Genomic DNA, 56,207 nt, shown 5'->3' on the forward strand with positions numbered 1-56,207 from the left:
CCCGTACTGGCCAGGTATTGCGTCCCCACAAGACATCTCACCACATCAAACCCGGCACTCCTGGCCCCTGACATCGCAATACGAGCGCCGGACTTCACTCCCCGCCAGCCGATCAGCGTCGCGCAGCACATGCAAGCTCATCCCGGCACGAAGGCCAGGATCGCGCGGCACCACCCCGATGGAGCGGATCACCACTTCAGTCTCCGCCAGCGTCACGGCGGCGCAGACCCACCGCGCCCCGCGCTACCTGTCACCGATATTCAGAAGATCTGCTCCGGGCGCGCGTGCCGCGCAATCCTGGCCTTCGTTCCTCGACATCCCTTGCCCTACCCGCGCCCGCCGCAGCACCTTGCGCGGCGGCCTCATCCCTTTGGTATGTCGCCTCCCCCCGCGGTCTTGGCGCCAGCAGGCAGGGGGGGCGGGGAGGCGGTTATGGAAACAGCCATCCCGGCCCATCGCCGCGACCGCACGGGTGGCGGCGTTGGCAATCATTCCGGTGCCGCCCCGCGTCCGCCCGCGCGTCCGCAGGCATGTTCACGCTGCTGTGAAGCATGCCTCGATCACCCCGCTATCGCCGTGCCCGGTCACATGCTTAACTCCACCCATCCATGTCCAGCACCGGAGCCAGACCATGAGACCCGTCACCGCCGCGCTTTTCGCCTCAATCCTGCTTGCAACCGCCGCCTTTGCTGCCGAACCGAGCCAGCCCGAAGCCATTGAACGCGCAAAGCTGATGAAAGAGATCGGCACTAACTCGAAGATCCTGGGCGAGATGGCCAGCGGCAAAGCGCCCTATGATGCCGCTGCCGCCGACGCCGCCAAAACCGTCCTGATCGCCGCCGCAGGCCGGATCGACACGGTTTTCGCAACCGCAGGCGCAGAGGACCCGGTCTCAGAGGCCCTCCCTGCGATCTGGACCAGCTGGGAGGATTTCACCACAAAATCCGCCGGTTTCGGGCAGGCGGCCGGAGCGCTGGACACCAGCTCGGCCGAGACTATCAAGACAGGTATGGCCTCGATCGGTGCCAGCTGCAAAGCCTGTCATTCGGTCTTTCGCGAATAATCCGTTTTAGCCTCTTGCCCTGAAAAAAGCCGCGCCGCATCGCGCTGGAGCGGCTTTTCTGGTTTAACAGAACGCTGAAAAAATCTGGTGTGCGGGCCTGTTTGCCTTGAGCAGGGCACGATGCCGCCGGGCCTTGGTATAGCCGGCCTGACGGTCAGGTCTGCCGTCGATGGCGGTGCGACGGGAATTCCTGGCGAGCGTGCGGCGATTTGCGGTGTGACCCGCATCTGGCGCAGCCTCGGCGACCCATTCGGCACTGTCAGAGCCGCGGTCTGCCGCCCGGGTCAGATCGGCCCGGACGACCCGGGTCTCCGGACCGGTCGTCGAAGCATGGCGCGCGCCGGAGGAGCGTTTCTCGCTGCGCAAATCGACTTCGGCATTGCGCTTGCGGCATGTGGGGTGGGGGAGGATATGGGCGGCGCGCGGGTTTCTGGCGGATCGCCTGGATCAACGCCTCCGTCGGAGGTCACGCTGTCCTTCGGCTGGAAGCGCTTGATGGATGCCCGGCACGTCACCAGGGTACCATAGACCGGGAAGCGATCGTCTGACAGCAGCGGTTCTGCATCACGATGCGCCAGGCCGGGGATGATCAGCAGACATTCCGGGGGACTGTGCGCCTGAGGGGACAGTCATGACCCGACGGGACATTTCCGTGGTCAGCACCCGGTCACGGTTTTTTCGTGAGCACGGGTCGGGACCAGGACAGCGTCGTCGATCCCAGGGCGCACGAACCAGCGAAACGGCGAAACAGCAGGTTGCAACCGTCTGCGCGCTGAGCTGGTGCCGGGACCGGATCTTGCGCAGCGGATGCCGTGCCGGGATTCGCTCCCCGGGGGCGACGTCGCTGCACAGCGATCCGGTCGCCGCCCCTCGAGGCAGGGGTTTTCAGCTTCCTGTTGAGGCGCCGGGTCAGGCGCAGTTCATGCTGGTGATCTTTCCTGCCGCGTCCAGTTGGACATTCAGCCGCGCCTGGTTGTAATCCATCGTCACCGCCTGGCCCGGCGAAATCACCCGCATCGGATCGCGGCGCCCCGCAAGGCTCGCGAGCATGGCCTTATCCTGACCGATCAGATGGCCGGCGGCGCGGGCGCCGCAAGTGTCATCGGCAGGCGCGGGCAGGCTCGGCGTGGTATCCGCCGGGGGCGCAGGGACGCAGGCGCCGAGGGCAAGTCCCGCGCAAAGCGGCAGCAGAGTCAGACGTAACAGGGGCATTGCTTTCCTCCTTCTGTCCGGCGAACCGGGACTGGTGTCAGCCGCAGGTGAGGCTGGTGATGTGATCCTGCGCATCCAGCGCGACATTCAGGCGCGCAGGGTTGAAATCTTCGGTGACCATATCGCCGGGGCGGATCAGACGCAGCGGGCCGTCCACCTCGTCTCCAGGCAGCGAGGTTGCCGGGCCGCCGGTCAGATGCGCCATGCGATCCGCGCCGCAAAGCGCCGGATCAGCGACCTTGCGCGGGGCCGGGCCGCCTCCGCCGCTTCCGGCACAGCCCGCAAGGCCAAAGCCCGCAAACAGCATCAGTCCAAATCCAAAGGCGCGGCTTCGCATCATCTTCCTCCCGGCAGTGTCGGTGGATTTAATCACATTCCGCCCGGGTTATGATCCCCTGATCGACGACATACGCAGTGATCCGCTGAGGCTTGCCATCGCCGTGACCGACGATGCCGCGCGGCGGGATGCCTGGCGGGATGATCCCTGAAGGCAGGCCATTTTTCGCGCCGATCCCTTGCGAGGCGGCAGCTCTCTGGCCCGTATTCACTCCAGGCTGGCCCCGCGCAACAGAGAGGCCGCGGCAAAGCGGGAAACCATAGAAAACATGTCTCTTCCTGCGTTGCTTTCCGCGCCCGTCTGCCCCAGGTTACGCGCGATTGTTAAGGGAGAAACATCAGCCATGCGTACCCGTGCCGCCGTCGCTCTTGCTGCAGGCAAACCGCTTGAAATCATGGAAGTGAACCTTGAAGGCCCGAAACGGGGCGAGGTTCTGGTGGAGATCAAGGCGACGGGGCTTTGCCATACCGATGAATTCACCCGTTCGGGCGCGGATCCGGAGGGGATCTTCCCCTGTATCCTCGGGCATGAGGGGGCCGGGATCGTGATCGAGGTCGGCGAGGGCGTGACGACGCTGAAGCCCGGCGATCATGTGATCCCGCTTTACACGCCGGAATGCCGGGAATGCTATTCCTGCCTCTCGGGCAAGACCAATCTCTGCACCGCGATCCGCAATACCCAGGGCCAGGGGCTGATGCCCGATGGCACCACGCGGTTTTCGCTGCTCGATGGCACGCCGGTTTACCACTATATGGGCTGCTCTACCTTTGCGAACCATACGGTGATGCCGGAGATCGCGCTGGCCAAGGTCCGCGATGACGCGCCGTTCGACAAGATCTGCTATATCGGCTGCGGCGTGACCACCGGTATCGGCGCGGTGATCAATACCGCAGGCGTCGAGATCGGCTCGACCGCAGCGGTGTTTGGCCTTGGCGGTATCGGGCTGAACGTGATCCAGGGCCTCAGAATGGCCGGGGCCGATATGATCATCGGCGTCGATCTGAATGACGATAAAGAGGAAATGGCGCGCAAATTCGGCATGACGCATTTCGTGAATCCGTCAAAAATCGAAGGTTCGGTGGTGCAGGAGATCGTCAATCTGACGAAGCGCGGCGCGGATCATCTCGGCGGTGTTGATTATTCGTTCGATGCGACCGGCAATGTCAAAGTGATGCGCGACGCGCTGGAATGCTCGCATCGCGGCTGGGGTGTGTCGGTGATCATCGGCGTGGCGCCGGCGGGGGCCGAGATCTCGACCCGTCCGTTCCAGCTGGTGACGGGGCGGGTCTGGAAAGGCACCGCATTCGGCGGCGCGAAAGGCCGCCGGGATGTGCCGAAATTCGTCGACTGGTACATGGATGGCAAGATCGAGATCGATCCGATGATCACCCATCAGCTGAAGCTGGAAGAGATCAACCATGGTTTCGATCTGATGCATGAGGGCAAGTCGATCCGGGCGGTCGTGGTCTATTAAGGACAACCTGCCAAAGACCGCCCGCCCTTTCGGGCGCGGCGGTCTCCGGCAGGCGTGTTTCAGGCAAAAGGAAAGGGGCGCAACGCGCCCCTTTTTCTGTGTCCGGACCCGAAAGGGGGCAGGATCAGGCGTCGGACGGGTTGGCGCCCAGATGCCTTTCGCCGCGGGCCTTTGCCAGGCGCATCTGTTTTTCGCGCTCGCGGAAACGGGCGCGATCATCGGGAGTGTATTCCGATACGCAGGCCGGGCAGCAGACGCCTTCTTCATAGGAAGGGTGCCGGCGATCTGCGGCTGAGATCGGGCGGCGGCAGGCGCCGCAGCTGAGGTAATCGCCGGGGACAAGGCCATGGCCGACCGAGACGCGGCCATCAAAGACGTAGCATTCGCCGTTCCAGAGCGACTGTTCTTCCGGCACATCTTCGAGATATTTCAGGATGCCGCCCTTGAGGTGGAAGACATCCTCAACGCCTTGCGAGATCAGGTAATTGGTGGATTTCTCGCAGCGGATGCCGCCGGTGCAGAACATCGCGATCCGCTTGTTGTGAAAGCGTTCGCGATTGGCCTCCCACCAGGCGGGGAAGTCGCGGAAGCTTTTTGTGCCGGGGTCGATGGCGCCCTGGAATGTGCCGATGCCCACCTCGTAATCATTGCGGGTGTCAATCACCGCGACATCGGGGGCGGTGATCATCTCGTTCCATTCGGCGGGCGAGAGGTAATGGCCGACCGAGGCGCGTGGATCGACGCCTTCGATGCCCATGGTGACGATTTCGCGCTTCAGTTTCACCTTCATGCGGCCGAAGGGCATCTCGTCCGACTGCGCTTCTTTCCAGTCGAGATCCGCGCAGCCGGGCAGGGCGCGCAGATGCGCCAGCACGGCGTCGATGCCCGCACGTGGGCCGGCGATGGTGCCGTTCACGCCTTCGGTCGCAAGCAAAAGCGATCCTTTCACGCCTTCGCGCGCGCAAAGATCCAGCAGCGGCTGGCGCAGGGCGGCAGGGTCGGGGAATCTGGTAAAGTGATAGAGGGCTGCGATGGTGATCATAGGCGCGAAATGGACCTCCGGGGGCGTGAAATCAAGCGGATTGGTTGACGCAGGCGCCCGCCCGCGTGAGGGTGACCAAAATTCGGAGGGCCTGAGATGCGCGAAACCGATGCGGCGCTGATCGTCATTGATGTTCAGAATGACTTCTGCCCCGGCGGCACATTGGCGGTCGAAGGCGGTCATGAGATCATCGCCGGGATCAATGCGCTGATGCCGGACTTTGGCTGCGTGGTGCTGACCCAGGACTGGCATCCGGCGGATCACAGCTCTTTCGCCGACAATCATCCCGGGGCTGCGCCGTTTACGGTGACGGAGATGCCCTACGGGCCGCAGGTGCTCTGGCCGCGCCATTGTGTGATCGGGTCAGAGGGGGCGGAGTTTCACCCGGATCTGGCGACCGACCCGGCGCAGCTGATCCTCAGAAAGGGGTTTCGCGCCGGGATCGACAGCTATTCGGCCTTTTTCGAGAATGACCGGGAAACCGCGACCGGACTAGAGGCCTGGCTCCGCGCGCGCGGGATCACGACTTTGGTGCTGGCAGGCCTCGCCACCGATTATTGCGTGGCCTATTCGGCGCTGGATGCAGTGCGGCTTGGGTTCCGGGTCGAATTGCGCGAGGATCTCAGCCGCGCGATTGATCTGGATGGCTCGCTGGAAGAGGCGCGGGCGCAAATGGCCGATGCGGGCGTCGTGATGGTCGATCCGCGCTGATATTTCCTGACAGGAATGCTGGTCAGGGTGCTGGACAGTGACGCGGGGGGTTGCTTTAACCGCTTCACTGCCTGGAGGAGGCTGAGACATGGTCGATATCGCAACGCGCGTGCACAATCACAACTGGAAGATCGACCCGATTGTCCGGTCTCTGCTGGACACCGATTTCTACAAGTTGTTGATGTGCCAGTCGATTTACCGGAACCGCCCGGATACGAATGTCACCTTCTCGCTGATCAACCGCACGAAGTCTGTGCGCCTTGCCGATCTGATCGACGAGGGCGAGCTGCGCGAGCAGCTGGATCATGTGCGTTCGCTGAGCCTCAGGCGCGGAGAAAGCACCTGGCTGCGCGGCAATACCTTTTACGGCAAGCGCCAGATGTTCCGCCCCGATTTCATGGAATGGTTCGAGGGGCTGAAACTGCCGCCCTATTACCTGGAAAAGCGCGACGGCCAGTATGAGCTGACCTTTGAGGGCAAATGGCCCGAGGTCATGCTCTGGGAGATCCCGGCGCTGGCAGTGATCATGGAGCTGCGCTCGCGGGCTGTGCTGAAGGATATGCACAAATTCGAGCTCCAGGTGCTTTATGCGCGCGCCATGACCCGGCTTTGGGAAAAGGTCGAACGGCTCCGGGCGATCCCGGGGCTGAAAATGGCCGATTTCGGCACACGCCGGCGGCACAGCTATCTCTGGCAGGACTGGTGCGTCCAGGCGCTGCAGGAGGGGCTGGGAGAGGCCTTTACCGGCACCTCGAATTGCCTGATCGCGATGAAGCGCGATATCGAGGCGATCGGCACCAACGCGCATGAGCTGCCGATGGTCTATGCGGCACTGGCTAAGGATGATGCCGAACTCGCCCAGGCGCCCTATCAGGTTCTGGCCGACTGGCATGACGAACATGACGGCAATCTCAGGATGATCCTGCCCGACACATTCGGGACCGAGGGCTTTCTGAAACGCGCGCCTGACTGGCTGGCGGGCTGGACCGGCATCCGGATTGACAGCGGCGATCCGGCAGCGGCGGCAGAGCGGGCGATCCGCTGGTGGAAAGAGCGCGGCGAAGACCCGCGCGAAAAGCTGGTGATCTTCTCGGACGGGCTGGATGTGGCGATGATCGAAAAGCTGCATATTCAATTCCAGGGCCGGGTGAAGGTCTCCTTCGGCTGGGGCACCAATCTGACCAATGACTTCCGCGGCTTTGTGCCGAATGACGCGCTGGCGCCGTTCAGCCTTGTCTGCAAGGCGATCTCGGCCAATGGCCGCCCGACGGTGAAACTGTCCGACAACCCGAACAAGGCAATGGGGCCGGCGGCGGAAATCGCGCGCTACAAGCGCGTCTTCGCGGTTGGCGACCAGCAGGCGCAAGAGGTGCTGGTCTGATCTGGCGCATCCCCGGGAGCAGGGGCGGAGCGGGAGTATTACTGTGACGGTCAGACATTTCTATCTGGCGATGGCTATTATCGGCACGCTGGTGCCCTGGCTGTTCTTCGGCTCGTTCTTTGCCCTGAACGGCCTCGATATCCCGCTCTTCCTGCAATCGCTTTTCGCGAACGGGGCCGCAGCGGGTTTTTCCATCGACGTGCTTTTGTCGATCCTCGTCTTCTGGGTCTGGTCCTGGCGGGATGCTGCGCGCAACAGGATCCGGCACTGGTGGCTGGTGCTGCCCGCGAGCATCTTCGTCGGTCTGTCACTGTCGCTGCCGCTTTACCTCTGGCTGCGCGAGCGGGCGTGACGCGGAGCGCGCGGCGATAGCGGGTAAACTGATCTCACGTCGCATATGGCCCGGTGGTCTGCCGCAGCTCCGGCCTCTGATTCGCCGGGCCGGAAACAGGGCAAGGTGCATTTCCCGCAGAGGCCCGTGATCGCACCAGGATATGCGCGCCCGTCACGCGGTCAGAGCGGCTTTTCGAACCAGACCCTGCGGAAGCCGTCTTCTTCGCCCCGTCGCGTCTCGACATAGCCAAGCTTCGGGTAAATCGCGATATTTTCGACCATTTTCTCATTTGTATAGAGAGAAATGGCCCGGAGCCCCAGGCGCCGCGCCTCTGCCTCGCAACAGCCGATCAGCGCCTTGCCGATGCCGCGCCCGGCGGCCGCGGGCAGCACCGCGACATTTTCCAGCAGCATCACATCCCCTTGCGGTGCAAAGACGATGAAGCCCAGGAGATCACTGCCATCTTCTGCGATCCAGACATGACCGGCAGCGATCTGACCGCAGTAATCCGCCAGCATTGGCGCCGGCCTGCGCCCGATCAGCGGGATATATCTGGAATAGGCCTGTTCGGCACAGGCAAGAATGGCGGCTTCGTCTGAGGCCTCGGCCGGACGGATCATCGTCGCTCTATCTGTATCAGTGTGGCTGTCAGTCATCGTCGCCCACCTTGCCCCGCATCGATTTGACCTCACCGCGCGCGGATTTTGACGCGAGCCTGCGCTGCTGGCTGCCCCAGGTGGCTTTGGTCGCAATGCGGCGCTTCGGGACGACCAGCGCCTGGCGGATCAGTTCAATTAGCCGCTCGCGGGCGATCTCGCGATTGCGGGCCTGGCTGCGGGTCTCATCAACCTGAATGACCAGCGCGCCTTCCAGCGTCCATTTCCGCCCGGCGAGGCGTTTCAGCCTGGTTTTGACCGGGCCTGTCAGATGCGGCGAGCGTTCGGCCTCGAATCGCAGCTCTACCGCGGTCGAGACCTTGTTGACATTCTGCCCGCCGGGACCGGAGGCGCGCATGAAGCTCTCCGAGAGCTCCCAGTCGGCGAGAGAGATGGTTTCGGTGACATATAACATGGGAAAATGGGGCGCAAAGCAGAGAAAGGGCCGCCTGATCGGCGACCCTTTCCGAGTTCCAAGGAGATGGGCCAGTTAGGAATTGAAGGCCCAATCAGTCGTTCGTCTTACTGAGGGGCTGCCCTCAGAAAACACCCCTCCTGACTGTCTTGACACCTCTCTCCAATATCACTCTAGACACTGGATCACCTCCTTTCGAAAAGTTTCCGATAGGGTGATGCTGGCACAGATTTGGTATCGATCAAGTAAATTTACGCAAATCTAGCGGTCACTTTGCCGATTATGATGCGGAAAGGCACCAGTGCGACCAGGGCAAGCGCAATTTTTACGCACCAGTCCCCAATCGCGAGAGAGACCCAGAACGGAGCAGCCGGTCCAAAGCCCAAGAGCGGCCCGGGTGCGGCGGCCCAGGAGACATCGACGCCTGGCTCGAGGAAGGTGAAGAGGGCGGAGAAGGCGATGGAGAAAAAGATCACGGTGTCGATGCTGGACGAGATCAGCGACGAGATCAGCGGCGCCTGCCACCAGGGACGGTTGCGGAGCGCGGTAAAGATAGAGACATCGGTCATCTGCGCGACCAGATAGGCCAGTGCCGAGCCGATGGCGACGCGCAGCGTGACCAGGGGGCCGGACACACCCATGATCTGTGTGCCGATCAGGGAACAGATAAGCCCGGTCAGGAACCCTGCCAGCACCACGATCCGTGCGGCGCGCGGTCCCTGAAAGCGGTTGACCAGATCTCCGACAAGGAAGGCGAAGGGGTAGGTAAAGGCACCCCAGGTCAGGAAATCCCCAAAGGGAAACTGCACGAGGATGTTCGAGGCCAGCACGATGGCGGCCATGGCAAGAATGCCAGGCAGAAGGCGGGTCATGGATTTGTTTTCCGTTTTGACAAGGTAGCGGAGACTTGGCCCCCACCTGCGCGGGGGACGGCGCTCATTACGCCTGTCCCGCCTGGCCGTCAATCGCGCGGATGCCTGCTGCGCGGGCATCGGGGGGCGCTGCCCCCCGCCCCCTTCGGAGTCCCCCGGGATATTTAGAGACAGATGAAAGAAGGGCTGCTTTTCATCTGTCCTTAAATATCCCCGCCGGAGGCCTTCCCGGGGCCGTATGCGGCTCCGGGAACATCTGTTGCTTCAGTTCGAGTCGAGCACGGCCTGGCACTGGCGTGGCAGGTCGGCCATGGTGAACTGGCGCGGGTGTTTTTTCTTCGGCGGATCTTCTTCGTCCGGGTCCTTCTTGCCAGGTTGCTGCTTTGGCGGGTTCAGATAGTCGGTGACCCACCAGTTCAGTGTCTCGTCACAGCCATTGCCGCCTTTGGAGAGGTCGGCCACCGTGGGCGTCTGGGTCTCGCAGGCGGTGGCGCCCGCCGGACATTTCAGCCGCACGTGGAAATGGGTGTCATGTCCCGCCACCGGGCGCAGCTTTTGCAGCCAGGCGGTGTCGGACTTCTTCGCGGTCTTGCAGATTTCCAGTTTGATCGCGGCGGCAACAAAGATCCGGTCCACGCGCGGGTCTGACGCCGCGACCTTCAGCAGGTTCTGCGCTGTCGGCCCCCAGGCGCGGGTGACCGATTTCTGATCGGCCGAACGCATCGGGATCGACGAGAGGCTCTCGCGCTCTGCCACCGATAGGTCGAGGCGTTTTGGCGCGAGCCACCAGATATCCGCATCCAGCCCGATCTGATGGCTGGCATGCCCTGTGATCATCGGGCCGCCCCTCGGCTGGCTGATATCGCCGATATAGAGACCTTTGCCCCAGCCGATCTGGCTTGCGGCATAGGACAGGTCCATCAGGAATTCGACCATCACCGGCTGGCCCCAGTTGCGGTTTCTGGACAGGCGCATCGACTGCCAGTGCGGGCCGTTTTCCGGCATTTTCAACAGCCCCGCCGCGCAGCCTTTCGCATAGGATCCGATCGGCATCGGATCTTGTTGCGAGGGCGTCTTCCAGGCGCCGAGCAGATCCTTGGCCAGCTGCTGCGAGGCTGCCGGAAGCGGCGCGATCAGACCTGCACAAAGCGCCGCGAGCAGAGGGAGGGCACGCAGTTTCATCATGGCTGTTCACCTTTGGCATTGACGAAGGCCAGCAGCACCAGCCCGAGCAGGAAAAGCGCGATCAGCGGCAGGCCGATCCCGATACGTTGCGAGCCCGAGATCATGCTGACCAGCGCGATGGCCGAGGGGGCGATGAAGCTCGCGACCTTGCCGGAAAGCGCGAAGAGGCCGAAGGCTTCGGTGGCGCGGTCGGGGGTGGTGTGGCGCAGCATCATGGTGCGCGATGCCGCCTGGACCACGCCGCCCGCGCCGCCGATCAGCGCGCCGCAGATCATGAAGATCCGGTCGGATTCATTGGATGCGGAATCCAGCGCGATGCCCCAGATCTGGTCGCGGGTCAGGCCCAGCAGCACAAGGCAAACCAGCGTCAGCACCAGAACCGCCACTGCGATCACCGGCTTGGGCCCGAAAGCGCGGTCGGCGCGGCCGCCTGCCCAGGAACAGGCCACAGCAGCCACCGCGCCGACGATGCCGAAAATGCCGATCTGCCCGACGCTCCAGCCCAGAACGCCCGAGGCATAGACCCCGCCAAAGGCATAAAGCGCGTTCAGCGCGTCGCGGTACAAAAGTGAGGAGCCGAGATAGGCGCTCAGGCTGCGGCGGAACCGCAGCGAGGCAATCAGATCCTTCAGCTCAGTCAGCGCGCGGCCCAGTTGCAGTGGCCGGCTGACGGTTTTCGGTTCTTTGACCCAAAGGAAGAAGGGAACCATGAAGACCATGAACCAGATGGCGGTGAAGGGGCCGACGATGCGGGTGCCGATCATCGTTTCGCTGTCTTCGCCGAGGATCGGCCGGATGCCAAGATAGGTGCGCGGCCCGGCCTCGGCCGTTTCGATTGCGCTGAGTTCCGGCCCGGCGAGGCTGTCATCCTCGACCAGTGGCTGGCCGGCTTCGCCGATTGCGCCGGCATATTCGCCGCCTTCGTCCTGGGGTGCGGCGATGAACAGGCCCAGCATCAGGACCAGTGCGATCAGCCCGCCCAGATAGCCAAAGGCAAAGCCATAGCCCGAGATCGCGCCGAGATCCTCGTGATCAGACAAAGACGGCATCAGCGCATTGGTGAAGATGGTGGCGAATTCCATCCCGATAAAGCCCATGCCGAAGAACACGACCGCCCACCACAGGATGCCGATCTCTCCGCCAGGTGCGACCCACCACAGCGCCCAGGCGCCGATCACGTAGAAGGACGAGAAGATCCAGACCCAGATCAGCCGCCGCCCGGTGGAATCGGCAATGGCGCCAAGGATCGGCGCCAGAAGCGCGATGATGATCGAGGTTGCGGCGATGCCCCAGCCCCAGAAGCTCTGGGCGGCGGCTTTGGCGGCCTCTTCGTCGAGACCGGTGCCCATGTAATAGCCGCGTGCGACCTCGGCGAAATAGGGGCCGAAGATGAAGGTCAGCAGGAGCGTGCTATAGGGCTGGCTGGCCCAGTCAAAGAAATACCAGCCCCAGATCCGTTTCTTTGCACTGACCATTTGCACGCCCTCTGTTTCGGTCATCAGTGAATCGCGAAACGGCCCCGGGCGCAAGCGCTCAGGCCTGCATCGGCGGCCAGGGGCGGGTGACATCGGCGTGTGACCAGGCCGTGATTCAGGCGGGAAACGGCGGGCATCAGGTCGGCAAGCCAGGCGCTTCGGCCATGGTTCAGCTCAGGCCAGGGGGCGATATCCCGGGGCAGGCAGAGATGGGTGTCAAAGGGCGCAAGTTCCGGCTGCCGCCGTGCTCTGGCGATCACGAGGGCCATGCCCATCCAGGGGTACATCGTGTTCTCTGTATGGCGCCCGGCTCTGAACTGCGCGTGATCGTGCGCGCCGCGGGGGGGATCCGAACCTGAGAACAAGGATGTTTCCACGCGCGCAGCAACGCTCCGGCTGCATCCGTTAACCGGGGCTTCACCGCTGCCCTGTCACCATTGGGGAGAGACAGACCTGCAGGACGGCAGACCTGGGGCACGGCAGATCATGCGCCAGACAGAGCGGGCGCATGACAGACTGGCGTCAGCCTGCTTTGGCTTGCCCTGAGACCCGGCTCGCGCTACCTGTTCCAAAGCTGGCATGATGAGGAAAAGATGAAGTCCGTTTTCGATATCCTGATGCTTCTCCTCGGTGTGGCGCAATTTGTGGTGCTCGCCCATGTCATTCTCAGCTGGCTGATCAATTTCCAGGTGCTGAATATCCGCCAGCCGCTGGTGGCCCAGATCTGGTACAGCCTGAACCGCCTGCTCGAGCCGGTTTACAACCGCGTCCGCAGCATTCTGCCATCGATGCAGGGCATTGATTTCGCGCCGCTGGTGGTCCTGCTCGTGATCATCGGGCTTCGGATGATCCTTCTCAACAACCAATACGCCTTCATGTGATGCGCGACAGCGTCCCTCTCTCTCCCGCCGCGCTGCTGGCGGAGATATTCGGCTTTCAGGGCTTCCGCCCCGGCCAGGCCGAGATTGTAGAGGCGGTGACGGCCGGGCTGAACACGCTGGCGATCATGCCGACGGGTGGCGGGAAATCGCTGTGTTTCCAGCTGCCTGCTCTGTGCCGCGACGGTGTGACGGTGGTGATATCGCCGCTGATCGCCCTGATGCGCGACCAGGTCCGGGGCCTGCGCGAGGCGGGGGTCGAGGCGGGCGCGCTGACCTCCGGCAATACCGATGAGGAAACCGAAGAGGTCTTTCAGGCGCTGGATGAGGGGCGGCTGAAGCTTCTTTACATGGCGCCGGAACGCCTGGCGGCGGGGGCGACTTCGGCGCTGCTCCGCCGGATCAATGTGACGCTGATCGCGGTCGATGAGGCGCATTGCGTCAGCCAGTGGGCCATGATTTCCGCCCTGATTATCTGCGCATCGGGGAACTCAGGCGCGCGCTGAACGTGCCGCTTGCCGCCTTCACCGCCACCGCGGATGAGGAAACCCGCGCCGAAATCGTGCAGCGCCTGTTTGATGGCGCGCAGCCCGAGACGTTTCTGCGCGGCTTTGACCGCCCGAATATCCACCTCTCCTTCGCGGCCAAAGACACGCCGCGCGAACAGATCCTGCGCTATGCGGCCGCGCGGCGTGGTCAGTCCGGCATTGTTTATTGCGGCACCCGCGCCAAGACCGAGACGCTGGCCCAGGCTTTGCGCGAGGCGGGCCATTCTGCCTTGCATTACCATGGCGGCATGGAGGCGGGCGAGCGCCGCCATGTCGAGACCCGGTTCCAGCGCGATGACGGGCTGATCGTGGTGGCGACGGTGGCCTTCGGGATGGGGATCGACAAGCCCGATATCCGCTGGGTCGCCCATGCCGATCTGCCGAAATCCATCGAATCCTATTACCAGGAGATCGGCCGTGCCGGTCGTGATGGCGCACCCGCCGAGGCGCTGACGCTTTATGGTGCCGACGATATCCGCTACCGCCGCACTCAGATCGACGAGGGCGCAGCGCCGCCCGAGCGTAAGGCCGCCGATCATGGCCGCCTCAACGCGCTTCTGGGTCTGGCCGAGGCGCTGGCCTGCCGCCGTCAGGTGCTGCTGGCCTATTTCGGCGAGGCAAGCGGGCCTTGCGGCAATTGTGATCTCTGCGCCACGCCGCCGGCGGTGTTTGATGGCACAGAACCTGTCCGCAAGGCGCTTTCCGCCGTGCTCAGGACCGGCGAAAGCTATGGTGCGGGCCATCTGATCGACATTCTCACCGGCACATCGACCGAAAAGGTGCGCGCGCGCGGGCATCAGGATCTGCCGACCTTCGGGTCGGGCGCGAGCTTTCGAAAGCCGCCTGGGGATCGGTTTTTCTGCAGATGATGGGGCGCGATCTTCTGCGGCCGGATTTTGAACGCCACGGCGCGCTGAGAATGACCGATGCCGCCCGCCCGGTCTTGCGCGGCGAGGTGGACATCCAGCTTCGCCGCCCCGATATCCGCGCGCCGAAATCGGTGGTCAAGGCGCTGGTGGCTGAGGAAGACGCGCCGATCCTTTCGGCGCTGAAGGCCAAACGCCGGGCGCTGGCCGAGGCGGCGGGGGTCCCGGCCTATGTGATTTTCGCCGACCGCACCCTGATCGAGATGGCCGAGAAACGGCCCGAAACCCTGGATCAGATGGCGCAGATTTCCGGGGTTGGTGCGAAAAAGCTGGAAAGCTACGGGCTGGCATTCCTCCAGGTGATCGCGTCGGGGATGCAGGCGCCGCATCCGGCGCGGATGGCGCTGGCGGGGCAGGCGGCGGGCGCGGTCTATGACCTTCTGGCCGAGGCGCAGCTGCGGCTCGCGCGGGGCGAGGACGGGATCGGCAAACATCTTTCCTGCAATGCGACCACCTTGCGCCAGATTGCCGAACGCCGCCCGTCAAGCCTGACCGAGCTGGAGCGGGTTCAGGGCATGGGACAGCAAAAGGCCGAGCGATTCGGCCCGGCCTTCCTTGATATCCTGCATCGGGCTGCCGGTGCGCGCTGAGGCTTCCCGCCCGGTGGCGCGGCTCAGCCGGTCACCCGCCTGTCGCCGCCAAGCTGGCTGATCGCCATCTGCGCCATACCCTGGTTCATCACCGTCGCATCTGCGAGCATAAAGACCGCGCCGGCGCCGTTCTGCACCTGGATCAGCAGCCGCCGTTTTGCGGTCGAGAGGCTGAAAAAGCTGACCGGACCACCCTCTGCCGTCAGCCGCTCATCTTGCAGCTGCGTCAGCATCACGCGGCAGAAATCGGCAAGCAGTGCCAGGGTTTCCGCATCGCCTGCAAGCAGGGTATGGGCCGCGCCATCTTCATGCTGCAGGCCCGCCTGCAAGATCCCGGGCTGGACTGGCTTGGCTTTTTTCGCAATGGGTGCAACCGGTTCGGGGTCTGGCCTAACCGCAACATCGGCCTCGACCCCGACTTTAGCCCCGGTGGCCGTGACGGGCAGGTGTTCCACCGCTGCGACGGGCTCGGAAACGCTTTCGGCAACCGTGTCGGAAACCGCGCTTTCAGGGGTCGGGACCTCCGTATCTGACCCGGCGTCGGAAAGGATCGTTTCAGCCACTTTCGCAACTTCCGCGACGAGAGGCGGGTCTTCTTCGGCTTCCGCCGTGAACCTGGCTTCAAAATCGGGGGCGGCCCGGGGTTCCACCGGCCTCTCGCGTGGCTCCCGGTCATAGATAGTGCGGCCAGGCTGGCCGGCGAAGCCACGCAGCAGCGCCGCAAGGGGCGCGCCGCCGGTTTCCTGCCATTCCGCTTCTGACCCGGCAGATGCCGCGATTTTGCGGCGGTCGCCAAAGAGGAAGAAGCGATGCCCGAAAAGGGCTGCGGTCTCACGCTCCATCCGCTCCATCAGCCGGCCACGATCCTTATCCGATCGCAGCTTGTCGCCGCGCGACACGATCAGGATGGAGCGATCGGGCCTGGGCCCGCCCAGGGCTTCGACAATCGCCTTTTCCGTCAGCCGCCAGGCCTGCGAGCCGATGGTGACCCAGATCATCACATCGGCCGATTGCACGAGGTCGATCTGATCGCCGGTCAGCTCTTCGGCCCTGGTCATCGGCAATTCGATCAGCTCAAATCCCGACAGATGCGGCTGATCGAGCCAGAGACGGACAAATTCGGCCTCATGAAACAGCTCTTTCGTGCCGGGGAGGGCGGCGCGGATCTCGCGACCATCCCGCCCGGAGGCCTCTATCCCGGGGATCTCGCGCCAGCCGGCGACCAGCACCGGGCGCGCGCTCTGCCCGATATTGTCCGGCAGCAGCTGGTCGCGCATCAGCGCATTCATCACGGTGGATTTTCCGGCACTGACTTCGCCGCAGATCACCACGCGCAAGGGTGAACCAGTGTCAGCACCTGCGCGTTTTTCCTGCAAAAGGGCGGTCAGATCTGTCATTTTCATGCGGCAGCCCCAGGTTCGGGAAGCTTCAGCCCGGTTTCCAGCGCGGCAAGCGCGGTCAGACGGTGCTCCAGCGCCTCCATTTTGGTTTGCAGGCGCCGCAAGACGGCCTTCCGGGCTTCGGGGTTAAGCGCAATGCGTTCCATATCTGTCTTGTCCTGTTGCAGCCGGTTCGCGTTTTCCGACAGGATTGCATCGAACATCCTGAGCATCACACGGATCCGCGACATGCCCACACTGGCGCGCTCCAGCTGCGCCTCATTATAGGCCGCGAGAATTTTCTCGACCGAAGGCCGCAGCTCTTCGGTGGTCAGCATGCGCAAAGCGCCCAGCGATTTGTCGACATTCAGCGAGGGCTTGCGCCAGAAGGCCCAGCTGCGGTCAACGATCATGCCGACGCGCAGGTTGCGTTTCGCGAAGGTCAGGGTCGAGGTGAAACTGTAGCAGGGCAGTCCCTCCAGCGTTATCTCGGCGGTCGGATCCCCGGATGTCCTGTCCTGGAATTTCGAACCAATCGCATGGCGGCAGGCCTGGATACAGCTTTGCAGCGCGGCGTCCGTTCCGCTGCGCGAGCCTATATAGCATTGGCGCGTTTCGGCCTCGAGCGCCGACTGAAGCGGCAGCAGGTCGAAATCGAGCGTTGTACTGGCATCGCCTGACTGAGCATCGCCGAAAAGCCGGTCCTCGAACGCGTTTTTCTGGCGGTCGACAAAATCGCCGATCGCATCCATGAGCCGCGCCTCAAGCCCGGTCCAGGATTTCGACACCACCTGTTCGATCTGCGTATCCGCCGCGTCGACGAGGCCCTCAAGCCGGTTGCGCAGATCGCGGATGCCTGAGATTTCAGACCCCACATCACGGGCCGCAGTTCTGGCGATATCGCTGCGCAGGCTTTCCATCTGCACCCGCAAAGCGTCGCGTTCGCGGTTGTCGATGAACCGGGCCGCATTCAGCTCGGCCCTGATATCACCGCGCAACTGGTTGAGCTGCTGGCTGCCCACACCGCTGTCAAGCGTGGCCGAGAGCGTGTCTTTCAGCCGGTTCAGCCCCGAGGCGAGCATCAGCCGGTCTTTGCGGTCGCGCGGCAGGCGGCCGCAGGTTTCGCGGATATACTGCGCAAGCTCGTCACTGTCGGCGGCCTCGCGGAGTTGATCGGCCCCTTCGTCTTCGCGCAGCGCCAGATCGGCAAGCCAGGCAGATCCCGCAACGATACGAAAGTCGATTTCCGGGATCGCGGCGCGCAGCCGGCATTCGACATCGGCGATGACGCGCGGCACCTGGGCGCTGTAATCGTCAAGCTCGTCGATGCGATTTATGAAGATCACCACATCCTTGTCGTCCTGGCGCGCCAGGATCCGGATCAGCGCGACGTCGACATCGGTCAGCGGCTGATGCGCCGAAAGCACCATGATAAAGACATCGGATTTGTCGAGGCTGCGGCAGGTCAGCTCGTCACGCAGAAGGAACGGGTCATTTACCCCGGGGGTGTCGGTGATGATGGCCGGCACCTGGAATTCCGGCAAGCTCATGTAAACACTGGCGCTTTTTGTGAGTGCGGCATAACGGCCAAGCGCTTCGCGGTCGAGCCCGTCATCGCTTCCCGGGCCGGCGCAGACATAGCGCTTCAGCAGACCGGCCGAAAGGTAGTCATGGTCATGTCTGCTGCCAAGCAGCGCATGGTAATGGCGCACGAGCCGGCGCTGCGCGCGTTCGCGCATCTCTTCGCTCTGGCGGCGCAGCACGTCGCTGTCAAAGCCCGGCAACAGGTCTTCGGTCAGCTGGCGGATGGCAGAGCCGCTGTCGGTGATCTCCTGCCAGTCGGCTTCGTCGAAGAATTCGAAACGCGCGCCCGAGGCAGGATCCGAGGCGATATTGACGCGGATATTGGTGACCACCGATGTCCAGGGATTGATATCCGAGGGCAGGAAATCATGCTGCTGCAAAAAGGCATTGAGGAAGGTGGATTTCCCGGCCTTGACCTGACCGATCACTGCGATGCGGGCGGTCCAGTCCTCCAGCCGGTTGCGCAAGGGGGCAAAATTCGACCTGGTTTTCGGATCGACCAGGTGGTCGGCCCTGTCGAGCCCGTCGCGCAAAAAGGCGAGCTCCTGCCGCAGTTGCGGAGCGATTTTCACGACGGCCTCCTTCCGGCCGGGATTCCGGCCACGCTGACTGGAAAAACGGCCAGCACCGGGCAAACATCTCGCCACAGCTGACAGTCCGCTGCCCGGCCGCGCGCCGGGACAAAGGGGGGATACTGGCCCTGTCGGGCCGTTCTGGCCGCACTACTCGTTACCCCTGTCCGATTGCTTTACGTCACAGCCGGACAGATATCCTTAATGGTGGCTGGGTTATGGCGGTCTGAGGGCCAAGTCTTGGCTTTGAACGTCCTGGAACGCACTCTGTCCGGTCCCCTTCGGGGCTTGCAGGCATTTACCGCCCCGGCACAGCCCGGTCTTCTGGCGTCCCGGAAGGCGCCCGAAGACCGAAGATGCCCAAATGCCAGGGCCGTATCAGACCTTCAGCTTGCCTTCGACGTTTTTCACGGAGATGCGGGCGAGACCTAGGTTCGCATTGCTGCGATCCAGCGCAACATAAACGAAGACATTCGGGTTCGAGGCCAGCGGGCGGATCAGGTGCAGCTGGGTGCCGAGCGTGATCAGGATGTCTTCGATATGATCATCAAGACCCAGAGCGGCCATCGCAGCGTTCTTTGCGCGCACCACTTCGGTGTTTGCAGCGCCGGCGGCTTCGAGGTCGAATTTGATGCCGCTCGACTCGCTTGCGAGCATCAGGCCGGTTTCGCTGTCAACAAGGCAGGCGCCGATAAAGCCGGCGATTTTTTTCAGTTCAGTGATGTTGGTCGACATTTCGGGTGAGATCCTTTGTTTGCAAGATGTATCATTTCTGAATTCAACATTTGTTTTAATGTTGGCCTGATTGGATCCATTTTGGGAAAATGCGGTAATGATTTTGGCGCAATAATGTCGATTTTTGTCTTTGGGATTTTTGTAATTAATAAATATGTATACAAATCATATAATTATACATTTTGTACCTTCTCAGGTTGATGCGGTTTAAGGTCTTTTTCCTCTGGTTGTTTTTTGTGTCATTTAATAATTTTTGCTGACTCTTTGGTTGTAAATATCGGATAATTTACCGACTTAATTCAATTGATGGTTGTGATTTTTCGGGCTGGATCTGCAACAACGATGGCCGGCCCTTCTTTCGAAGTGAAGTGATGATCATCGCATGATTGTATCGCTTCGATATGTGAATCAACCGTGCCGTGATTTAATCAATTAAAAGTTGATATGAACTCCGGCTCTGTAAGCAGAAGGACGTATTGAGCCAGACGGCAGCGGATCCGGGAGCGGCCAGGGTCCGGAAAAGCGCGGCCCATTAAAGAGGGTAGCCCGGCTGCGACACCCGGGGGCGCGGGTCGGTCACGCCCTGGCGCGGTACTCTGCCGGAATCAGACCCCGCAGCGCATTGCCGACCCAAAGCCGGACGATGCCCAGGTCTTCGGGCCGCAGGATCTCTTCGGGGCAGGCCAGCTCACTGCGCAGGACACCCGGCAGCAGGCCAGAGCTCAGCGGCGGTGTGCGCAGCCCGGCGCCACGGTCGAAAAATACGGTGGTGATCGTGCCCTCGCTGATCTCGCCGCGCTCGTTCAGAAACAGCGCCTCGTCAATCCCGGCGGGCAAGGCCGCCCGGGCCGCATCATGAATAGCGCGGTGCGAAGATTTTACCGAAAGCCAGGGATCATCCGAAGCCAGCCGTTGTCCGGCGAGGCTGACGCTCCAATGCGGTTTCGCGGCGGGGAGGGGATGGGTTTCCCAAAGCAGCCGCCCCGTTGCATCCAGGGTCAGCCGCAGCCGGGCAGAAGACGCGGGCCCCGCAGGCGCCGCAGGTTCCGGCCGCGCCCAGCCAAGTGCCAGCGCGCTGCGCTGCAGCCGCGCCAGATGCAGCGGCCAGCGCGGCGCGGTGGCCCGGTCCAGAGCACCGTCTCGATCAGCGTCAGTCCCGGCTCACCGCCGCATTGACGAAGCGCGCTTTCCATAGCGCCTCCTCCCATTCGCCGGCCTCGGTCGAGCCATAGACCACGCCGCCTCCGACATTCATCCTGATTTCACCGCCATCCACCGTCAGCGTGCGGATAGCGACCGAGAAATCGGCGCTGCCATCGGGGGCCATCCAGCCGATCGCGCCACAATAGGCATCGCGCGCGAAAGGCTCGACCTCGCGGATGACCTCCATCGCGCGGATCTTCGGCGCGCCGGTGACCGACCCGCAGGGGAACAAGGCGCGGATCAGGTCAGGCAGGCTGGCAGGCTGCGCAAGCTGGCCCTGCACCTCGGACACCATCTGATGCACGGTCGCGTAATGTTCGACGGCGTAAAGTTCGGGCACTTTCACGCTGCCGATCTGCGAGATCCGGCTGATATCATTCCTCAGCAGGTCGACGATCATCAGATTCTCGGCCCGGTCCTTGGGCTTGAGCGCAGCTCTTGCGCCAGGCCCGCGTCGCGGGCGGGGTCGGCGTCGCGGGGGCGGGTGCCTTTCATCGGGCGGGTGGTGATCCGGCCATCGGCCTCAAGGCGGAAGAACAGTTCGGGGCTGCGCGAGACCAGAGCCGGCTCGCCCGCCAGATCGACAAAGGCGCCATGCCCGACCGGGCCAGAGCGCCGCAGCCGGCCGTAAAGCCCCTCGGGCGTGCCCGAAAGCAGGCGCGAGACCAACGGAAAGGTCAGATTGGCCTGGTAGATATCGCCGGCCGCGATCAGCTCCAGCACCCGGGCAATCGCACGGTTGTAGTCTTCGCGCGAGATCACCGGCTCGGGCGCGGAAATACGGGTCGCCCCGGCTTCCTCCGCCATCCTCGCCAGAATCGGTGCGGGGTCACAGGGGCCGGTATAGGTCGCGAGATGCACCAGCGGCAGGCGGCGATCCCCGGGCATCAGCGGAAGAAGCCGGTCCTCGAACGCATATCCCGCCTCATACGAGATATAACCCGCAATCCATGCCCCGGCCCGGCGCGCCTCTTCGGCGTCGCGCAATACCGTCTCGACTTCCTCAGGGGTGCGTGCGGTTTTCACCGACAACGCGTCATCAAACAGCGCCGGGCGCTCCCCGGGGCCGTGTTCGAAAAAAATCTGGCGTCTGCTGCTTTGCATAATGGGCACAGGAATAGGGGCTGGCGGAGGACTGCGCCAGCCGGAATAACGGGTGGGAGCCGTTGCGACCACTGGCGGAGATCGGTGGCGCGACAGGGAGCGCGATGGGGGACGCGGCCCGGCGTGCTCTGGCGCGGGTGTCGGTTTGCCCTTGCGCCCATGCCGCGCCCCTCTATAACCCCGGAAAATTTAGCGACAGCCAGCCCAAAAACCTGAGGTTCCCGACATGCCGAAGCGGACAGATATCCACTCGATCATGATTATCGGTGCTGGTCCTATCGTGATCGGCCAGGCCTGCGAATTCGACTATTCCGGTGCCCAGGCCTGCAAAGCGCTGCGCGAAGAGGGCTATCGGGTCATCCTCGTGAACTCGAACCCGGCAACGATCATGACCGATCCGGGGCTGGCGGATGCCACCTATATCGAGCCGATCACCCCGAAGTCGTGGCGAAGATCATCGAGAAAGAGCGCCCCGATGCGATTCTGCCGACGATGGGCGGCCAGACCGGTCTGAACACCGCTCTGGCGCTGGCGGATCTGGGCGTGCTCGATAAATTCAATGTCGAGCTGATCGGGGCCAAGCGCGAAGCCATTGAAATGGCAGAGGACCGCAAGCTGTTCCGCGAGGCGATGGACCGGCTGGGGATCGAGAACCCGAAGGCGACCATCGTCGCGGCGCCGAAGCTGCCGAACGGCAAATACGACATCGCGGCAGGTGTCGCGAAAGCCATGGGCGATCTGGAACATATCGGTCTGCCCGCGATCATTCGCCCCGCTTTCACGCTCGGGGGAACCGGCGGCGGCGTGGCTTACAACCGTGACGACTATGAAGCGATTGTTAAGTCCGGCCTTGAAGCTTCGCCGATGGCGCAGGTTCTGGTCGATGAATCGCTGCTTGGCTGGAAGGAATACGAGATGGAGGTGGTCCGCGACAAAGCGGATAACGCCATCATCGTTTGCGCCATCGAGAATATCGATCCGATGGGCGTCCATACCGGCGATTCGATCACTGTCGCCCCGGCGCTGACGCTGACCGATAAGGAATACCAGATCATGCGCAACGGCTCGATTGCCGTCCTGCGCGAGATCGGGGTCGAGACCGGCGGCTCCAACGTGCAATGGGCGATCAACCCGGCTGACGGCCGGATGGTTGTGATCGAGATGAACCCGCGCGTGTCGCGGTCCTCGGCGCTGGCCTCGAAAGCGACCGGCTTCCCGATCGCGAAAATCGCCGCGAAACTGGCGGTGGGCTACACGCTCGATGAGCTGGACAACGACATCACCAAGGTGACCCCGGCCTCGTTCGAGCCGACCATCGACTATGTTGTGACCAAGATCCCGCGCTTCGCGTTTGAGAAATTCCCCGGCGCTGAGCCGCTTTTGACCACTGCGATGAAATCGGTGGGCGAGGTGATGGCGATTGGCCGCACTATCCACGAATCGCTGCAAAAAGCGCTGGCCTCGCTGGAAACCGGCTTGTCCGGCTTTGATGAGATCGAGATTGCCGGCGCGCCTGACCGCGCCGCGATTTCCAAAGCTCTGAGCGTGGCGACCCCCGACCGGCTGCGTGTGATCGCGCAGGCGATGCGTGAGGGTCTGACCAATGACGAAATCCAGGCGATCACCTCTTTCGATCCCTGGTTCCTCGCGCGGATCCGCGAAATCATCGATCAGGAACATGAAATCCGCAGCCATGGCCTGCCATCTACGGCGGAAGGCCTGCGCGCGCTGAAGATCATGGGCTTTACAGATGCGCGTCTGGCGCGGCTGACCGGCCAGGCCGAATCTTCGGTGCGCCGCGCACGTCGTGGCCTTGGCGTGACTGCCGTCTTCAAGCGGATCGACACCTGTGCTGCCGAATTCGAGGCGCAGACGCCTTACATGTATTCCACCTATGAGATGCCCGCGATGGGCGATGTCGAATGCGAATCGCGGCCTTCGGCGGCGAAAAAGGTGGTTATCCTCGGCGGTGGTCCGAACCGGATCGGCCAGGGGATCGAGTTCGATTACTGCTGCTGCCATGCCTGTTTCGCGCTGACCGAGGCCGGCTATGAGACCATCATGGTCAACTGCAATCCGGAAACGGTTTCGACGGATTACGACACCTCGGACCGGCTCTATTTCGAGCCGCTGACGCTGGAACATGTGCTGGAGATTTTGCGGGTCGAGCAGGAAAACGGCACGCTGCATGGCGTGATCGTACAGTTCGGTGGCCAGACCCCGCTGAAACTGGCCCAGGCGCTGAAGGATGAGGGCATTCCGATCCTTGGCACCACGCCGGACGCGATTGACCTCGCCGAAGACCGCGAACGCTTCCAGGCGCTCCTGAACGAACTCGGGCTGAAACAGCCGGTCAACGGCATCGCCCACAGCCGCGACGAGGCTTTCGAGATCGCGGCCCGTGTCGGCTATCCGCTGGTGATCCGCCCGTCCTATGTGCTCGGTGGCCGCGCGATGGAGATCGTGCGCGATGACGCGCAGCTTGAGCGTTACATCGCGACCGCCGTGCAGGTCTCGGGCACCTCGCCCGTGCTGCTCGACAGCTATCTCTCGGGCGCGGTCGAGGTGGATGTCGATGCGCTCTCGGATGGCGAATCGGTCCATGTCGCGGGGATCATGGAACATATCGAAGAGGCGGGCGTCCATTCGGGCGATTCTGCCTGCTGCCTGCCGCCACACCAGCTGTCAGCTGAGACCGTGGCCGAGCTGAAGAAACAGACCGTGCAGATGGCGCTGGCATTGCAGGTTGTCGGCCTGATGAACGTGCAGTTCGCGATCAAGGATGATGTGATCTACGTGCTTGAGGTCAACCCGCGCGCCTCGCGTACGGTGCCTTTCGTGGCCAAGGCCACCGATTCGGCGATTGCCTCGATCGCGGCGCGGCTGATGGCGGGCGAGAAGCTCTCGGCCTTCCCGCAGCGCGCGCCCTATGATGCAGGCGTCGGCCCGGACAGCCCGCTGCCGCTGGCAGATGCGATGACGCTCGCCGACCCGATCACGCCCTGGTATTCGGTGAAAGAGGCAGTGCTGCCCTTCGCCCGCTTCCCCGGTGTTGACCCGCTCCTCGGGCCGGAAATGCGCTCGACCGGCGAGGTGATGGGCTGGGACCGCAGCTTCGCGCTGGCATTCCTCAAGGCGCAGATGGGCGCGGGCATGGTGCTGCCCGAGACAGGGCGCGTGTTCCTCTCGGTCAAGGATGCCGACAAGTCTGAGGCGCTGGCCTCGGCGGCGCGCGATCTGATCTCGATGGGCTTTTCTATCGTCGCCACGCGCGGCACGGCCTCCTGGCTGAAAGCCGAAGGGATCGAGGCGGAATCGGTCAATAAAGTCTATGAGGGCCGCCCGAATATCGTCGACCGGCTGAAAAACGAAGACATCGCGCTGGTGATGAACACGACCGAGGGCACGCAGTCCGTCGCCGACAGCCGTGACATTCGCCGGGTGGCCCTGATGGACCGCATCCCGTATTTCACCACGGCCGCGGCCTCGGTTGCCGCTGTCGCCGCGATGAAAGCGCGTGGCGAAGGCTATGGGGTCAGGACGCTGCAGGGCTGATCTGCCCCGAGAGCACTCATCCGGTAAAAGCCGCCCTTCGGGGCGGCTTTTGCGTCAGTTTTCTCAACAATCTCGTGAACTGGCGGTTTTCCCCCATATTTTCATGACGATTCCGGCGGGGCTTCGCCATGCTTTCGGGGCGCATGGACCCATTCCGCATTCGGCCAGTTATCCCCGCGTCCACTGAACGTGAGGCTAACGAACCAAAGGAGTGACCATGAAACGGATCCCCCCTTCGCCGCCCCGCCTGTTATCGCGCTGGCCGCTTCGCTGATGCTTGGCACCGCTGCCCTGGCGCAGGAGACCACATCTGATCCGGCGCAGACGATGCCGGAAGCCGGCACTGTCGATGAGACCGGCGCCCCTGCAGATCCGCTGATCGAGGGGCAACCCGAGGCCACGCCGGCAGCGCCTGACCCGGCAACCGCAGATGTGCCGCCTTTGCCCGATGCGACCGAGACCCCGGTGGCCCCCGCCGAAATGCCTGCCACTGAAACCTTCACCGTGCCCGAAGGGTATAGTGTGGTCAGCGACTGGACGGCTGTGACCGCCGATCAGCTTATGGGCGCCACGCTCTATGCGGCAGATGGCTCGAATATGGGGTCGGTCGCCGACCTTGTGCTCAGCACCGAAGGGCCGGTTCAGGGCGTCGTCGCCGATGTCGGCGGCTTCCTTGGTATCGGCACGCATCGCGTCAATCTGGGCCATGATCAGGTCACCCTTTACCGCAATGAGAGCGGCACGGTGATCGCGGCGACTACGCTTGGCGCCGAGGCGCTGAAAGCGCTGCCCGCCTGGGAGCCTGCGCAGTAAGCGCAAGTCTCATCCCGATCACCCGTCGGGCGGGCTCAGGGCCTGGCGGGTGTATGACCAGGATCATTTCCATGCCCACGATCCTGGTCGGGACGGCCCGCAGTCAGCTGCGGGTCGTTCTGTCTTGACTTTCGGGCGTGGTAAGCCCATTTCTGCCCGGTCCGACAGCCCGTGCCGCGTGAGCACTGAAAGGCCCGGACGACAGGTTCCCACCATCACGCAGGGGCGCCGATGGCGCGCACGGCATCCGGAATTCTCCGGGGGCGAGGGCCGCTGTCTTCCTTGACGTATGGAACGAACATGACGACTTTCGCAGATCTCGGCCTTTCGCCGAAAATTCTCGCCGCGCTGGAAAAGACCCAGCTGAAGGCGCCGACCCCCATTCAGGCCCAGGCCATCCCGCATATCATGGCGGGGAAGGATCTGATGGGCCTCGCTCAGACCGGAACCGGCAAAACCGCCGCATTCGGCCTGCCGCTTTTGCACCGCATCCTTGACCTTGGCCACCCGCCGGGGCCGAAGAATATCCGCGCCCTGATCCTTGTGCCGACGCGCGAGCTGGCGACGCAGATCAAGGACAATATCACCATGTTCACCCAGGGAACTGCGGTGAAGGTGGTGATTGTGGTCGGGGGTGCTTCGATCAACAAACAGGCCCAGGCGCTGGTGCGCGGCGCCGATGTGCTGGTGGCAACGCCTGGCCGGCTGATCGACCTCCTTGGGCGCGGCGATGTCAGCCTTGAGAAATGCGGATATCTCGTCCTCGACGAGGCTGACCATATGCTCGATATGGGCTTTATCCATTCACTGCGCCAGATCGCGAAACATATTCCGGTGCGGCGCCAGACGATGATGTTCTCGGCGACGATGCCGAAGGATATCAATGAGATCGCCGAGACCTATCTGCGGGATCCGGTCAAGGTGCAGGTCGCACCGCCGGGCAAGCCGGCTGAGAAAGTCACCCAGGGCGTGCATTTTATCCCCAATGGCGACAAGGCAAAGCTGCTTGAGGAATATCTGAAAAAACACCCGGGCGAGCAGGCGCTGGTCTTTTCGCGCACCAAGCACGGTGCCGATAAGCTGGCCAAAGTGCTGGGCGGCTGGGGCTTTAAAGTGGGGGCGATTCACGGCAACCGCAGCCAGAATCAGCGTGACCGCATCCTGACCGAATTCAAATCCGGCGCGGTAGATGTGCTGGTCGCAACCGATGTCGCCGCGCGCGGCATCGATATTCCAACCGTGCGGCACGTCTATAACTACGATCTGCCGAATGTCGCTGACAATTATGTGCACCGGATCGGGCGGACGGCACGGGCCGGGGCCAGCGGCTCTTCGATCAGCTTTTGCTCGCCCGCCGAGATGGGCGAGCTGGCCGATATCGAAAAGCTGCTGAAAAAGGCGCTGCCAGTGATGGGCGGCGCGCCCTGGGCGGCGGACGCAATCGCGGCTGCTCCCAAGCCCGGGCAGAATCGCGGGCAAAATCAGGCGCGTGGCCAGAATCGTGGCGGGCAGAAACCGGGGTCAAAACCGCTGCCACCGAAAGCGTCGCGCCCGGGCGCGGGCAAGCCACAGGGCGGCCGTCCGGGTGGGGCGAAGCCTGCTGCAGCACGGCCCCAGGGGGGCGCAGCGGCTCCGTCGCGGCGCCCGAAACCGCGCGGCTGAGGCGATCAGATGAGGCGGCTCAGACCGCCTCATCCTCAAGGTTCAGCTTCATCTGCAACAGCACATGCTGGATCGCGATGGTCTCCCGCAGGAGCCGTTTCGATTCGTTGATGCTGATTTTCCCGTCGGCAATCGCCAGGTTGTATTCGCTCATCAGCATCGCGAAGCGCTGCGCGAGGGCGACAACATCCTGGTTGATGCCCGAGGTTTCCGGTTCTTTCCGGTCATTGTCATAGGCGAGTGTAATACCGCGCAGATCGGCCAGGGCCGAGGTGACATGCGGGAAACGCGCGGCGGCCTCGAGCTGGGCGACCACATCGACTGGCATGAAACGATCCGCATGCTCTTCGCTGTCGGAATAATAGCGCCCCAGAGTGGCTTTGGACTTTCCGGTCAGCGCGCAGGCGGCCTCGATGCCGACATCCTTGACCAGAGTTTCGCTGTGCTTTTTCAGATATCTCGCCACAGACATGGCCAACCTCATTCAGATCCGGGATGCGGCGCGCGGCAGTCTGGCGAGGCAGCCTGGCGGGGCGGTCCGGGTGTAGCAGAGCTAAATAATTCAATATTTTCCTGTTAATCTCACTGCAAGCCTTTGTCACCGATAAAGGAGAGACCGGAGAGCCGGGGTCTAAGCGCGTGTCCGGACCGCCGCAGAGCTTCGGTCTACTGCCCGCGCGGGTGGGGGCTGTCTGAGGTTTCCGATTTCACGCAGATGCGGGTGGCAGCCCGCAGGCCGGACAGGATGTAACGCGTGAAGCAGGCCCTCGCCTGCAGGTAATTGGTGGCTGAATGGCCCTCCAGCTTCGCGCAGGCCCGGCCCCATATCAGAGGGCGGCTGATGACAAAATCCGAGCCGGCGGTGCCCTGGGCGGGGCGCAAGAGGCCACGTGTCCGGGAGGCGGTGCTGCTCCGTGGGACAGGGAGCCTGTGCGGCAGAAGCGCCGGAGAGGAAAGGCGGGATTGCGGCACATTCGGGGGCTACAGGTCCACAAGGCCGAATAAGCGGGCGCAGCATGAGCGTGATCTTTTAGGCCTGGCCCGCTACTGACCCGGATCCGCCTGCGGGCTTGACAGAGCCCGGACCAAAGGGGCAGGGCAGGTGCATGGCCAAGCTCTATTTTCACTATTCGACGATGAATGCGGGCAAATCGACGCTGCTGTTGCAGGCGGCCTATAACTATCAGGAAGGCGGCATGTCGCCCTATCTGATCACCGCGCAGATGGATGGCCGGGCCGGCGCTGGCCGTATCGCAAGCCGCATCGGCATCGGGATGGACGCGGATGTTTTCGGGCCCGAAGATGATCTTTTCGCGATGATCGCGGCGCGGCAGACGCTGGGTCCGGTCGATTGCGTCTTTATCGACGAGGCGCAGTTCCTGTCGCGGGGACAGGTCTGGCGGCTCGCTCAGGCGGTGGATGATCTGGGCGTGCCGGTGATGTGCTACGGGCTCCGGGTCGATTTCAGGGGCGATCTTTTCCCTGGCTCGGCGGCGCTGCTGGCCTGGGCCGATGAAATGCGCGAGGTGCGCACAATCTGCCATTGCGGCCGCAAGGCGACGATGGTGGTGCGCAAGGGGGCCGATGGCCAGGTTCTGACCGATGGGGACCAGGTGGTGATCGGCGGTAATGAGACCTATCAGAGCCTCTGCCGCCGCCACTGGCGCGAGGCGGTCAACGACCGCTGAGCGAAAAAATTCCTGAGAAGGAATTTTTCACCGAATTCCTCTGAAGGAATTCGATCACCGCTCCTGATCCCGCGCGCGCAGGGCGATGATCGTGCCGGCGAGAATGATCAGCACGATGCCGATCCAGGCGAGGGCTCCGAGGCGTTCCCCCCAGATCGCCCAGCCCCAGATCGCGGAAGTCGGCAGGACCATGTATTCCACCACACTGACCCGGCCCGCATCTGCCAGAAGATAGGCTCTGGTGCAAAGCCCGACCCCGATCGCGGAAAAACTGGCATGGAGCAGCATCCAGGACAGGTATTCGCCATCCGGCCAGACCGCGCCGCGCAACAGAAAGCCATCGCTGCCTCCGGGCACGGCTTGCGGCCAGATCGCCAGCACCACCAGCCCTGCCAGCCCAAGGAGGCCAAGGCTCACGAAGAACCCGGCCAGCAGGGTGCTGGCACTTTCGTCGGCGCACCAGCGCCGTGTGGCGATATTGGTCATGGCATAAACCGCGCCTGCCAGGGCCGGCACAAGGCCGATGAGCCCCGCCCCGGCCAGCGCGCGGGACCAAGTACCAGCACGACGCCAAGAAACCCCAGAGCCACCGCCACCAGCCGCACCGGGCCGATCCGCTCGCCATAAACCAGGCGCGAAATCAGCAATACGAAGATCGGCGCGGTGAAAAGCCCCGCTGCCGCCACCGCGACCGGCATGAAGGCCAGAGCGCCGAAATAAATCATGATCGCAATGCCTTGCAGCAATGCCCGCGCCGCCACTGCCTTTACATTGCGCGGTCTGAGCCGCAGGCCCAGAAAGGGCGCCACCAGCCCCATCATCAGAAGCGCAAGACAGCTGCGCGTCGCATGGAACTGCCAGAGCCCGGTGTTCCCGGCCACCGCCTGCACATAATTATCGCTGAAGCCGACCATCGCGGCATAGATCAGGGTCAGCCCCACCGCCATCAGCGTGCGGTCGGGCGCCATCGCAGAGACAGTCATCGGCTTCCTCTTCCCATTCCCTTTCCTGTGAAGCCCGGCGGCGCAACCTCTGCGCGTCTGAATGCGACATTTGCGGCCTGCTCTGTGCATCCCGGGCACCCGATACCTGCCCATCCCGATGCGGGGCGTTGTGGCGCAGGCGCGGGGCGGCTAAGGTCGGGAGATGAAAAGACGAACGGGCAGTTCTTTGGCACAGGGATCAGGCACCGCGCTGAGCAAATTCCAGCGACTGGAATCGCTCGGTCTGTGGCGCGATACCGAAGATGGCCAGCGCCGCGAGGTGGTGGTGCTGATGGGGGAGGCGACGCTGGTGCTCAGTGATCCGCGTTCGGGAACCCCACTCAGCCACTGGTCGCTGCCCGCCGTCAGGCGGATCAATCCGGGCCAGCAGCCGCCGCTGTTCTCGCCCGGGGAAGACAGCCCGGAATCGGTCGAGATCGACGATGAGACCATGCTCGCCGCGCTGAAAATGGTGAATTCGGCGGTTCGCGCAGATTCGCCGCATCCCGGGCGGCTGCGTTTCGCGCTGATCGGCGGTGCGGCGCTTGGGTTTCTCGGCCTTGTGACGCTGGTTCTGCCGCGCATCCTCGTCTCGCATACGGTTGCCGTGGTGCCGCCATCGAAACAGGTCGAGATCGGCATGCGGGCCCTCGATGATGTGATCCGCCTGACCGGGGCGCCTTGTGCGGGAGAGCTGGGGCTGCCCGCGCTGGCCGAACTGTCGGACCGTGTCTTCGGGGCAGAGAATACGCCGATCCTCTATGTCCTGCCCGAGGGCCTGGCGCGCCCGGCGCATCTGCCCGGCGGCGTTATCCTGCTCCCGGGCTCGCTGATTGACGAGGATGCGCCCGATGCCCTTGCCGGGGCGGCGCTGGCCGAGGGGATCAAGGCCGGGATCGCCGATCCGATGCGCGGCATTCTGGATCATGCCGGGCTGAAAGCGAGTTTTGACCTTCTGGTTTCGGGCGAATTGCCGGTCAATGCGCTGGAAGGCTTCGGCGAGGCGTTTATTCGCGACGAACATGAGCTGCCGGCGCTGTCGCGCCTCCAGTCCGCTTTCGAGACCGCCCAGGTCCCGCTGACGCCTTACGCCAACTGGCTGGCGGCCAATGGCGTGATCCCGGCGGAAAAGGCGGCGGAACTGGTCGCCGCCGACCCGTTCCAGGGGCGCATCTCAAGCCCGCTGATGCCCGATGACGACTGGATTGCGCTGCAATCGGTCTGCAGCGGCTGAGGCGGCATCAGGCTTGGCCCGCAGGCACCGCCGGGGCGGGCCAGCAGGTCCGATCCGGCCTTACTGCACGATCACCGCATCGCCAAAACCCGCGCCCCGCACCTGTGACAGCGCGGCGCGGGCCTCGCCTGTGCTGGCGAAGGGGCCGGCATAGACCACCTGGAGCGCCCCGCCCCGGATCGTCGAGCGCGACACGGGCAGGCCCAGGCCTTTAAGCCGCCCCGCCGTGCCCTCGGCATTGGCGGCGACGCCGAATGTTCCAACCTGAACAAAGACCCGACCATTGGCCGCAGGCGCTGCCGCCGGTTTTGCCACCGTCACCGTGGATTTTGATGAGTTCGAGATGGATGGGGCAGCCAGCAAGACCACGCTTTGCGCGCCATCGGCTGCGGTGGTCACAATCGCGGGCTCCATCCGCGTGCTGCCATCGCTGCGGCGCACCTTCACCATGACCTCGCGACCGGCGCCGTCATGCAGTTCTGCGGGGGTTGTTCTGGTCCAGACCGTCTCCTGATCCGCGATGCCTTTCGCGGTTTGCTGGCCGCGCTGCGGGTTCAGCCGGTCATCCTCCCAGGCGGGTTTATAGCCCGGCGGTGGCGTTGGAATGGCGCTTGCCGTTGCGGCCTTGCGGGGGGCCACGGTGATGGTCTGCCCTGTCGCCACCGCCGTGGCGGTGCCTGCCCAGCTGTCGGTGCCGCCGGTAACAAGGCGGGGAAAGCTTGCGCCCTCAAGCGAGCCATCGCCTTTGGTGCAAAGCGTCCTGGTGCCGCCGCCCTCGACGCGGAATTTCTGCGCAACCGGGGCCGATCCGGGGCAGGCGAGCCGATGGCTTTCAGTCCCGGCGCCGGTGACGATGCGCGGTGTGGGGGCGGCGGCTTTGGCGGCGGCAAAGCTGGTCGCAGCCGTTTTAGCGGCAGGCGCAGAAGCCGCAGCGGCCGGTTTTTTCCCGGCGGCCTCAAAGGCGCTCTGCATCGGAGCGGGCAGCGGCAGCGGAGCACCTGGTTTGGGGGCGGAGGGTGAGAATGACGTCCCGGCAGATTTTGCAGCCGGAACTGCTGCGGGTGTACCTGCTGCCGGTGCCGCTTCGGCGGTCTCTGTCGGCCGCCCCGAGGGCGCATAGCCGCAAAGCTGCTTGCGGTCGCGCGCGACGCGCGGCACCCAGGTCTCGCGCCCACTATTGCCTGCCCGCAGAAAGACGCAGCCGCGGCTGTCGACATATTGTTGACCTTTATACCCGGCCGGCGGCAGTTCCGCCGGGCCGCGCAGATCGGCAAATGCAGGTGCAGCGAAACAAACCGCCGCCAGAAGGGCGACGGGCAGGATCTTGGCAGACATCGGGGTACTCCCAGGGCAGCGGAAGAGACAGCTGAGCCGATTTTTAAGGGTTTCTGCGGGTGAGTAAAGCCATAGCCCGCCTGACAGGCGACCGATTGCGACGGGGGTCTGCCCCTTTCTGCGCGCCCCGCCCCCTGTCCGCGACCTTGTTTACCCCGGCAGGGTCATTTCGTGCCGAACATCCGGTCCCCGGCATCGCCAAGCCCGGGCACGATATAGCCGTGATCGTCAAGTTGCCGGTCAACCGCCGCCGTGACGATGGGCACATCGGGATGCGCCTCTTTCATCTTGGCGATTCCCTCGGGCGAGGCCAGCAGGCACAGGAAGCGGATATTCTTCGCCCCCGACTGTTTCAGCAGATCCACCGCCGCTGCCGAGGAATTGCCGGTCGCCAGCATCGGATCGACGACGATCGAGATGCGCTCTTCCATATGTTCCGGCAATTTGCAGTAATATTGCACCGGCTGCAGCGTTTCAGGGTCGCGATACATGCCGATAAAGCCGACACGCGCGGCGGGAATCAGCTCCAGGATACCGTCGAGCAGCCCGTTCCCGGCGCGCAGAATCGAGATCAGGGCAAGCTTCTTGCCTTCGATCGCCGGGGCATCCATCGTCTCGATCGGTGTCTCGATGCGGCGCGTCGTCATCGGCAGGCCACGCGTCACCTCATAGGCCAGCAACAGGCTGATCTCGCGCAGCAATTTGCGGAAACTCGCGGTCGAAGTGTCCTTGTCGCGCATGATCGTAAGCTTGTGCTGAACCAGCGGATGGGTGACGACCGTCAGGTGGTTCGGGGTCAGAATATCCGACATGGGTCAGGCCTCCAGCTTTTTGGCTAATCTCTTCTTCGTATCCGCATCACAGAAAGCGGCGTCAAGCGCCTGAAGGCCCAGTTTGCGGAACTGCCCCTCATCCCAGTCGAAGGCGCGGTGCAATTCTTCATATTCGCGCGCCATGCTGCTGTGAAAGAACGGCGGGGCAGCGGTCGAGATCGTCACCTTCACGCCGCGCCGGTCCAGCTCGCTGACGGGATGGTGGCGCATATCGGGGTAAAGCCCGAACGCGGTATTCGAAAGCGGGCAGACCTCCAATACGATGCCCTGTTCCGCCAGTTCCTCCACCAGCGCGAGATCTTCGATGGCGCGCACGCCATGCCCGATCCGCGCAGGTCTCAGCGCGCGCAGCGTTTCGCGGATCGCCTCCGGGCCGCGCCATTCGCCGGCATGGACGCTCAGGCACAGCCCGGCCTCACGGGCGCAGTCAAAGCCCCAGGCGAAATCACCGGGGTCGAGCACGCTCTCATCACCCCCCATGCCAAAGCCGGTGATGAACCCCCCCGCCACCTCTGCCGCCGCCAGCGCCGCGCGTTTCGCACGCTCCGGCCCAAAATGCCGGATCGCGGTGGCGATGCCACGGAATGTGACGCCAAACCCCGCTTCGGCGGCGGCGGCTGCCTCGCGGATTGCCGCGATGTAATCAGCGAATGCCGCCGCATCGCCACCGCCACAAAGATCGGGCGAGATGAAAACCTCACTATAGATCACTCCCGAAGCAGCGCTCTGCTCCGCCACGGCAAGCATCAGCCGGTGGTAATCTCCGGGCCGGCGCAATACCGAAGCAGCCGCCTCACAGACCTTCAGGAAATGCGGAAAATCGCGCCAGGCATAGCCACCATCCGCGCCAAAAATCCCGGAAATATCCTCGCGCTTTTCCGCGGCCAGTCCCCGGATGAAAGAGGCCGGCGCTGCCCCTTCCAGATGCAGATGCAACTCCACCTTCGGCAGCTCTGCAAATTCGCTCATATTCATCTGTCCTTAAATATCCCGGGGCTCCGGGGGCTGGCCCCCGGCCCAACGCCTCACAAAAACGACCGCCCGGGCCCGGGCAATGCCACGCCCAGATGCGCCGCCACACTTGCCCCCACATCCGCAAAGGCCCGGAGCCCGATCCCGCGCCGACCCGCGCCATAGCCCAGCACCGGCACCCGTTCTCGGGTATGTTCCGTGCCGCGCCAGGTCGGGTCATTGCCATGATCTGCGGTAAAGATCGCCAGATCCCCGGGCCCAAGCCGGTCGAGAAAGCGGGGCAGGGCGGCGTCAAAGCTTTCCAGGGCCCGCGCATAGCCCGCCACATCGCGGGGATGGCCGTAAAGCGTATCGAATTCAACGAAATTCGCGAATACCAGGGCGCCGTCTTCGGCCTCGCGCCCCATCCGGACCAGATGGTCGAAGAGATCGGCATCGGACTGGCCCTTCCAGAGTTTCCCGATCCCCCGCATCGAGAAAATATCGCCGATCTTGCCGATCCCATGCACCATGCCGCCCGCAGCCATCACATGTTCCGGCAGTGTCGGGGCCGGGGGCAGATGGGCATAGTCACGCCGGTTCGCGGTGCGGTGAAACGCGTCGCAATCTCCGGTAAAGGGCCGCGCGATGACCCGGCCGACGCGGCGCGCATGCAGATAGGGCGCCAGCGCTGCACAGAGGGCCAGCAGCCGGTCCAGCCCGAACCAGTCCTCATGCGCCGCGATCTGGAACACGCTGTCGGCCGAAGTATAGCAGATCGGCCAGCCGCTGCGTTTATGGTCTTCGCAAAAGCGCCGGATCACCGGCAGGCCCGAGGCATGGCAGTTCCCCAGTATCCCCCCGGTTCCGGCCAGACGACAGACCTCGGCCACGAGATCCGGCGGAAAGGCGGGGGTTGCATCGGGAAAAAGCGTCCAGTCCCAGGGCACGGGCACGCCCGCGAGCTCCCAATGACCCGAAGGCGTGTCCTTGCCGTTCGAGACTTCCTCAGCCGCGCCCCAAAGGCCCTCGGGCGTGGCCCCGAGCCCTGGCGCCGCCTCGCCCGAGGCCAGCCGAATTGCCGCGCCAAGGCCCAGCCGGTCAAGATTGGGCAAAGAGAGCGGGCCTTTACGGCCCTGATCCGCCGCCCCTGCCGCACAGGCGCGGGCGATATGGAGGAGCGTATTCGCGCCTTCATCGCCAAAAGCTGCCGCATCAGGGGCACCACCGCAGCCGACGGAATCCAGCACGATCAGAAAGGCGCGCGCCATTCAGCCGATCCTTTTCAGCACAAGCGGCCCGTCGCCAGGCGTGCAGCCGCTGGCCATGCGATCCTGCGCAAAGCCCGCCGGATCCGAGATCCGGTAGGCGCGCTGCACTGCGGCCACGGCGGCCTCGGCGCTTTCGATGCTGCTGGCATGGACCATGGCCAGCGGCGCGCCATCCGCCACATCTTCGCCCGGCGCCGCCAGATCGGAAAGCCCGACCGAGGGGTTGATCCGCGCCCCCTCGCGCGTTCTGCCGCCACCAAGCGCCACCACCACATGGCCAAGCGCTTCGCCGTCAATCGCGGTGATGATACCGCCATCTGTCAGGCCGGCGGGCGGTGGCACTTCCATCACCACCGGGGCCGAGGGCAGGCGGTCAGGCCAGCGTTCGACGAAATCCGAAGGCCCGCCCTGGGCTGCGACCATTCGGCCAAAGATCTCGGCCGCCCGGCCGGAATCCAGGGCTGCGAGGATCTTCGCGGCCCCCGCCTGCGCATCAGAGGCCAGCCCGGCCAGCGCCAGCGCCTCGCCGCCCAGATCGCCGGTCAACAGCCGCAGGTCGGAATTGACCGAAGTGCCGGTCAGCGTTTCCATCACCTCGATCACCTCCAGCGCATTGCCGGCGGCGGTTGCAAGCGGCTGATCCATATCGGTGATCAGCGCCCGCGCCTGACAGCCCGCGCCCTGCGCCACGCTCACGAGGGCCCGCGCCAGCCTTTCGGCATCTTCCAGGGTCTTCATAAAGGCCCCCGAGCCGCATTTCACGTCAAGCACCAGCGCCCCCACCCCGGCCGCGAGCTTTTTCGACAGGATCGAGGCGGTAATCAGGTCGATGCTTTCGACCGTGCCGGTGACATCGCGGATCGCGTAAAGCCGGCGGTCCGCCGGGGCCAGTGCCTCGCCCGCCGCGACGATCGCGCAGCCGATCCGTGAGACCTGAAGCTGCATCTCGGCCTCGGGAAGTGCGGTGCGCAGCCCCGGGATCGCCTCGAGCTTATCAAGCGTGCCGCCGGTAAACCCCAGTCCGCGCCCCGAGACCATCGGAACCCAGGCGTCACAGGCGGCCAGCGCCGGCGCCAGCAAGAGCGAAATGCAATCGCCGATTCCGCCGGTCGAATGCTTGTCCACCACCGGGCCGGGCAGCGACCAGCGCAACCTGCGCCCGCTGTCACGCATGCCTTCCGTCAGCGCGACGCGCCCTTCATCCGACAGACCGCGCAAAAGCACCGCCATCGCGAAAGCTCCCGCCTGGGCATCCGAGACCGCGCCGCTGGCAAGCCCGAGCGCGAAGCCGCGCAGGTCTTCCTCATCGGGGGTATTGCCGTCGCGGAGGGTCGCGATGACACGGGCGGGCTCCATCTCAGGCGGCCCCGCCGCTTTCGGCGCGGGCCATATGTGCTGCGCCGAAAGCGCCGGGCAACAGCTCGGCCACGGTCATGTTCAGGGTCTTGCCCTCGGTGGTGGCGAGCGTCACCACCACGTCAGGGGCAGCGAATTCGGCGATTTTCTGACGGCAGCCACCGCAACAGGGCACCGGTTCGGGGCTGTCGGCGATGACCAGGAGGCCGGCGATCCTTCGCTCGCCGGCGGCGCACATGGCGGCGATGGCGCCGGCCTCGGCGCAGGTGCCTTCGGGATAGGCGATGTTCTCAACATTGACACCGGTAAAGACGGCGCCGCTGGTCGTGCGCAGTGCCACCCCGACCTTAAAGCCCGAATAGGGCGCATAGGCATGATCGCGGATGCGGGTTGCGGGCGCGCGCAGGCTCTCATTCGGCATCGGTTACTCCGGGATATGCCAGCCAACCCTGGCGCGAAGGCGCTGGCGCCGCAAGCGGGCTGATCGGACCGGCGCCATGTGCGGCACAGCCTGACCATGGCAGGTTGACCCTGACGGGGGCGGGGTCTAGGACCAGATCAACCCCAGATCCGGAGAAAACACCATGCCAACCTGGTCCGCTCTGACGACGCTTACCGGCGAGGAGGCCGCCCGCGCGCTTGGCGAAGCGATCGAGGACCAGGAGCCCGAGCCCTATGGCGTCGGCGTTTTCGAGGTCGAGGACGGGTCCGGCCTCTGGGAGGTTGGCGCCTATTATACCGAGGTGCCCGATGACATCGTGCTGGATATCCTCGCCGCCGCCTATGGCGCGAAAAGCTTCCTGATTTCCGAGCTTCCCGAGGTCGACTGGGTCGCCAAAGTGCAGCGCGAGCTGCATCCGGTCGATGCCGGGCGCTTCTTCGTGTTTGGCAGCCATGACGCTGATAAGGTGCCCGAGGGGCGCGTCGCGCTGCAGATCGAGGCGACCATGGCCTTTGGCACCGGCCATCACGGCACCACGCTGGGCTGCCTTCTGGCGTTCGACAAGCTTTACGAGGAGGGCTGCCGCCCCGCCAAAGTCGCCGATATCGGCGCGGGCACGGCGGTGCTGGCGATGGCGGCGGCGAAAATGCTGCCCGATGCGCTGGTGATTGCCTCGGATATCGACCCGGTGGCGGTGGATGTTGCCAGGGCCAATGTGGCGATCAATGATCTGGAGGGCCGGATCGAATGCGTCGAGGCCGCCGGGTTCGATCACCGCAGGCTGCGCGACGAGGCGCCCTGGGATCTGGTCTTTGCCAATATCCTGAAAGGGCCGCTGGTCGAACTGGCACCGGTCATGTCGAAAATGACAAAGCCGGGATCGAAGGTGATTCTTTCCGGCCTGCTGGTCGTTCAGGCGGAAAGCATCGTTGAAAGTTACGTGGCTTCACAGTTTCGTTTGCAAGACAGAAACGATCTGGGTGAATGGTCGGCATTGATCATGGAGCGTGTGTAAACACCTGAAGATGCAAATAAAAATTGCAATGATTTGAGGGTGTTCGAGGAAATTGCCCCAATTCCGCCATATTTAAACCGCATGAATTCCTTATGGCGGGGGCCATGGGAGTAGCTGGTCATGACTTTGGCTGACCCGAATTACAAAGCTTTCTCCGGGCGTCTGCGCCGGATCGAAAAGGCCCATCGCAAGGGCTATGGTTTCGAGGCCAAAGGCACTATGGGCCGGTCGTCGACCTGGCAGCGCGAGCGTACATTTGGCAAGACGATCCGGGCGGTATTGGTCCTGCTCATGATTGGCTGGATCATGAAAGGCGCCATCTATTTTTATGTTGGCGACGAGGTTTATGAGCAACGCGTGGCAGGTCTCGCGACCGGCAGCGATTTCGACCCGATCGCGGCGAAAATCATGTCCGCCGATCCGGTAACTAAGCTGGTGGCCTCTTTCCTGGGCGAAGTCTTCCCGGCACAGCGCCAGTAATCCAGGCCTCGCGGCTGCGCGCCCAGGTTCCGTACCGGCTGGTCGCTGTCGTCTGATCTTCCATATACTGTTCTGCGCGAGACCGCCCCGGCCGATGCCGCGTGGCGGTTTTCTCACTCGTGGAGCAGCCAGGCGCATCAGGCATGGGCGAAAGGCACTGGTATCAGACTGGCGTGGAGAAAGAAAACAAGGGCCCTGAAAAGCAGAAGGACCGCCTGCGACTTCTGTCGCGAGACGGTCCCTTACTTGTCCTGTGACCCGTTCGGTCAGGGAGACTGAGGAGTGACCTCAGCGACCCAGCATCTCGATGTCACCGCGGCACAGGCCGATATCGTCAAGCTCGCGATCCGAGAGCTTCGACAGGGCCTTCCGGGTGACGCGTGCGTCGTTCCAGGCTTTGAAGGCAGAAAAAATGCCACCAAAGCCGTTTACGGCGCGATACGTCGTGATGGCGCCGAACGGCGCAGGGCGGCTCGTTTCGATGGCGGCCATGGGACTGTTTCCTTATCTTTTTAAACTGACTGTTTTGCGGGCGATCATCGCCTCGTGCAGCCAGATAAACGTGCTGCAGGTGCAAAGCAAGCCATGCGCCAGCAAGCCCGCAATGCAGTTATTGCATGGCTCAGGACGCAAATCTGCCATGATTCTCGCTGGTCTGATGCTGCACTTGCAGCATTCTGTCGGCGGTATGGCGCCGGGTGTCGTTTTCAGGCCTGGCCGGGACCCGTTCCCGGGAATTCCAGGCGCTAAGAACGCGATTGGCGGATGTTCTCTTTTCGTGCTAGTACGGTTCAAAAGCAAAAAGAGGGCAGTGATGCGCGTAATCGGCATTGATCCGGGGCTCAGGAACCTTGGCTGGGGGGTGATTGATGTCGCGGGATCGCGCCTGACCCATGTCGCGAATGGCATCTGCCACTCGGATGCGACGACCGGAGATCTCGCGCGCCGCCTCGCCTCGCTGCATTTCCAGCTGACCCGGGTGTTTCAGGACTGGCAGCCGGAAACGGCGGCGGTCGAACATACCTTCGTCAATAAAGACGCGGTGGCGACGCTGAAGCTCGGCCAGGCGCGGGGGATCGCATTGCTGGTTCCGGCGCAATTCGGGCTGGAGGTCGGGGAATATGCGCCAAATGCGGTGAAAAAAACGGTGGTCGGGTCGGCCATGCCGCTAAACAACAGGTGGATCATATGGTGCGGCTGCATTTGCCGGGCGCGAAGGTGGCGGGGCCGGATGCGGCGGATGCGCTTGCGATCGCGATCTGCCACGCCCATCACACGCAAAGCGCGGGCCGGTTGCAGGCGGCCGTGAAGCGGGCTGCCGGTTGAAAGGATTTGGGGATGATCGGAAAGATTTCGGGGCGGCTGGACTGGAAGGGGATCGACACGGTGCTGATCGATTGCCGGGGCGTGGGCTATATTGTTCATGTCTCTGACCGCACGCTGGCGGGCCTGCCGCCTGAGGGCGAGATGGTGGCGCTTTATACCGACCTGCTGGTGCGCGAGGATCTTTTGCAGCTCTTCGGCTTTCCAACCATGATAGAAAAGGAATGGCATAAGCTTTTGATGACGGTGCAGGGGGTGGGGGCCAAGGCCTCGATGGCGATCCTCGGTGCGCTCGGGGCCGAGGGGGCCGCGCGGGCAATCACGCTCGGGGATGCGCGGGCGGTGCAGGCGGCGCCCGGCGTCGGCCCGAAACTGGCGCAGCGCGTGATCCTCGAGCTGAAATCGAAAGCACCGTCCCTCATGGCGCGTGGCGCGGGCCTCGCCCATGGCGATGCGCCGGTGCTGGAAGAACCCGAGGCCGCGCCTGTGCCGCGCAAAGCCGCAAAGCCGAAACCCCCGTCCGAGGGGGCGATCCGCGCCGCTTATACCGCCGATGCGCTCTCGGCGCTGGCCAATCTCGGCTATGGCACGTCGGATGCAGCCGAAGCGGTGGCGCGGGTCTCGGGCGAAAATCCAGAGGCAGATACGGCGGCGCTGATCCGGCTGGCGCTGAAACATCTCGCGCCGCGTTAAGCGGGGCTTGATGCGGACCGGCCGTTCTCCATATCTTTGAGAGAAGGAGACCGCAAACCGATGGGAAATATCCGCACTTTCGTCCTGATGGCGGTGCTGACCGCGCTGTTTATGGGGCTGGGCGCGTTGCTCGGAGGCGCCACCGGCGCCGTTGTCGCGCTTTTGATCGCGGCGGCGATGAACCTCTATACATATTGGAATTCCGACAAGTCGGTCTTGCGGATGACCGGCGCCCGGGCCGTGGATGAGCATTCAGCCCCGGATCTGGTCGGTATTGTGAACCAGCTGGCGGATGCCGCCGGGATGCCGCGCCCGAAGGTCTATATAATGGAGACCGCGCAACCCAATGCCTTTGCCACCGGGCGCAACCCGGAGAATGCCGCAGTGGCGGCGACGACGGGCCTTTTGAACAGCCTTTCACGCGAAGAGATCGCGGCAGTGATGGCGCATGAACTGGCCCATATCAAAAACCGCGACACCCTGACGATGACAGTGACCGCGACCTTCGCCGGTGCCATCGCGATGCTTGCGAATTTCGGCATGTTCTTCGGTAATTCCGACCGCGAGCGCCCTGGTGGCATGATCGGAACGATTGCGCTGATGATCCTCGCGCCGATGGCGGCGGGGATCGTGCAAATGGCCATCTCGCGCAGCCGGGAATATGAGGCGGACCGGCTTGGTGCCGAAATCTGCGGTCGTCCGGACTGGCTCGCCTCTGCGCTGCGCAAGATTGACGGGCTGGCGCGGGGACGGATGAATGTCCAGGCCGAGAAGGATCCGGCGCTGGCGCATATGTTCATCATAAACCCGCTGAACGGGCGCGGCGCCGATAACCTCTTTTCCACGCATCCCGCGACGAAAAACCGGATCGCGGCCCTGATGGAGCTGCGCCCGACCCGTCAGGAGGGCAATATCCGCCGCAGTTCCGTGCCGAAATCCGGCCGCAATATCCGCCAGGACCCATGGGGCTGAGAGCGCGCCTCCTTCCGGCTTCAGTTGAGTAACTGGATCAGGGGAAAATGAACGCCCTCTGACTTAAATGCTTCTGCCGGAGGCATCGCGCCGCAGGGCACGACAAGCTGCCCGGATTTGCCTCTTCCGGCGGCTTGCAAAGCGCGCGCCGTTCGGGGATTGTTCCGCCTATGACCCAGCCCGACCCCTCGCTTCGCCCTGACCGCCTGCCCGAAGACAGTGACCGCGCGTTGCGCCCTCAGGCATTGGAGGATTTTACCGGCCAGGCCGAGGCCCGCGCCAATCTGCGCGTCTTCATCGAAAGCGCGAAAATGCGCGGCGAGGCGATGGATCACACCTTGTTCCATGGCCCGCCTGGCCTTGGCAAAACCACCCTGGCGCAGATCATGGCACGCGAACTGGGCGTGGGATTTCGCATGACCTCGGGGCCCGTACTGGCGCGTCCAGGCGATCTTGCCGCCATCCTCACCAATCTCGAGCCGCGCGATGTGCTGTTCATCGACGAGATCCACCGGCTGTCCCCGATCGTCGAAGAGGTGCTCTACCCGGCGATGGAGGATTTCGCGCTGGATCTGGTGATCGGCGAGGGGCCGGCGGCGCGCACCGTCCGGATTGACCTGCAACCCTTCACTCTGGTCGGCGCCACCACGCGCCTTGGTCTTCTGACCACCCCCCTGCGCGACCGGTTCGGCATTCCGACCCGGCTGCAATTCTATACCGAGGATGAACTGTTTCGCATCGTCTCGCGCGGCGCGGGCCTGCTTGGCATCGAGGCCGACGAGCCGGGCTGCCGCGAGATCGCGCGGCGCGCGCGTGGCACGCCCCGTATCGCCGGCCGTCTTTTGCGCCGGGTGGTCGATTTCGCGCTGGTCGAGGCCGGCGGCCGCATCAGCCGCGAGCTTGCCGATCGTGCTTTGACCCGGCTTGGCGTTGACACGATCGGACTCGATGGGGCCGACCGCCGCTACCTCTCGCTGCTTGCCGAGAATTACGGTGGCGGCCCGGTCGGCGTGGAGACCATTGCCGCCGCGCTGTCAGAGCCGCGCGACGCGCTGGAAGAGGTGATCGAGCCCTATCTGCTGCAACAGGGTCTGATTCAGCGCACCCGCGCGCGGGCGGATGCTTGCCGCCAAAGCCTGGCGCCATCTCGGGCTCGTGGCGCCGCGCCCGCCTCAGGGGCAGAGTGATTTCTTCCAGGACTGATCTCCGCACTCTGGGATAAATATTCAGACTTAAGACGCCGGGCGCTGGCTGCTGCGCCGGGGCTTCTTGCACCCGGTGGGGCCATATGGGTAATATAGGCGCACAGACGTTAAGCCCCCAAGGATGCCCGCTATGACCCTGCCAGCCCCGGACACCAAGATCGTCACCACCTGGAAAGTGGCCTGCGACGGCGGCGAGGGCGCTCTGGGTCACCCGCGCGTCTGGCTTGCGATCCCGCAGGACAGCGGCTTTGTCGAATGCGGCTATTGCGACCGCCGGTTCGAGATCGACCGCGCCCATGCGCATGACGATCACTGAAAAAGCCCGCTAACCCCGGCCTTCATTTCGCAGACCGGCGATGCAGATTTCGTTCCGACTCCGCGACGGAGAGGTCTGTCTGCACTGATTGACTTTTATACCTTTGGCCGCAGGCCATTTCGTGCAGCGTTTTCTCAGGGTGATGGCGCTGCAACAGAGGCGTGTCGCAGACCAGATCCCGCGCAGTGGCGCTTTGCGCCGGGCAACGCGGGGATCTGGTGGCTTAATGCGCCTCGGCCCAGTTGCGGCCGGTTCCGGCCTCGACAACAAGACGCACATCCAGCTTTACCGCCGGGTCAGAGGCGGTTTCCATCACCTCTTTCGCAACCGCAATCAGACGGTCTGCCTCAGCTTCCGCCACCTCGAACAAAAGCTCGTCATGCACCTGGAGGAGCATCCGCGCGTCGATGCCCGCAATCGCGGCCGGCATCCGGATCATGGCGCGGCGGATCACATCGGCAGCGGTGCCCTGGATCGGCGCGTTGATCGCGGCGCGTTTGGCGAAACCGGCGCCGGGGCCTTTCGCATTGATCTGCGGTGTGTTGATGCGGCGCCCGAACAGGGTCTGCACGAATTCATGCTTTTTCGCGAAGTCGATGGTCTCGTCCATATAGGCGCGGATGCCGGGGAAACGTTCGAAATAGCGGTCGATGAAGCCCTGGGCTTCGGCGCGGGGAATGCGGAGGTTGCGCGCCAGACCAAAGCCCGAAATCCCGTAGATCACCCCGAAATTGATCGCTTTCGCCTGGCGGCGGATCATCGGATCCATGCCTTCGACCGGCACGCCGAACATCTCGGAGGCCGTCATCGCGTGGATGTCCAGCCCGTCTTTGAACGCCTGTTTCAGCGCCGGGATATTGGCGATATGGGCGAGGATCCTGAGCTCGATCTGGGAATAGTCGAGCGAGACCAGAACCCGGCCTTCCGGTGCCACAAAGGCCTCCCGGATGCGGCGGCCTTCTTCGGTGCGAACGGGAATGTTTTGCAGGTTCGGATCGGTCGAGGCGAGGCGCCCGGTATTGGCGCCCGCGATGGAATAGGACGTATGCACCCGCCCGGTCTCGGGGTTGATCGCCTGTTGCAGCGCGTCGGTATAGGTCGATTTCAGTTTGGCGATCTGACGCCAGTCAAGGATCTTTGCCGCCAGCTTCGCGCCCTGCGGATGGCTGTCTTCCAGGGTGGTGATGTCTTCGAGGATATCGGCGCCGGTGCCATAGGCGCCGGTCTTGCCCTTTTCGCCCCCCGGCACGCCAAGACGGTCAAAGAGCACCTCACCCAGCTGTTTCGGGGAACCGGGGTTGAATTTTTCGCCCGCGATTTCAACGATCTCGTCTTCATATTGCGCGAGCTTTTGCGCGAAAGCATTCGACATGCGCGACAGCGTATCGCGGTCGACTTTGACCCCCGCCATCTCCATTTCCGCCAGCACCGTGACCAGCGGGCGTTCCAGCGTTTCATAGACGGTGGTGACCTTTTCGCGGTGCAGGCGCGGCCTGAACTGCTGCCAGAACCGCAAGGTCACATCGGCATCTTCCGCCGCATAGTGGCTGGCTGCCGCGATCTCGACCTTGTCGAAGGTCACCTGAGATTTGCCGGTGCCGATCAAATCCTTGATTGGTTTGGTGTGATGGCCAAGGTATTTCTCGGAAAGCTCGTCCATGCCGTGATTGTTGAGGCCGGCGAACATAGCATAGCTCATCAGCATCGTATCGTCGAAGGGCGCGATCCGGATTGACGGATGCTGACGCGCGAAAATCTTCCAGTCATATTTGATATTCTGGCCGATTTTCAGGATCGCCGGATCTTCCAGCACCGGTTTCAGCTTTGCCAGCACCTCCGCCGGATCCAGCTGGCCGGGAACCCGCTCGGCGGCTCCGAAGAGATCATCACCGCCCTTCACATGCGCCAGCGGGATATAGGCGGCAATGCCGGTATCGACGGAAAGCGAGATCCCCACCAGATCCGCCTGCATCTCATCCAGCGAGGTGGTCTCGGTATCGACCGCGACATGGCCGATCTCGCGGATGCGCGCGATCCAGGCATCCAGTGTGGCATGATCGATGATGGTGACGTAACCCGCCTCGCTGATCGCGGGCGCCTCCACCTCGGTCACGGCGGCGGTGGCGGGTTTAGCCGCCTCAATCACCGGCACCTCGACCTTCAGCTTTTCGGCCACCCGGCGCGAGAGGCCGCGAAACTCCATATGGGTCAGGAACGCGAGCAGCTTTTCGGCATCGGGCTTCAGCACTTCCAGCTGATCCAGCGTCACCTCCAGCGGCACATCGGCATCAAGCGAGACAAGCTGTTTCGAGGTCAGGATCTGGGCGCGGTTGTCGATCAATGTCTCGCGCCGTTTGGGCTGTTTGATCTCGCTCGCGCGGTCGAGCAGCTCTTCCAGCGAGCCATATTCATTGATCAGCAAAGCCGCCGTTTTCAGCCCGATCCCCGGCGCGCCTGGCACATTATCGACCGCATCCCCGGCCAGCGCCTGGACATCGATCACGCGCTCGGGCCCTACGCCGAATTTCTCGAACACCTCATCCGGGCCGATCTGGCGGTTCTTCATCGGCTCCAGAATATCGACACCTGGGCGCACCAGCTGCATCAGATCCTTGTCGGACGAAATGATCGTGGCCGATCCCCCGGCCTCGACCGCCAGCCGCGCCAGCGTTGCGATGATGTCATCGGCCTCAAACCCCTCCTGTTCGATACAGGCGACATTGAAGGCGCGCGTCGCCTCGCGCGTCAGCGGGAACTGGGGGCGCAGATCCTCGGGCGGCGGCGGACGGTTCGCCTTATAGTCGGGGTAGATATCGTTGCGGAAGGTCTTTGACGAATGGTCAAACACCACGGCGATATGGGTGGCGGCGCCGGAAGAGCGCTCTTTCGTGATTTCGCCCCAGAGGATATTCGAGAACCCCTGCACAGCGCCGACCGGCGTGCCATCGGATTTCGTCAGAGGCGGCAGCGCATGATAGGCCCGGAAAATATAGGCCGAGCCGTCGATCAGATGCAGGTGATGGCCTTTACCGAACGTCATGTCATGCTCCCCGTTCTGTCAGGCGGCAGATATGGCAGAGACCGGCGGCGCGGTCCAGCCGGGCGGAGGCTTTGGCCTTTTCCCGCGTGGGCAGCGGGGCTAGTCTGGGCATATGACAAATCCCTCGCCCGATGCCATCGCCCCTTCGCTTGACCTGATCGAAAGCCTCGCCCGCGAGGCGGTCGCGACCCTGCCGGAACCCTGGCGACTGCCCGCGACCCATGTCGTGCTCCGGGTCGAGGATTTCGCGCCTGAAGAGATGCTCGAGGCGATGGATCTCAATGATCCGTTCGAGCTGACCGGCCTTTATGAAGGCATTCCCCTGACCGAGAAATCGGTTTCGGATCAGGCGCTGCATCCGGATATGGTCTGGCTCTTCCGTCGCCCGATCCTTGACGAATGGGCCGAGCGCGGCAATGTCTCGCTCCAGGAACTGGTCAGCCATGTGGTGATCCATGAACTGGCGCATCATTTCGGCTGGTCGGATGCGGAGATTTCCGAGGTCGACCGCTGGTGGGAATGATCCCGCCGACCCCCGCCCGCCTGACGGGACTGTGATGTGCCTCTGTCACATCGGGCGGCTATCTTCTGCGGGCCGCCCGCCCGCTGCGTTTCTCTGATGCCTGCGCATCGGCCGGGGCCGCCATCCGCCGATCCGCCCAGAGGAATTCCGAATGTCAGGACTGACCCGCCGCCACGCGTTTTTCGCCACTGCCGCCCTGCCTTTTGCCGCCGCCGCAACTGCCGGCCTGCCGCAAAAAGCCAGCGCCCAGGCCGAATTGCAGGGTGCCGGAGGCGGGCTCTTCCGCCGCTTCCGCCATGGCGCATTCGAGGTGACGACGCTCCTTGCCGGTACGGGTGAGAATTCCAATCCGAAAGGTACTTTCGGGCTGAATGTCAGCGACGCGGATTTCGCCGCCTCCTCGCAGGCGGCGTTTATCCCTGTCGACCGCGCCGTGAACTTCTTCACGCCGGTTCTGGTCAATACCGGCAAGGAACTGATCCTCTTTGACACCGGGCTCGCGGCCGAAGGCGTGCTGGCGGCGCTCGGCCAGGCGGGGGTCTCGCCGCAACAGGTGGATGCGGTGGTGCTGACCCATATGCATGCCGACCATATCGGCGGGCTGACCATGTCGGATGGCGCCACGCCGGTTTTCCCCCGCGCACGCTACATCACCTCGCAGATCGAATATGACTACTGGGCCGGCCAGGAAAATGAAGGCTTCGAGAAAAAGGTCCGACCTCTGCGCGATCTGACGAGGTTCGTGACCGACGGAGGCGAGGCCGCGCCCGGCATCACCGCATTGGCCGCCTATGGCCATACCCCCGGCCATATGGCCTGGATGATCGAGAGCGAGGGCAAGCTGCTGGTTCTCACCGCCGATACTGCAAATCACTATGTCTGGTCCCTGGAAAACCCCGACTGGGAGGTCCGGTTCGATCTCGACAAGACCGAGGCCGCCGCCACCCGCAAGCGCATCTTCGGCATGATCGCCGCCGACCGTCTGCCCTTCATCGGCTATCACATGCCGTTCCCGGGCCTTGGCTATGCCGAGCCGAAAGGCACAGGCTTCCGCTTCGTCCCCCACAGCTACCAGCTCGCTTTCGAATCCTGATCCGCTTTCATCTGTCTGAAAATATCCCGGGGGTGAGCCCGGAACGGGCGAGGGGGCGGGCCCCCTCCCTGTTTTTGCTCCGCGCAAAACTGGACAAAACCGGGCGCCTGTGACAGAGGAAAGCCTTTGCAGGCCCCCATCTGTCCTGCCCGAGGATCCGCCCATGTCGAAACCCGTGTCGAAACCTGTCGTCACCCGCTTTGCCCCGTCGCCCACCGGCTATATCCATGTCGGCAATCTGCGCACCGCGCTGATGAATTACCTGATCGCCCGTAAGGCCGGCGGGACCTTCATCCTGCGCCTCGACGATACCGACCAGGAACGCTCGAAACAGGAATACATCGACGGGCTGAAACAGGATCTCGACTGGCTCGGCCTGCATTGGGACCAGATCGAACGTCAGTCCGCCCGCTATGACCGCTATCACGAGGCCGCCGAAAAGCTGCGCGCCAGTGGTCGTTTCTACGAGGCCTTTGAAAGCCCGACCGAGCTGGACCTCAAGCGCAAGAAACAGCTGAATATGGGCCGCCCGCCGGTCTATGACCGCGCCTCGCTCGGGCTGACGGAAGAGCAAAAGGCCGCGTTCCGTGCCGAAGGCAAAGCCGGCTACTGGCGTTTCCTGCTGAACCAGAACCGCATCGAATGGCATGACGGGATCATCGGCGATATCTCGATCGATGCGGCCTCGGTCTCGGATCCGGTGCTGATCCGCGCCGATGGCCAGGTGCTTTATACTTTCGCCTCCTCGGTCGATGACGTGGAAATGGGCGTGACCCATATCGTGCGCGGCGCCGACCATGTGACCAATACCGCGACCCAGATCCAGATCATGGAAGCGATGGGTGGCACGCCGCCTGAATTCGCGCACCACTCGCTGCTCTCGGGCCCGAAAGGCGAAGAGCTGTCCAAGCGCCTCGGCGCGCTTTCGCTGCGTGATCTGCGCGCGCAGGGCGTCGAGCCCATGGCGCTTTTGTCGCTGATGGCGCGGCTGGGGTCTTCGAAACCGGTGGAGCCGGTTGCCTCGATCGACGAGCTGGCCGAGGGGTTCGACATCGAAAGCTTCGGCGCGGCGCCGACGAAATTCGACCCGGCTGATCTTTTCCCGCTGACCCGGCATTACGTCCAGGCCTGGCCCTTTGATCAGGTGCGCGAGCGCATTCTGGCCCTTGGCGTCCCTGAAGATCAGGCCGTGCAGTTCTGGACCGTGGCCAAAGACAATATTACCGTGCCGGCGGATCTCGAGGGCTGGTGGAAGCTGTTCTCGGAAGGGGCAGAGCCGGTTATTGACGAGGCCGACCGCGATTTCGTGCGCGAGGCGCTTGCGCTGTTGCCGCCGCGGCCCTGGACGAAAGAGACTTGGGGGCAATGGACCGGCGCGGTCAAAGCCGCCACTGGCAGGAAGGGCAAGGATCTGTTCATGCCACTGCGCAAGGCGTTGACGGGCCAGGCACATGGGCCGGATATGTCGGATGTCCTGCCGCTTTTGCAGAAACTTCCTGCACTCTGACGCCGGGGAGCGGGGGGCTGCCCGCCCCCGGTCGCAGGCTCTGCCTGCACCTCTCCCGGGGGTATTTTTATCAGGAGAAAGCAGGCCCGGCCCGTTTTCTCATGGGGGTAAGGGATGGCTGAGGCGAAATTCGTTCAGGGAAATCTCTTCCGCCACATCGTGGTGATGTCGCTGACATCCTCCATTGGCCTGATGGCGGTCTTTGTCGTCGATCTGATCAATATGGCCTATATTTCCTGGCTGGGCCGATCCGAGCTTGCGGCGGCGGTCGGCTATGCCGGGGCGGTGTTGTTCTTTACCACCTCTTTCGGGATCGGGTTGTCGATTGCGGTCTCGGCTCTGGTGAGCCGGGCCATCGGGCAGCGGGATCTGCGGCTCGCGCGCGAGAAGGCGACGACCGGGATGCTGCTCGGGTTTCTGTTCGGGGTGCCTTTTGCGGGTCTGGTCTGGCTTTTGCTGTCGCCGATGGTGCGGCTTTTGGGCGCTGAGGGCGAGACCCATGATCTGGCAGTACATTATCTGCAGATCGTGACCCTAGGGCAGCCGATGCTGATGCTGGGGATGATCGGTTCCGCCGTTTTGCGCGCCCATGGCGATGCCCGGGCCGCGATGATGGCAACGGTCTGGGGCGCGGTGGTGACGGCGGCGCTGGATCCGGTGCTGATCTTCGGCTTCGGCCTTGATCTGACCGGTGCGGCGCTGGCCGGGCTGGTCAGCCGGGCGGTGATCCTTTTCATGGCGGTGCGGCCGATTGTGACGCGTTACGGCGGCTTTGACCGGCCTTCGCTGCGGCAGGTATGGCATGATATGGCGCCGGTCTGGGCGATTGGCATTCCCGCGATCCTGACCCAGGTGGCGACGCCGGTGGGGCAGGCATTCGTGACCCGCACGGCCTCGGGATTTGGCGAGGCGGCGGTCGCAGGGATGGCGATTGCCGGGCGGCTGACGCCGGTTGCCTTCGGGGTGATTTTCGCGTTGGCGGGCGCCATCGGGCCGATCATCGGGCAGAATATCGGCGCGGGGCGGATGGACCGTGTCAGACAGGCCTTTCGCGATGCGGTGATCTTTACCGGGCTGGTGATCCTTTTGGTCTCGGGGCTTTTGTTCCTGCTGCGCGCGCTGATTGCCGATCTCTTCAACGCGCAGGGCCTCACGCGCGAGATCGTCTACCTGTTCTGCGGACCACTGGCTTTGATGTGGTTTTTCAACGGGCTGATCTTTGCCGGAAACGCCGTCTGCAACAATCTTGGCCGGCCGTTCTGGTCCACGGTGGTGAATTGGGGGCGCCATACCCTCGGCACGATTCCCTTGGCGATCTGGTTCGGACAGATCTGGGGCGCCCAGGGGGTGCTGATCGGGCAGGCGGTGGGCGGGGTCGCCTTTGGCCTTCTGGCGGTGATTTTCGCGCGCCTCGCGATTGCGCATCCGAACCTGCCGACAGGGCGCGGTGCACCGGCACCGGTCGCGGTCAGCCAGCCCGAGGCGGAAGCCGCAGCGCCGGGCGAGCGGCGGGCCTGAACTGAGCCACAGTTTCGCCGGCCCTTGCCGTATCACGCATGTCGTCTTGCGGGGAATACCGTCGTATACGGATTTTCACTTGCCTGATGGGGGAGCCTCGGGTTAGTCAGAACGGGCAGGATCGGGAGAATCCGGGCAGCCCCTGACAGGGCGGGTCCGGTGCCGAAGGAGCAACCGCCCCGGTAAACTCTCAGGCGCAAGGGACCGTTACTGCATTTGAAGACTCTGGAGAGTGGCGCGTGAGGCGCCCGCCGAAGGGATAACGATCTCAGGCGCCCCAGTCGCGGGCAAGGACAGAGGGGGCACCGGGCGGCAGGGGAACTGCCGTGAGCGGTGCCGGATATTTTCGGCCGACAGACAGGGGAGAGGCGGTTTGACCGACCTTTTGCGCCTTCCGTTGCACGGGCTCCATCTGGAGCTTGGCGGGAAAATGGTGCCCTTCGCGGGCTATGAGATGCCGGTGCAATATCCGGCCGGGGTGATGGCGGAACATCTGCATGTCAGGGCGGCGGCCGGGCTCTTCGATGTGAGCCATATGGGCCAGGTCGTGCTGCGCCCGAAAGGATCGATGGAGAGTCTCGGGCTGGCGCTGGAGCGGCTGATGCCGGTCGATGTGCTGGGCGTAGCACCTGGCCGCCAGCGCTATGGCATTTTCACCAGCGAGACCGGCGGCATTCTTGATGATCTGATGTTTGCCAATCGCGGGACGGATTACCTTCTGGTGGTGAATGCGGCGCGCAAGGCGCATGATTTCGCACATCTGACCCGGCATCTCGCCGATGAGGCCGAGATCGACATCCAGACCGGGCGGGCGCTGCTGGCGCTGCAGGGGCCAGCGGCAGAATCGGTGCTGGCGGTTCTGGTGCCGGATGTGACGGCGATGCAGTTCATGGATGTCGCGTCGGTCCCGACAGTGTTCGGTGAGCTCTGGATCTCGCGGTCAGGCTATACCGGCGAGGACGGGTTCGAGATTTCGGTGCCGGAGGCCGCGGTTCCTGATTTCGCGCGGGCGCTGCTGGCATTGGACGGCGTGGCGCCGATTGGCCTTGGCGCGCGCGACAGTCTGCGGCTTGAGGCGGGGCTTTGCCTTTACGGCCATGATATTGACGAGACCACGAGCCCGGTCGAGGCGGGTCTTGGCTGGGCGATCCAGAAGGCACGTCGCGCCGGCGGTGCGCGGGCGGGCGGTTTCCCGGGCGAGACGCGGATCCTTGCCGAGCTGGCGGAAGGCCCCTCGCGCAAACGCGTGGGGCTGCGGCCAGAGGGTCGTGCACCGATGCGCGAAGGCGTGGAACTCTTTGCGACGGATGGCACGCCGATTGGCGCGATCACCTCGGGCGGTTTTGCCCCCTCGGTCCAGGCGCCGGTTGCCATGGGCTATGTTGCGAGCGCCTTTGCGGCCCCCCGCACCGGCATCGAGGCCGAGCTGCGCGGCAAGAAGCTTCCGGTTGTGGTTGCGGCCACGCCTTTCCACCCAACCCATTACAAACGTTAAGTCCCAGGGGATCGAAAAGATGAAATTCACCAAGGAACATGAATGGCTGCGCGTCGAGGGTGACCTGATCGTGGTCGGGATCACTGAACATGCGGCTGAAGCGCTTGGCGATGTGGTGTTCGTGGAGCTTCCCGAAGCGGGAATACAGGTGGCGGCCGGAGATGAGATTTCGGTGATCGAGAGCGTTAAGGCGGCCTCGGATATCCTCGCGCCGGTCGAGGGCGAGATCGTCGAGGTGAATGAGGCTCTTTCGGACAATCCGGGGCTGGTGAATGAGGATCCGCTGGGCGGCGCCTGGTTCTTTAAGCTGAAGGTCGATGATCTCTCGGTGGTCGATCAGTTCATGGATGAGGATGAGTATAAGGATTTCATCGGCTGAGGCCGGTGAGGGTTAGCTGAGCCCCGGGGGCAGCCCCCCGGACCTGCCTGAACGCCGGGGGACCAGTCCCCCGGACCCCCTGGGATATTTAAGGACAGATGAAGTGGGGCGCGGTGCGTCGCCCGACTGTCCGGAGGTGCGAGATGAGTTTCACTCCGACCGATTATAACCCCTATGATTTCGCCAATCGTCGCCATATCGGCCCTTCGCCGGCCGAGATGGAGGAGATGCTGAAGGCGGTGGGCGCGGCCTCGCTGGATGCGCTGATTGCCGAGACGGTGCCGCAGTCGATCCGCCAAGAAAAGCCGCTGTCCTGGGCACCTTTGGCCGAGCATGAGCTGCTGGCGAAGATGAAAGAGGTGGCGGGGAAGAACCGCGTCATGACCTCGCTGATCGGGCAGGGCTATTACGGCACGGTGACGCCGCCTGCCATTCAGCGCAATATCCTTGAGAACCCGGCCTGGTACACCGCCTATACACCTTACCAGCCCGAGATCGCGCAGGGGCGGCTTGAAGCGCTGCTGAATTACCAGACCATGGTCTGTGATCTGACGGGCCTTGATGTTGCCAATGCGTCGCTTCTGGATGAGGCGACGGCGGCGGCGGAAGCCATGGCGATGGCGGAGCGTTCGGCGAAGTCGAAAGCCAAAGCTTTCTTTGTTGACCGTTTCTGCCACCCGCAGACGATTGCGGTGATCCGCACCCGGGCCGAGCCTTTGGGGATCGAGATCATTGAGGGCGATGTTGGGCTGCTGGAGCCTTCAAGCGTGTTTGGCGCGATCTTCCAGTATCCGGGGTCTTATGGGCATGTGACGGATTTCACGGCGAAGATTGCGCATCTGCATGCGCATAAGGCACTGGCCATTGTCGCGACCGATCTGCTGGCCTTGTGCATGCTGAAAGAGCCGGGCGCGATGGGGGCGGATATTGCCATCGGCTCGTCGCAGCGCTTCGGCGTGCCGATGGGATATGGTGGGCCGCATGCGGCTTTCATGGCGTGTCGCGATGATCTGAAGCGCAACATGCCGGGGCGGATTGTGGGTGTCTCGATCGACAGCCACGGGACGCGGGCTTACCGCCTGTCTTTGCAGACGCGCGAGCAGCATATCCGGCGCGAGAAGGCGACGTCGAATGTCTGTACGGCGCAGGCGCTTCTGGCGGTCATGGCCTCGATGTATGCGGTGTTTCACGGGCCGAACGGGCTCAGGGCGATTGCCGAGCGGGTGCATTTCCTGACCCAGCGGCTGGCACGCGCGCTGATGGCGGCGGGGGCCAGGGTCTCGCCGAAGGCCTTTTTCGACACGATCACGGTCGAGGTCGGGGTGGGCCAGGCCGGCATTCTTGCCGCAGCGCGGGCCGAGGGGCTGAATTTCCGCCGGATCGGCAATGACCGGATCGGGATCAGCCTCGATGAGACCACCTCGGAAGAGGTGCTGAGCCGGGTGTTGCGGGCCTTCGGGATCGAGGGCGTACCGCCGCATCGCGGAGGCCTCGGCTTCCCCGAGACGATGCTGCGGCAAAGCGCCTATCTCACCCATCCGGTGTTTCAGATGAACCGGGCCGAGAGCGAGATGATGCGTTACATGCGCCGGCTCTCGGATCGTGATCTGGCGCTCGACCGGGCGATGATCCCGCTCGGGTCCTGCACGATGAAGCTCAATGCCGCCGCCGAGATGATGCCGGTCACCTGGGCGGAATTTGGCAGCCTGCACCCGTTCGTGCCGCGCGATCAGGCGGCGGGTTATGGCGAGGCGATTGCGGATCTGACCGCGAAGCTGTGCGAGATCACCGGCTATGATGCGTTTTCCATGCAGCCCAATTCCGGTGCTCAGGGGGAATATGCCGGGCTTTTGACCATCCTCGCCTATCACAAGGCGCGGGGCGATCATGACCGCCGGATCTGCCTGATTCCGATTTCGGCGCATGGCACCAACCCGGCTTCGGCGCAGATGGCCGGGATGGAGGTTGTGGTGGTCAGGTCTTCGTCCAATGGTGATGTCGATCTGGATGATTTCCGCGACAAGGCGGCAAAGGCCGGCGACCGGCTCGCGGCCTGCATGATCACCTATCCCTCGACCCATGGCGTGTTTGAAGAGACGGTGCGCGAGGTCTGCAAGATCACCCATGATCATGGCGGCCAGGTCTATATCGACGGCGCCAATATGAATGCGATGGTGGGGCTGGTGAAGCCGGGCGAGATCGGTGGCGATGTCAGCCACCTGAACCTGCACAAGACCTTTGCCATTCCGCATGGCGGCGGGGGGCCGGGCATGGGGCCGATCGGCGTGCGCGCGCATCTCGCGCCGCATCTGCCGGGCGATCCCGAGGGGCGTCCGGAAACCGATGCCGGCCCGGTCTCGGCGGCGCCTTATGGCTCGGCAAGCATTTTGCTGATCTCCTGGGCTTATTGCCTGATGATGGGTGGCTCGGGGCTGACCCAGGCGACGCGGGTGGCGATCCTGAACGCCAACTATATCGCGGCGCGGCTGAAAGGGGCTTATGATGTGCTCTATATGGGCAATCGTGGCCGGGTGGCGCATGAATGTATCCTCGACACTCGCCCCTTTGCCGATCATGGCGTGACGGTGGATGACATCGCCAAGCGGCTGATCGACAACGGCTTCCATGCGCCGACCATGTCCTGGCCGGTTTCCGGCACGCTGATGGTGGAGCCGACGGAATCCGAGACCAAGGCCGAGATCGACCGTTTCATCACCGCACTGCTGGCGATCCGCGAGGAGATCCGGGCGGTCGAGGCGGGCGAGATTTCTGCCGAGGAAAGCCCGCTGCGCTTTGCACCGCATACGGTGCAGGACCTGGTGGCGGAGTGGGACCGGAAATATACCCGC

At 63.6% G+C, this 56,207-nt stretch carries 49 protein-coding genes, 4 pseudogenes and 1 riboswitch (1 of these 54 only partly in view); of the genes and pseudogenes, 27 read left to right on the forward strand and 26 right to left on the reverse strand.

Annotation, left to right across the window (positions count from 1 at the left end; translation table 11 throughout):
• Nucleotides 1–45: 45 nt before the first annotated feature.
• Complete coding sequence (locus QNO18_RS06675) at nt 46–192, reverse strand: hypothetical protein (RefSeq protein ID WP_283177049.1); 147 nt, start codon at nt 190–192, stop codon at nt 46–48.
• A gap of 439 nt (nt 193–631) precedes the next feature.
• On the opposite strand from QNO18_RS06675, the gene QNO18_RS06680 reads away from it, so the two are divergent.
• The gene (locus QNO18_RS06680) at nt 632–1,063 is read left to right on the forward strand and encodes a cytochrome c (protein ID WP_283177050.1); all 432 of its coding nucleotides are present in this window, start codon (nt 632–634) and stop codon (nt 1,061–1,063) included.
• Nucleotides 1,064–1,972: 909 nt separating this feature from the next.
• Here QNO18_RS06680 and QNO18_RS06685 read toward each other — a convergent pair.
• Together QNO18_RS06685 and QNO18_RS06690 are read right to left on the reverse strand one after the other, a co-directional pair.
• The gene (locus QNO18_RS06685) at nt 1,973–2,275 is read right to left on the reverse strand and encodes an I78 family peptidase inhibitor (protein ID WP_283177051.1); all 303 of its coding nucleotides are present in this window, start codon (nt 2,273–2,275) and stop codon (nt 1,973–1,975) included.
• A 37-nt stretch (nt 2,276–2,312) separates the two neighbouring features.
• Nucleotides 2,313–2,612: an I78 family peptidase inhibitor gene (locus QNO18_RS06690; protein ID WP_283177052.1), complete on the reverse strand. Its 300-nt coding sequence runs from the start codon at nt 2,610–2,612 to the stop codon at nt 2,313–2,315.
• 22 nt (nt 2,613–2,634) lie between these two features.
• On the opposite strand from QNO18_RS06690, the gene QNO18_RS06695 reads away from it, so the two are divergent.
• Nucleotides 2,635–2,763: a hypothetical protein gene (locus QNO18_RS06695; RefSeq protein ID WP_283177053.1), complete on the forward strand. Its 129-nt coding sequence runs from the start codon at nt 2,635–2,637 to the stop codon at nt 2,761–2,763.
• A 192-nt stretch (nt 2,764–2,955) separates the two neighbouring features.
• A complete protein-coding gene (locus QNO18_RS06700; protein WP_092895544.1) occupies nt 2,956–4,086 on the forward strand; it encodes an S-(hydroxymethyl)glutathione dehydrogenase/class III alcohol dehydrogenase in 1,131 nt (376 codons plus the stop codon).
• A gap of 124 nt (nt 4,087–4,210) precedes the next feature.
• On the opposite strand, the gene QNO18_RS06705 is transcribed toward QNO18_RS06700, so the two are convergent.
• Entirely contained in the window at nt 4,211–5,128 is a 918-nt protein-coding gene (locus QNO18_RS06705) for a rhodanese-related sulfurtransferase (RefSeq protein ID WP_283177054.1), read from the reverse strand.
• A gap of 96 nt (nt 5,129–5,224) precedes the next feature.
• Here QNO18_RS06705 and pncA point away from each other — a divergent pair, with 96 nt between their 5' ends.
• From pncA to QNO18_RS06720, 3 genes are all read left to right on the forward strand, one after another.
• A complete protein-coding gene (pncA, locus tag QNO18_RS06710; protein ID WP_283177055.1) occupies nt 5,225–5,839 on the forward strand; it encodes a bifunctional nicotinamidase/pyrazinamidase in 615 nt (204 codons plus the stop codon).
• A gap of 88 nt (nt 5,840–5,927) precedes the next feature.
• Nucleotides 5,928–7,220 (forward strand): nicotinate phosphoribosyltransferase, encoded by a 1,293-nt coding sequence (pncB, locus tag QNO18_RS06715; protein ID WP_283177056.1) that lies wholly within the window; start codon nt 5,928–5,930, stop codon nt 7,218–7,220.
• A 43-nt stretch (nt 7,221–7,263) separates the two neighbouring features.
• On the forward strand, nt 7,264–7,572 hold the full coding sequence (locus QNO18_RS06720; protein WP_283177057.1) for a DUF2834 domain-containing protein: 309 nt from the start codon (nt 7,264–7,266) through the stop codon (nt 7,570–7,572).
• Nucleotides 7,573–7,733: 161 nt separating this feature from the next.
• On the opposite strand, the gene QNO18_RS06725 is transcribed toward QNO18_RS06720, so the two are convergent.
• From QNO18_RS06725 to QNO18_RS06745, 5 genes are all read right to left on the reverse strand, one after another.
• The gene (locus tag QNO18_RS06725) at nt 7,734–8,210 is read right to left on the reverse strand and encodes a GNAT family N-acetyltransferase (protein WP_283177058.1); all 477 of its coding nucleotides are present in this window, start codon (nt 8,208–8,210) and stop codon (nt 7,734–7,736) included.
• Nucleotides 8,203–8,625: an alternative ribosome rescue aminoacyl-tRNA hydrolase ArfB gene (gene arfB / locus QNO18_RS06730; RefSeq protein ID WP_283177059.1), complete on the reverse strand. Its 423-nt coding sequence runs from the start codon at nt 8,623–8,625 to the stop codon at nt 8,203–8,205. Before arfB ends, QNO18_RS06725 begins: the two co-directional genes overlap by 8 nt.
• A gap of 251 nt (nt 8,626–8,876) precedes the next feature.
• A complete protein-coding gene (locus QNO18_RS06735) occupies nt 8,877–9,497 on the reverse strand; it encodes a queuosine precursor transporter (protein WP_283177060.1) in 621 nt (206 codons plus the stop codon).
• 264 nt (nt 9,498–9,761) lie between these two features.
• Nucleotides 9,762–10,679, reverse strand: coding sequence for a penicillin-insensitive murein endopeptidase (mepA, locus tag QNO18_RS06740; protein WP_283177061.1), 918 nt, complete (start codon nt 10,677–10,679; stop codon nt 9,762–9,764).
• Nucleotides 10,679–12,181, reverse strand: a complete 1,503-nt coding sequence (locus QNO18_RS06745) for an MFS transporter (protein WP_349293842.1) — start codon at nt 12,179–12,181, stop codon at nt 10,679–10,681. Before QNO18_RS06745 ends, mepA begins: the two co-directional genes overlap by 1 nt.
• A gap of 569 nt (nt 12,182–12,750) precedes the next feature.
• On the opposite strand from QNO18_RS06745, the gene QNO18_RS06750 reads away from it, so the two are divergent.
• Together QNO18_RS06750 and recQ are read left to right on the forward strand one after the other, a co-directional pair.
• Nucleotides 12,751–13,038, forward strand: coding sequence for a YggT family protein (locus tag QNO18_RS06750; RefSeq protein WP_092895560.1), 288 nt, complete (start codon nt 12,751–12,753; stop codon nt 13,036–13,038).
• A pseudogene (gene recQ / locus QNO18_RS06755) lies at nt 13,038–15,099 on the forward strand (DNA helicase RecQ). Before QNO18_RS06750 ends, recQ begins: the two are co-directional and overlap by 1 nt.
• A gap of 23 nt (nt 15,100–15,122) precedes the next feature.
• Here recQ and QNO18_RS06760 read toward each other — a convergent pair.
• From QNO18_RS06760 to QNO18_RS25645, 6 genes are all read right to left on the reverse strand, one after another.
• Complete coding sequence (locus QNO18_RS06760) at nt 15,123–16,502, reverse strand: dynamin family protein (RefSeq protein ID WP_283177063.1); 1,380 nt, start codon at nt 16,500–16,502, stop codon at nt 15,123–15,125.
• Nucleotides 16,499–18,634, reverse strand: a complete 2,136-nt coding sequence (locus tag QNO18_RS06765; protein WP_283177064.1) for a dynamin family protein — start codon at nt 18,632–18,634, stop codon at nt 16,499–16,501. Before QNO18_RS06765 ends, QNO18_RS06760 begins: the two co-directional genes overlap by 4 nt.
• A gap of 378 nt (nt 18,635–19,012) precedes the next feature.
• Entirely contained in the window at nt 19,013–19,369 is a 357-nt protein-coding gene (locus QNO18_RS06770) for a roadblock/LC7 domain-containing protein (RefSeq protein WP_283177065.1), read from the reverse strand.
• A 576-nt stretch (nt 19,370–19,945) separates the two neighbouring features.
• On the reverse strand, nt 19,946–20,500 hold the full coding sequence (locus QNO18_RS06775) for an aminotransferase class IV (RefSeq protein WP_349293883.1): 555 nt from the start codon (nt 20,498–20,500) through the stop codon (nt 19,946–19,948).
• Nucleotides 20,501–20,519: 19 nt separating this feature from the next.
• Nucleotides 20,520–20,972, reverse strand: a complete 453-nt coding sequence (locus QNO18_RS25640; protein WP_349293843.1) for a chorismate-binding protein — start codon at nt 20,970–20,972, stop codon at nt 20,520–20,522.
• Nucleotides 20,972–21,676, reverse strand: a complete 705-nt coding sequence (locus tag QNO18_RS25645) for a chorismate-binding protein (protein WP_349293844.1) — start codon at nt 21,674–21,676, stop codon at nt 20,972–20,974. The genes QNO18_RS25640 and QNO18_RS25645 overlap by 1 nt, the downstream gene beginning before the upstream one ends.
• 226 nt (nt 21,677–21,902) lie before the next feature.
• On the opposite strand from QNO18_RS25645, the pseudogene carB reads away from it, so the two are divergent.
• The 3 genes and pseudogenes from carB (at nt 21,903) to QNO18_RS06795 (ending at nt 27,706) form a co-directional block, all read left to right on the forward strand.
• Nucleotides 21,903–25,231 (forward strand): annotated as a pseudogene (gene carB / locus QNO18_RS06785) (carbamoyl-phosphate synthase large subunit).
• A 273-nt stretch (nt 25,232–25,504) separates the two neighbouring features.
• Nucleotides 25,505–26,044 (forward strand): PRC-barrel domain-containing protein, encoded by a 540-nt coding sequence (locus QNO18_RS06790; RefSeq protein WP_283177066.1) that lies wholly within the window; start codon nt 25,505–25,507, stop codon nt 26,042–26,044.
• A gap of 300 nt (nt 26,045–26,344) precedes the next feature.
• A complete protein-coding gene (locus tag QNO18_RS06795) occupies nt 26,345–27,706 on the forward strand; it encodes a DEAD/DEAH box helicase (protein ID WP_283177067.1) in 1,362 nt (453 codons plus the stop codon).
• A gap of 19 nt (nt 27,707–27,725) precedes the next feature.
• Here QNO18_RS06795 and QNO18_RS06800 read toward each other — a convergent pair whose 3' ends face one another.
• On the reverse strand, nt 27,726–28,178 hold the full coding sequence (locus QNO18_RS06800; protein ID WP_283177068.1) for a hypothetical protein: 453 nt from the start codon (nt 28,176–28,178) through the stop codon (nt 27,726–27,728).
• A gap of 634 nt (nt 28,179–28,812) precedes the next feature.
• Here QNO18_RS06800 and QNO18_RS06805 point away from each other — a divergent pair.
• The gene (locus tag QNO18_RS06805; RefSeq protein WP_283177069.1) at nt 28,813–29,394 is read left to right on the forward strand and encodes a thymidine kinase; all 582 of its coding nucleotides are present in this window, start codon (nt 28,813–28,815) and stop codon (nt 29,392–29,394) included.
• Nucleotides 29,395–29,448: 54 nt separating this feature from the next.
• Here QNO18_RS06805 and QNO18_RS06810 read toward each other — a convergent pair whose 3' ends face one another.
• Both QNO18_RS06810 and QNO18_RS06815 read right to left on the reverse strand, forming a co-directional pair.
• Entirely contained in the window at nt 29,449–29,880 is a 432-nt protein-coding gene (locus QNO18_RS06810; RefSeq protein WP_283177070.1) for an EamA family transporter, read from the reverse strand.
• On the reverse strand, nt 29,877–30,377 hold the full coding sequence (locus tag QNO18_RS06815; protein ID WP_283177071.1) for a DMT family transporter: 501 nt from the start codon (nt 30,375–30,377) through the stop codon (nt 29,877–29,879). The genes QNO18_RS06810 and QNO18_RS06815 overlap by 4 nt, the downstream gene beginning before the upstream one ends.
• 163 nt (nt 30,378–30,540) lie before the next feature.
• Here QNO18_RS06815 and QNO18_RS06820 point away from each other — a divergent pair, with 163 nt between their 5' ends.
• On the forward strand, nt 30,541–31,611 hold the full coding sequence (locus QNO18_RS06820; RefSeq protein ID WP_283177072.1) for a hypothetical protein: 1,071 nt from the start codon (nt 30,541–30,543) through the stop codon (nt 31,609–31,611).
• A gap of 60 nt (nt 31,612–31,671) precedes the next feature.
• Here the strand turns inward: QNO18_RS06820 and QNO18_RS06825 are convergent, their stop codons facing one another.
• From QNO18_RS06825 to QNO18_RS06850, 6 genes are all read right to left on the reverse strand, one after another.
• Nucleotides 31,672–32,946, reverse strand: a complete 1,275-nt coding sequence (locus QNO18_RS06825) for an SPOR domain-containing protein (RefSeq protein WP_283177073.1) — start codon at nt 32,944–32,946, stop codon at nt 31,672–31,674.
• A gap of 164 nt (nt 32,947–33,110) precedes the next feature.
• A complete protein-coding gene (gene upp / locus QNO18_RS06830; protein ID WP_171909593.1) occupies nt 33,111–33,746 on the reverse strand; it encodes a uracil phosphoribosyltransferase in 636 nt (211 codons plus the stop codon).
• 15 nt (nt 33,747–33,761) lie between these two features.
• Nucleotides 33,762–34,748, reverse strand: coding sequence for an adenosine deaminase (locus tag QNO18_RS06835; RefSeq protein WP_283177074.1), 987 nt, complete (start codon nt 34,746–34,748; stop codon nt 33,762–33,764).
• Nucleotides 34,749–34,804: 56 nt separating this feature from the next.
• On the reverse strand, nt 34,805–36,001 hold the full coding sequence (locus QNO18_RS06840) for a phosphopentomutase (protein WP_283177075.1): 1,197 nt from the start codon (nt 35,999–36,001) through the stop codon (nt 34,805–34,807).
• The gene (locus tag QNO18_RS06845) at nt 36,002–37,357 is read right to left on the reverse strand and encodes a thymidine phosphorylase (protein ID WP_283177076.1); all 1,356 of its coding nucleotides are present in this window, start codon (nt 37,355–37,357) and stop codon (nt 36,002–36,004) included.
• A gap of 1 nt (nt 37,358) precedes the next feature.
• Nucleotides 37,359–37,778, reverse strand: a complete 420-nt coding sequence (locus tag QNO18_RS06850) for a cytidine deaminase (RefSeq protein ID WP_198837997.1) — start codon at nt 37,776–37,778, stop codon at nt 37,359–37,361.
• A 163-nt stretch (nt 37,779–37,941) separates the two neighbouring features.
• On the opposite strand from QNO18_RS06850, the gene QNO18_RS06855 reads away from it, so the two are divergent.
• Both QNO18_RS06855 and QNO18_RS06860 read left to right on the forward strand, forming a co-directional pair.
• The gene (locus QNO18_RS06855; RefSeq protein WP_283177077.1) at nt 37,942–38,814 is read left to right on the forward strand and encodes a 50S ribosomal protein L11 methyltransferase; all 873 of its coding nucleotides are present in this window, start codon (nt 37,942–37,944) and stop codon (nt 38,812–38,814) included.
• Between the two features lie 120 nt (nt 38,815–38,934).
• Nucleotides 38,935–39,294 (forward strand): hypothetical protein, encoded by a 360-nt coding sequence (locus QNO18_RS06860; RefSeq protein ID WP_283177078.1) that lies wholly within the window; start codon nt 38,935–38,937, stop codon nt 39,292–39,294.
• Nucleotides 39,295–39,582: 288 nt separating this feature from the next.
• On the opposite strand, the gene QNO18_RS06865 is transcribed toward QNO18_RS06860, so the two are convergent.
• The gene (locus tag QNO18_RS06865; RefSeq protein WP_283177079.1) at nt 39,583–39,786 is read right to left on the reverse strand and encodes a DUF1127 domain-containing protein; all 204 of its coding nucleotides are present in this window, start codon (nt 39,784–39,786) and stop codon (nt 39,583–39,585) included.
• A 322-nt stretch (nt 39,787–40,108) separates the two neighbouring features.
• Here QNO18_RS06865 and ruvC point away from each other — a divergent pair.
• The 5 genes and pseudogenes from ruvC to QNO18_RS06890 all read left to right on the forward strand — a co-directional run bounded on the left by ruvC (nt 40,109) and on the right by QNO18_RS06890 (nt 43,803).
• A pseudogene (gene ruvC / locus QNO18_RS06870) lies at nt 40,109–40,620 on the forward strand (crossover junction endodeoxyribonuclease RuvC).
• A gap of 12 nt (nt 40,621–40,632) precedes the next feature.
• Entirely contained in the window at nt 40,633–41,310 is a 678-nt protein-coding gene (gene ruvA, locus QNO18_RS06875; RefSeq protein WP_283177080.1) for a Holliday junction branch migration protein RuvA, read from the forward strand.
• A gap of 60 nt (nt 41,311–41,370) precedes the next feature.
• Nucleotides 41,371–42,282 carry a zinc metalloprotease HtpX gene (gene htpX / locus QNO18_RS06880; RefSeq protein WP_283177081.1) on the forward strand — a complete coding sequence of 304 codons (912 nt, stop codon included), beginning with the start codon at nt 41,371–41,373 and terminating at the stop codon, nt 42,280–42,282.
• Nucleotides 42,283–42,452: 170 nt separating this feature from the next.
• Nucleotides 42,453–43,485: pseudogene (gene ruvB / locus QNO18_RS06885) on the forward strand (Holliday junction branch migration DNA helicase RuvB).
• A 132-nt stretch (nt 43,486–43,617) separates the two neighbouring features.
• A complete protein-coding gene (locus QNO18_RS06890; protein WP_092895602.1) occupies nt 43,618–43,803 on the forward strand; it encodes a zinc-finger domain-containing protein in 186 nt (61 codons plus the stop codon).
• A gap of 223 nt (nt 43,804–44,026) precedes the next feature.
• On the opposite strand, the gene polA is transcribed toward QNO18_RS06890, so the two are convergent.
• Nucleotides 44,027–46,843 (reverse strand): DNA polymerase I, encoded by a 2,817-nt coding sequence (gene polA / locus QNO18_RS06895; protein WP_283177082.1) that lies wholly within the window; start codon nt 46,841–46,843, stop codon nt 44,027–44,029.
• A gap of 112 nt (nt 46,844–46,955) precedes the next feature.
• On the opposite strand from polA, the gene QNO18_RS06900 reads away from it, so the two are divergent.
• The 7 genes from QNO18_RS06900 to gcvP all read left to right on the forward strand — a co-directional run.
• The gene (locus QNO18_RS06900) at nt 46,956–47,366 is read left to right on the forward strand and encodes a metallopeptidase family protein (RefSeq protein WP_092895606.1); all 411 of its coding nucleotides are present in this window, start codon (nt 46,956–46,958) and stop codon (nt 47,364–47,366) included.
• A gap of 151 nt (nt 47,367–47,517) precedes the next feature.
• Nucleotides 47,518–48,459 carry an MBL fold metallo-hydrolase gene (locus tag QNO18_RS06905; protein WP_283177083.1) on the forward strand — a complete coding sequence of 314 codons (942 nt, stop codon included), beginning with the start codon at nt 47,518–47,520 and terminating at the stop codon, nt 48,457–48,459.
• A 163-nt stretch (nt 48,460–48,622) separates the two neighbouring features.
• Complete coding sequence (gene gltX / locus QNO18_RS06910) at nt 48,623–49,966, forward strand: glutamate--tRNA ligase (protein WP_283177084.1); 1,344 nt, start codon at nt 48,623–48,625, stop codon at nt 49,964–49,966.
• 114 nt (nt 49,967–50,080) lie between these two features.
• Nucleotides 50,081–51,484, forward strand: coding sequence for an MATE family efflux transporter (locus QNO18_RS06915; RefSeq protein WP_283177085.1), 1,404 nt, complete (start codon nt 50,081–50,083; stop codon nt 51,482–51,484).
• Between the two features lie 112 nt (nt 51,485–51,596).
• Nucleotides 51,597–51,701: riboswitch (glycine riboswitch) on the forward strand.
• Between the two features lie 156 nt (nt 51,702–51,857).
• Nucleotides 51,858–52,979: a glycine cleavage system aminomethyltransferase GcvT gene (gene gcvT / locus QNO18_RS06920; RefSeq protein ID WP_283177086.1), complete on the forward strand. Its 1,122-nt coding sequence runs from the start codon at nt 51,858–51,860 to the stop codon at nt 52,977–52,979.
• A gap of 19 nt (nt 52,980–52,998) precedes the next feature.
• Complete coding sequence (gcvH, locus tag QNO18_RS06925) at nt 52,999–53,358, forward strand: glycine cleavage system protein GcvH (protein WP_198837982.1); 360 nt, start codon at nt 52,999–53,001, stop codon at nt 53,356–53,358.
• A gap of 143 nt (nt 53,359–53,501) precedes the next feature.
• A protein-coding gene (gene gcvP, locus QNO18_RS06930) for an aminomethyl-transferring glycine dehydrogenase (protein ID WP_283177087.1) crosses the window boundary here: on the forward strand, nt 53,502–56,207 show its 5' portion. 141 nt of this gene lie beyond the right edge of the window; the window shows 2,706 of its 2,847 coding nt (coding positions 1–2,706); it begins with the start codon at nt 53,502–53,504; its stop codon lies off the right edge, out of view.

Source organism: Gemmobacter sp. 24YEA27, assembly GCF_030052995.1.
Lineage (GTDB): Bacteria > Pseudomonadota > Alphaproteobacteria > Rhodobacterales > Rhodobacteraceae > Pseudogemmobacter.

What these genes read in the sequence shown, in the direction of transcription:
- gcvH (WP_198837982.1), top strand. Translation starts at nt 52,999, where the DNA reads ATGAAATTCACCAAGGAACATGAATGGCTGCGCGTCGAGGGTGACCTG.
- QNO18_RS06890 (WP_092895602.1), top strand. Translation starts at nt 43,618, where the DNA reads ATGACCCTGCCAGCCCCGGACACCAAGATCGTCACCACCTGGAAAGTG.
- QNO18_RS06865 (WP_283177079.1), bottom strand. Translation starts at nt 39,786, where the DNA reads ATGGCCGCCATCGAAACGAGCCGCCCTGCGCCGTTCGGCGCCATCACG.
- QNO18_RS06750 (WP_092895560.1), top strand. Translation starts at nt 12,751, where the DNA reads ATGAAGTCCGTTTTCGATATCCTGATGCTTCTCCTCGGTGTGGCGCAA.
- QNO18_RS06815 (WP_283177071.1), bottom strand. Translation starts at nt 30,377, where the DNA reads ATGACTGTCTCTGCGATGGCGCCCGACCGCACGCTGATGGCGGTGGGG.
- QNO18_RS06855 (WP_283177077.1), top strand. Translation starts at nt 37,942, where the DNA reads ATGCCAACCTGGTCCGCTCTGACGACGCTTACCGGCGAGGAGGCCGCC.
- QNO18_RS06800 (WP_283177068.1), bottom strand. Translation starts at nt 28,178, where the DNA reads ATGTCTGTGGCGAGATATCTGAAAAAGCACAGCGAAACTCTGGTCAAG.
- pncA (WP_283177055.1), top strand. Translation starts at nt 5,225, where the DNA reads ATGCGCGAAACCGATGCGGCGCTGATCGTCATTGATGTTCAGAATGAC.
- mepA (WP_283177061.1), bottom strand. Translation starts at nt 10,679, where the DNA reads ATGAAACTGCGTGCCCTCCCTCTGCTCGCGGCGCTTTGTGCAGGTCTG.
- QNO18_RS06915 (WP_283177085.1), top strand. Translation starts at nt 50,081, where the DNA reads ATGGCTGAGGCGAAATTCGTTCAGGGAAATCTCTTCCGCCACATCGTG.
- QNO18_RS06795 (WP_283177067.1), top strand. Translation starts at nt 26,345, where the DNA reads ATGACGACTTTCGCAGATCTCGGCCTTTCGCCGAAAATTCTCGCCGCG.
- QNO18_RS25645 (WP_349293844.1), bottom strand. Translation starts at nt 21,676, where the DNA reads ATGCAAAGCAGCAGACGCCAGATTTTTTTCGAACACGGCCCCGGGGAG.
- QNO18_RS06760 (WP_283177063.1), bottom strand. Translation starts at nt 16,502, where the DNA reads ATGAAAATGACAGATCTGACCGCCCTTTTGCAGGAAAAACGCGCAGGT.
- QNO18_RS06825 (WP_283177073.1), bottom strand. Translation starts at nt 32,946, where the DNA reads ATGTCTGCCAAGATCCTGCCCGTCGCCCTTCTGGCGGCGGTTTGTTTC.
- QNO18_RS06685 (WP_283177051.1), bottom strand. Translation starts at nt 2,275, where the DNA reads ATGCCCCTGTTACGTCTGACTCTGCTGCCGCTTTGCGCGGGACTTGCC.
- QNO18_RS06770 (WP_283177065.1), bottom strand. Translation starts at nt 19,369, where the DNA reads ATGTCGACCAACATCACTGAACTGAAAAAAATCGCCGGCTTTATCGGC.
- QNO18_RS06900 (WP_092895606.1), top strand. Translation starts at nt 46,956, where the DNA reads ATGACAAATCCCTCGCCCGATGCCATCGCCCCTTCGCTTGACCTGATC.
- QNO18_RS06810 (WP_283177070.1), bottom strand. Translation starts at nt 29,880, where the DNA reads ATGACCAATATCGCCACACGGCGCTGGTGCGCCGACGAAAGTGCCAGC.
- QNO18_RS06850 (WP_198837997.1), bottom strand. Translation starts at nt 37,778, where the DNA reads ATGCCGAATGAGAGCCTGCGCGCGCCCGCAACCCGCATCCGCGATCAT.
- htpX (WP_283177081.1), top strand. Translation starts at nt 41,371, where the DNA reads ATGGGAAATATCCGCACTTTCGTCCTGATGGCGGTGCTGACCGCGCTG.
- pncB (WP_283177056.1), top strand. Translation starts at nt 5,928, where the DNA reads ATGGTCGATATCGCAACGCGCGTGCACAATCACAACTGGAAGATCGAC.
- ruvA (WP_283177080.1), top strand. Translation starts at nt 40,633, where the DNA reads ATGATCGGAAAGATTTCGGGGCGGCTGGACTGGAAGGGGATCGACACG.
- QNO18_RS06745 (WP_349293842.1), bottom strand. Translation starts at nt 12,181, where the DNA reads ATGACCGAAACAGAGGGCGTGCAAATGGTCAGTGCAAAGAAACGGATC.
- QNO18_RS06705 (WP_283177054.1), bottom strand. Translation starts at nt 5,128, where the DNA reads ATGATCACCATCGCAGCCCTCTATCACTTTACCAGATTCCCCGACCCT.
- QNO18_RS06820 (WP_283177072.1), top strand. Translation starts at nt 30,541, where the DNA reads ATGAAAAGACGAACGGGCAGTTCTTTGGCACAGGGATCAGGCACCGCG.
- QNO18_RS06735 (WP_283177060.1), bottom strand. Translation starts at nt 9,497, where the DNA reads ATGACCCGCCTTCTGCCTGGCATTCTTGCCATGGCCGCCATCGTGCTG.
- QNO18_RS06790 (WP_283177066.1), top strand. Translation starts at nt 25,505, where the DNA reads ATGCTTGGCACCGCTGCCCTGGCGCAGGAGACCACATCTGATCCGGCG.
- QNO18_RS06725 (WP_283177058.1), bottom strand. Translation starts at nt 8,210, where the DNA reads ATGACTGACAGCCACACTGATACAGATAGAGCGACGATGATCCGTCCG.
- QNO18_RS06845 (WP_283177076.1), bottom strand. Translation starts at nt 37,357, where the DNA reads ATGGAGCCCGCCCGTGTCATCGCGACCCTCCGCGACGGCAATACCCCC.
- polA (WP_283177082.1), bottom strand. Translation starts at nt 46,843, where the DNA reads ATGACGTTCGGTAAAGGCCATCACCTGCATCTGATCGACGGCTCGGCC.
- QNO18_RS06690 (WP_283177052.1), bottom strand. Translation starts at nt 2,612, where the DNA reads ATGCGAAGCCGCGCCTTTGGATTTGGACTGATGCTGTTTGCGGGCTTT.
- QNO18_RS06805 (WP_283177069.1), top strand. Translation starts at nt 28,813, where the DNA reads ATGGCCAAGCTCTATTTTCACTATTCGACGATGAATGCGGGCAAATCG.
- QNO18_RS06680 (WP_283177050.1), top strand. Translation starts at nt 632, where the DNA reads ATGAGACCCGTCACCGCCGCGCTTTTCGCCTCAATCCTGCTTGCAACC.
- QNO18_RS25640 (WP_349293843.1), bottom strand. Translation starts at nt 20,972, where the DNA reads ATGATCGTCGACCTGCTGAGGAATGATATCAGCCGGATCTCGCAGATC.
- gltX (WP_283177084.1), top strand. Translation starts at nt 48,623, where the DNA reads ATGTCGAAACCCGTGTCGAAACCTGTCGTCACCCGCTTTGCCCCGTCG.
- QNO18_RS06860 (WP_283177078.1), top strand. Translation starts at nt 38,935, where the DNA reads ATGACTTTGGCTGACCCGAATTACAAAGCTTTCTCCGGGCGTCTGCGC.
- QNO18_RS06840 (WP_283177075.1), bottom strand. Translation starts at nt 36,001, where the DNA reads ATGGCGCGCGCCTTTCTGATCGTGCTGGATTCCGTCGGCTGCGGTGGT.
- QNO18_RS06700 (WP_092895544.1), top strand. Translation starts at nt 2,956, where the DNA reads ATGCGTACCCGTGCCGCCGTCGCTCTTGCTGCAGGCAAACCGCTTGAA.
- QNO18_RS06905 (WP_283177083.1), top strand. Translation starts at nt 47,518, where the DNA reads ATGTCAGGACTGACCCGCCGCCACGCGTTTTTCGCCACTGCCGCCCTG.
- QNO18_RS06835 (WP_283177074.1), bottom strand. Translation starts at nt 34,748, where the DNA reads ATGAGCGAATTTGCAGAGCTGCCGAAGGTGGAGTTGCATCTGCATCTG.
- arfB (WP_283177059.1), bottom strand. Translation starts at nt 8,625, where the DNA reads ATGTTATATGTCACCGAAACCATCTCTCTCGCCGACTGGGAGCTCTCG.